The organism is Micromonospora cabrerizensis (genome assembly GCF_022230955.1).
Lineage (GTDB): Bacteria > Actinomycetota > Actinomycetes > Mycobacteriales > Micromonosporaceae > Micromonospora > Micromonospora cabrerizensis.
The window spans coordinates 57672-109252 of the sequence record NZ_JAKKFI010000083.1 but is presented as its reverse complement, the minus strand read 5'-3'; the positions used below and the strand labels follow the sequence as shown (position 1 = coordinate 109252).

Here is a 51581-nt window from a genome sequence, read left to right as displayed (position 1 = left end):
GGCCGTTCCTGCGAGCCCCGCAGTCGCGAAGGAAGGTGGCCCCGTGAGCGCGAGGAGTGAGCCGTTCCTGCGAGCCCCGCAGTCGCGAAGGAAGGTGGCCCCGTGAGCGCGAGGAGTGAGCCGTTCCTGCGAGCCCCGCAGTCGCGAAGGAAGGTGGCCCCGTGAGTATCAACGCCACACCGACCGGCGCCGATGTCGCCGCCGAGGAGACCGAGCGGTCCACCAGCCGACCCGCCACCGTCCCTACGCAGCGCGGTGGCCGTGGCAAGCGGCCGTTGAGTGAGAACAAGAAGGCCGAGCGCAAGTTGGGCCTGCTGCTCTGCGCGCCCGCCGCGCTGGTCATGATCCTGGTGACCGCGTACCCGATCATCTATTCGGTCTGGCTGTCGTTGCAGCGCTTCGACCTGCGCTTCCCCGACCAGCGCGAGTTCATCGGGCTGGAGAACTACGTCACCGTGCTCACCAACGAGTTCTGGTGGACGGCGTTCGGGGTGACCATGCTGATCACGGTGGTCACCGTGGCCGTCGAGCTGGTGCTCGGCATGGGCCTGGCGATCATCATGCACCGCACCCTGGTCGGGCGCGGCCTGGTCCGGACCTCGGCGCTCATCCCGTACGGGATCGTCACCGTGGTCGCCGCGTTCTCCTGGCGGTACGCATGGACGCCCGAGACCGGTTACCTGGCCAACCTGTTCAGTGACGGCGCACCGCTCACCGAGCGGGCCAGCTCGCTGGCGATCATCATGCTGGCGGAGATCTGGAAGACCACGCCGTTCATGGCGCTGCTGCTGATGGCCGGGCTGGCACTGGTGCCGGAGGACCTGCTCAAGGCCGCCTCGACCGACGGCGCGACCGCCTGGCAGAAGTTCACGAAGGTGATGCTGCCGGTGATGAAGCCCGCGATCCTGGTCGCGCTGCTGTTCCGCACCCTGGACGCGTTCCGCGTCTTCGACAACATCTTCGTGCTGACCGCCGGCGGCAACGAGACGTCGTCGGTGTCGATGCTCGCCTACAACAACCTGATCCGGGGTCTCAACCTCGGCATCGGCTCGACGATGTCGGTGCTGATCTTCATCACCGTGGCGATCATCGCCTTCGTCTTCGTGAAGCTGTTCGGCACCGCTGCCCCCGGCAGCGACGACGGGGAGAGGCGCTGACATGGCCACCGGTACCGAAACCACCACCCGGGCGAAGCTGCGCTGGGGGCTGCTGGACGTCCTGGTGGTCGTCTTCGCGCTCGTCCCGGTGCTGTGGATCGCGTCGCTGTCGTTCAAGACGCCGGCCACCCTCACCGACGGCAAGTTCATCCCCCGCGAGTGGACGCTGGACAACTACAAGACGATCTTCGACACGGACCAGTTCGTCCGGGCCCTGGTCAACTCCATCGGCATCGCCCTGATCGCCACGCTGATCGCGGTGGTGCTCGGCGCGATGGCCGCGTACGCGATCAGCCGGCTGGACTTCCCCGGCAAGAAGCTGCTGGTCGGCGTGTCCCTGCTGATCGCGATGTTCCCGCAGGTGTCGCTGGTGTCGCCGCTGTTCGAGATCGAGCGGCAACTCGGCCTCTTCGACACCTGGCCCGGGCTGATCCTGCCGTACATCACCTTCGCGTTGCCGCTGGCGATCTACACGCTGTCGGCGTTCTTCAAGCAGATCCCGTGGGACCTGGAGAAGGCCGCGAAGATGGACGGCGCCACCCAGGGGCAGGCGTTCCGGCGGGTGATCGCGCCACTGGCGGCGCCCGGGTTGTTCACCACGGCGATCCTGGTCTTCATCTTCTGCTGGAACGACTTCCTGTTCGCCATCACGCTGACCTCCACCGAACGCGCCCGTACGGTGCCGGTCGCCCTGTCGTTCTTCACCGGCGAGTCGCAGTTCGAGGACCCCACCGGGGCGATCTGCGCCGCCGCGGTGGTGATCACCGTTCCGATCATCCTGTTCGTTCTCTTCTTCCAGCGCCGCATCGTGTCCGGTCTGACCTCCGGCGCAGTCAAGGGATAGGTGGTAGTCATGGCTGACATCGTGCTGGACAAGGTGAGCAAGAGTTTCCCGGACGGGACCGTCGCCGTGCAGGACGTCGACCTGGAGATCGCCGACGGCGAGTTCGTGATCCTGGTCGGCCCCTCGGGCTGCGGAAAGTCCACCACCCTCAACATGATCGCCGGGTTGGAGGACATCAGCTCCGGCGAGCTGCGCATCGGCGGGCAGCGGGTCAACGACAAGGCGCCCCGGGACCGGGACATCGCGATGGTGTTCCAGTCGTACGCGCTGTACCCGAACATGACCGTGCGGGAGAACATGGCGTTCCCGCTGCGGCTGGCGAAGCTGGACAAGGAGACCATCAACCAGAAGGTCGACGAGGCGGCGAAGGTGCTGGAGCTGACCGCGCTGCTGGACCGCAAGCCGGCCAACCTGTCCGGCGGCCAGCGCCAGCGGGTCGCGATGGGCCGTGCGATCGTCCGCCAGCCCAAGGCGTTCCTGATGGACGAGCCGCTGTCCAACCTGGACGCCAAGCTGCGTGTGCAGATGCGCACTGTGGTGTCCCGGTTGCAGAAGCAGCTCGGCACGACCACCGTCTACGTCACCCACGACCAGACCGAGGCGATGACCCTCGGCGACCGCGTGGTGATCATGCGCGGTGGCGCGGTACAGCAGGTCGGCCCTCCACAGGAGCTGTACGACCACCCGCGCAACCTGTTCGTCGCCGGGTTCATCGGCTCGCCGTCGATGAACTTCCTGCACGCCGCCGTGCAGGACGGCAGCCTGCACACCGCCCTGGGCGACGTGCCGCTCGGCGATCGGGTCCGCCGGGAACTGGAGGCGGCCGACGCGCCCCGCGAGCTGATCCTCGGCATCCGTCCCGAGCACTTCGAGGACGCCGAACTGGTCGACGACGACACCCGCCGCCGGGGCATGGAGTTCGAGGCGCCGGTCGACATCGTGGAGTCGATGGGCTCGGACAAGTACGTCTACTTCACGGTGGAGGGCGAGAAGGCCAGCGCCGCCGAGCTGGAGGAGTTGGCCGCCGACGCCGGTGCCGCCGACTTCGCCGGAGGCGGCGGCAACCTGGTGACCCGGCTGTCCGCCGAGTCCGCGGTCGCCGAGGGGCAGTCACGGCGGGTCTGGTTCAACCTGGAGAAGATTCACCTGTTCGACCCGGCCACCGGGCGCAACCTCACCCTGCGCGACGGTCGGGCGGCCGGGGCGCTCGACGACTGACCACGCGCTCGCGGCGCTCCGCGTTCCGCGCCACGCGCTCGCGGCGCTCCGCGTTCCGCGCCACGCGCTCGCGGCGCTCCGCGTTTCCGCGGGAAGATCATGCTCGATCGTTGTTGTCGTGGTGTCGGATCGCGCGGGACGCCACTACAACCAGGATGTAGCGCGATCTTGGCGAGGGCCGACGGGTTCGCCCGTCGGCCCTCGCCGTGTCCTGCGCCGTGCGCCCGGTCGTGGCAAGGTGGTCGAAGGTCGCGTCGTGAGGCGGGGGGCGGGGGATGAACCGACGACTGGCCGCGCTGGCGAACGCGCACGGCGTGTCCACCTGGTACGAGGACTGGCGGCACCGTCGCGTCGAGGTCGCACCCGACACCGTGGTGGGCGTGCTCGGGCTGCTCGGCGTGGACGCCACCAGCCCGGCTGCCATCGCCGACGCGCTCACCGCCGCCCGCGCGGTCGACCGGGGCGCACTCCCGGAGACGGTGGTGCTCGCCCACGGCACGACCCGGGGGCTGCCCGGCCCGGGCGTCGTCACCCTGGAGGACGGCGGCCGCCGTGCGGTCGACAGCGAGCTGCCGGGGGACCTGCCGTTGGGCTGGCACCGGTTGGCCTGCGCCGGCCGGGAGGCGACGTTGGTGGTGGTGCCCCGTCGGCTGCCGGTGCCGCCGCACACCTGGGGTTGGATGCTCCAGCTCTACGCGCTCACCTCGGATCGCTCGTGGGGCATGGGTGACCTCGGTGACCTCGCCGAGTTCACCGGCTGGGCCGGTGACACGGGCGCGGGGCTGGTGCTGCTCAACCCGCTGCACGCGGTCGGGCCGGCACACCCGGTCGCCGCCTCGCCCTACTCGCCCGCCAGTCGACGCTTCGTCAACCCGCTGTACCTGCGGGTCAGCGACACGGCCGCGTACCGTGCGGCGGACCCGGCCACCCGGGCGGTGGTCGACGCCCTGCGCCCCGACCGGGGGGATCTGATCGACTACGACCAGGTGTGGACGGCCAAGCGGCACGCCCTGGAGCTGCTGCACCCGTACGCCCAGCCGGTCGATCTTGCCGCGGACCCGGCGCTGGCCAGCTTCGCCACCTGGTGCGCGCTCGCCGAGCGGCACGGCAACGACTGGCGTGCCTGGCCGCGGGAGCTGCACCACCCGGACGCCCCGGCGGTCGCCGAGCAGCGCCGGCAGCTCGCCGACCGGGTGGCCTTCCACGCCTGGTTGCAGCACCTGTGTGACGAGCAACTGGACGCGGTCACGGCGGCGGCCCGGGCGGCAGGTATGCCGGTCGGGGTGGTGCACGACCTGGCCGTCGGCATCGACCCCGGCGGCGCGGACGGTTGGCAGCTCGCCGACGTGCTGGCCCAGGGTGTGCGGGTCGGCGCGCCGCCGGACGACTTCAACCAGCTCGGCCAGGACTGGGGTCTCGCCGCCTGGCGTCCCGACCGGCTCGCCGCCACCGGGTACGCGGCCTACCGGGACATGCTGCGCCGGACCCTGCGACACGCGGGTGGGCTGCGGGTCGACCACGTCGCCGGGCTGTGGCGGCTGTGGTGGGTGCCGCCGGGCGCCGGGGCGGCCGAGGGCACCTACGTGCGTTACGACGCCGAGGCGATGCTCGGCATCCTCGCGCTGGAGGCGCACCGGGCCGGCGCGGTGGTGGTCGGGGAGGATCTCGGCACCGTCCAACCCGCGGTGACCCGTGGGTTGCGCGGGCGCAACATGCTCGGCTCGACCGTGCTGTGGTTCGCCCGGGACGACGACGGTGGGTTCGTCCCGCCGGCCCGATGGCCGCGCAACGCCCTCGCCACGATCTCCACGCACGACCTGCCCACCGCGCCGGGTTTCCTCAACGGCGAGCACGTCCGGGTGCGCGACGAGTTGAAGCTGCTCGGCACCGACGTGGCGGTGGAGCAGGCCCGGGCCGCCACCGACCGGGAGCGGCTGCTGGACATGCTGCGCGCCGAGAGGCTGCTGCCCGAGCCGGCTGCGGAGCCCGGCCCAGGAGCGGCGCCCCCGCCGACGACGCCCGGGGGTGCGGCGCCGGGCCCGGCTGCGACACCCGACGACGGCGAGGTGGTGGTGGCGATGCACGCCGCGCTCGCGGCCAGCCCGACCCGGTTGCTCGGCGTCTCCCTCTACGACGTGCTGGGTGAGGTACGCCAACCCAACATGCCGGGCACGGTGGACGAGTATCCGAACTGGCGGCTGCCGCTGCCGAACACCGTGGCGGAGATCCGCTCGCATCCTCGGGTGACCCGGATCGTCGACCTGCTCACCGCCGCCCGGCCGCGACGGGTCGACCCAGCGCCGACCGAGGAGTGACGCCGCGCGGTCAGGTCAGCCAGTCGAAGCGGGCAGGCAGCCCGAGGAAGTCCGCGTACCGCATGAGCGCCTGCTCCACCCGGGCCCGCGCCGGGGCGTCGAGCGTCGTGAGCGGCTGGACCGTCACGGTGACCGCCGTGCGGCCGACCTTGCGCTTCCACACGCCCACCACCCGTCCGGAGCGGACCACTGTGGCCTGGAAGATGCCGTTGTTGCCCGGCACCACGGCCGCCTGGTGCGCGGGGTCCAGCATCAACGAGCGGTCCCGGTAGCCGAGCAGGTACTCGTCGAAGCCCGGCAGCACGATCATGTCGTCCAGCGGGGGAGGCGTGGTGTCGGCCAGCGCCGCGTCGACGTGCATCGGCTCGCCGTCGACCCGTACCGTGCTCAGGACGTCATCGGCGGCGGCCAGGCCGCGCCGCGCGTCGGTCAGGGTGAGGCCGGTCCAGCCGGCGAACTCGCGGGCGGTGACCGGCCCGTGCCCGCGGACGTAGCGGTGGGCGAGCAGGGCCAGCGCCTCGTCCCGTTCCAGGTGGCGTGACTCGGGCGCCCACTCGTCCAGCAGAGCGAAGGTCTGCTCGCTGCCCAGGTGCGGTGCCACGCAGGTCACCCCCCGCACACTCGCGTACCAGAGCAGGTGGTAGCCGCGCTGGCCGTCGGTGCCGATGCCGGCGCCGCGCAGGGCGGCGAGGCACTGCGCCCGGGTGAGCCGGCCCCCGCCGGCCAGGGCGCTGCCGAGGACGTCCACCGCCCGGTCCGCGTCGGCCTCGGTGAGCCCGAGTTGCGCGCGCCGGGTCGCCGCGCCAGCCAGCGAGCGTACGCCGGTCAGCTCCAGCATCCAGCGGGCGTCGGCGGGAGGGACGAAGTGGACGGTGCCCCGCATCGGCCAGGTACGCAGTGCCTCGCGTCGCTCCAGCGCCGCCTGCACGTCGGCGACGCTCTGCCCGGGTAGCCGGGCGCCCAGCGACCACAGGCCGCTCGCCAGATCCTGCGCCTGCATCGCGCCGAACCACTGGACCACCTCGGCGACGCCGCCAGGCTGAATGCTCGGATGTGGGCGCAGCAGCAGGCTCGTCATCCGCAGATCGAGCGCCTTGGATGTTGTGAGCTCTCTCGTCATCGGACTCCTTTCCCCGCGGGTGGTTGGGCCAGGTTAGGGCACCGGCGGACAGCGGGACCCACGGCGAGACGTAGATGTGCCACGATCTCTCCTGTCACCATCTGGTGCTGCAGCGGCACCACCGCGTCACTTCGCGCTTTGCGTGCGGGCAGCGTGGTTTCGGGTGACTTCACACGGGGTGAACAATTCAGTGCAGATTTCTTCCTGGAAAACGGCCATCGCCGGCGGTGCGGCTGTCGTGCTGGCCAGCGCCGCGGCCGTCATCGTGAGTCAACTTCCCTCCGCAGCCGAGGACACGCCGCCCTCGATCGTGGAGGACTACGCCTACCCGGGTGCCGCGCAGGTGCTGGCCCAGCGGGGCATCAAGCTGATCAAGGGTGACGGTCACATCGTCCTGACCGATTGTGGGTCGACCCCGCACAACCCGCCGGCCGATCTGATCCTGGTGCAGAGCAACGACCTCACGTTGCCGGGTGGCACCAACTTCTGCTTCAAGGCCAGCGGGGCCTCCGGTCTGCTCACCATGGAGATCCCCCAGGTCTACTTCCTCCGTGGCGACGGCACGCGCACGATCGCGGCAAAGGTCGAGGTCAAGGACGATCCGACCGTGGTCGAGGTCGAAGAGGTCCTACCCAGGGAGTGGCAGCCCGTCGGCGTTGGTCAGGACCGCGGCGATGCCACGATCCTCGAACTGCGTTACCCCTTCACCTCCTGAGGCGATGACCGGACGTCCCGGTGGGCTGGCATAACGGCCCAGGCAGTGGGAAGGCGGTCACCCGGAAGTGCGCGCGCCGCGCGTACGGAAGGGAGTCCCATGACTGCCGCAAGCGATTCGGCCGGGTCGCGGACCCACCGGGCGTCCACCACCGCCGCCAAGACCAGCGCGGCCGCCACCTTCGCGCTGGTCTTCGGGGTGGCTGGCCTGCTCAGCGTGCTGACCGCCATCCTCGCCTGGCTCGGGCTGGTGCTCGGCATCATCGGCATCATCCTCGGCATCGTCGGGTTGAAGATGGCCCGCCGGCCCGGGGTGACCGGCCGGGGCGTCGCCATCGGCGGCCTGGTCCTGAGCATCCTGGCCGTGCTGATCGGCCTGGGCCTGGCTGCGGGCATCACCACTTTCGTCAACAACGAGAGCGCGGTGGACCGCCTCCAGCAGCAGGTCGACGACCTACGCGACAAGCTCGACTGACGCCCGAGTGGGCTCGGGCACGCACCGGTGAGCGTGATGACTGTGAGGCATTTTTATGACCCACAGGTATCGCGCTCACCGGTGCAGGCCGGGCAGCCGGGCCCAGTAGGGTGGGCGTCGTGCTCCGCCAGGTCACCGCGATCCGCTACGTCACCCCGCTGCGGGAGGGTGGGTCGCTGCCTGGCGTGGTGGAGGCCGACGACCTGGGCACGTACGTGGCGAAGTTCCGCGGTGCCGGCCAAGGCCCCAAGGCGCTGATCGCCGAGGTGATCTGCGCTGAGCTGGCCCGCCGCCTGGAGCTGCGGGTGCCGCCGCTGGTGGTGCTCGACATCGACCCGGTCATCGGGCGGGCCGAGCCCGACCAGGAGGTGCAGGAGCTGCTGCGCAACAGCGGCGGCGCCAACCTGGGGATGGACTTCCTGCCCGGGGCGCTCGGCTTCGACCCGGTGGCGCACCCCGTCGACGCGGCGCTGGCCTCCCGGGTGCTCTGGTTCGACGCGTACGTGGAGAACGTCGACCGGAGTTGGCGTAACCCGAACCTGCTGGTCTGGCACCGGGAGCTGTGGCTGATCGACCACGGGGCCTCGCTGTACTTCCACCACAACTGGCCCCGGGCCGAGGCGGCCGTGCACCGGGCCTACCGGGCTGAGGACCACGTGCTCGCCCCGTACGCCTCGCGGTTGGCCGAGGCCGACGCCGACCTGGCCCCCCGGATCACCCCGGAGCTGCTCACCGAAGTGCTCGCCCTGGTGCCGGCGGCCTGGCTGACCGCCGCCGACTTCGAGACGGCCGACGCCGCGCGGGCCGCGTACCTGGAGCACCTGTCCCGCCGGGTCGCCCGCACGGCCGACTGGCTGCCGCAGGGGAGCGCGGCATGAGACAACCCTTCGAGTACGCGCTGATCCGGCTGGTGCCCCGCATCGAGCGCGGCGAGCAGATCAACGTCGGGGTGTTGCTCTACTGCCAGCAGCGTGACTTCCTGGCGGCGCGTACGCACCTCGACGCCGACCGGGTCCGCGCACTGGCGCCCGACGTGGACCTGCCGGCGGTGGCCGCGGTGCTCGACTCCCTGGACCGGACGTGCTCCGGCGACGGGCCGGCGACCCGGATGCGGCTCGGCGAGCGGTTCCACTGGCTGGTGGCACCGCGCAGCACGATGATCCAGACGGGTCCGGTGCACACCGGGCTCACCGCCGACCCGGCGGCCGAGCTGGACCGGCTGATGGCGGCCCTGGTCCACTGAGATCGTCCGCCACCCGGGGGTGAGCAGGCTGAACGGCCCCTGATCGCGCTACGCCAGCGCCGTTGGTGGCGGAGCGCGATCCCCCGTTCAGGTGCCCGGTGCGGGGCGGCGGCGGAAAGCCACCGGCACCGATGGGATCAGGATCGTCGTCCTCGCGGTGCGTAGGGAGCCAACCACCGGGAAGTTGCGGAAAACTTGAGCCCGCCGACCGGTAGGTGGGATCGTCCGGGCGCTGCCGTTAGAGATCGCGCGCGACGGGTAGTCGCGAGAGCTGACCCGAGACGAGATAGGGGAACATCTGATGGCTGCCCAGACCAAGGTAGCGGTGATCTATTACAGCGCCACCGGCATCACGTACCAGATGGCTCAGGCGGCCTGCGAGGCCGCCGGGGACGCCGGCGCCGAGGTGCGTCTGCGCAAGGTGCGCGAGCTGGCGCCGGACGAGGCGATCCGCTCCAACTCCGGCTGGCAGGCGCACCGCCTGGAGACCCAGGACGTGCCCGAGGCGATGGTCGACGACCTGTCCTGGGCCGACGTGGTGATCATGGGCGCGCCGACCCGGTACGGCATGGTCGCGGCCCAGCTCAAGCAGTTCATCGACACCACCGGCCCGCTCTGGGCGCAGGGCGCGCTGGCCAACAAGGTCTACTCCGCCTTCACCTCGACGGCGACCTCGCACGGCGGGCAGGAGACCACGCTGACCTCCCTCTTCAACGTCTTCTACCACTGGGGCGGTGTCGTGGTCACCCCCGGCTATACCGACACCAGCCAGTTCATCGCCGGCAACCCGTACGGCGCCTCGCACACGAGCAACAACGGGGAGATCGCCCCGGACGCCGTGGCCCTCGGCGCGTGCGCGCTCACCGCGCGGCGTGCGGTGCTGCTGGGCACCGCGCTGAAGGCGGGCCTGGCCGGCTGACGGCGGAAGTGACCGGTGGCGCGGGCGGGGGCTCTCGGCCCGTCCGCGCCACCGGTCGATCCAGCCCTACCCCAGGGTGCGGCGACTATGCGCGTCCGCCGGTCGCGGACAGCTCGTCCGCGCGCGGCGCCGGCAGCAGGTCGGTCAGCAACTCGGTCAGCACAGCCAGCCCGTCCGGGCTGAGCACCGACTCGGGGTGGAACTGCACCCCGGCGAAGCCGCGCCCCCGGAGGGCGTGCACGGCGCCGTCGCCCGGATCCCGGGCCAACTCCACCGGCCCGTACGCGGTGTCCAGCCGGTCCGCCTCCGCGCGGGCGGTGAACGACGAGTAGAACCCCACCCGCCTGGTCCTGCCGAACAGCGGCACCTCCCGCTGCAACCCCTGGTAGGGCGCGTCCCTGCGGTGCAGCGGCAACCCCAGCTGCCCGGCCAGCACCTGGTGGCCGAGGCAGACGGCGAGGGTGGGCCGGCCGGTCGCCAGCAGCCCGGCCAGCAGCTCCCGTAGGGCCACCATCTTCGGCTCGTCGGCGCTGCCCGGGTCACCCGGCCCGGGACCGGCCACCACCAGGTCGTAGCCGTCGACGGAGCCGCTCGCGTGCCACGGTCGGGTGGTCACCGCCAACCCCAACGCGCCGAGCTGGTGGGCCAGCATGCCGGTGAAGGTGTCCTCGGCGTCCACGATCAACGCGCGACGGCCGACCAGCCCGGGCAGCCCGGGCGCGTCCGGTGCCCGCTGGTCCAACCAGAACCGCGCCAGCGGTGCGTTGCGCGTCGCCAGCGCGTCGCGTACCGCAGGGTCGTCGGCCAGCCGTGCGACCGGCTCGCGGCCCCGGTCGGGCGCCGCCGGCCCGAGGCCGAGGGCGGCCAGCACACCGGCGGCCTTGGCGTGCGTCTCGGCCACCTCGCCGGCCGCCGTCGAGTGCCGGACCAGGGTGGCGCCCACCGGGACCCGCAGCCGGCCGGCGGGGGAGATCTCGGCGGTACGGATCAGGATCGGGGCGTCGAGCGTCTGTCGGCCGGCCTCGTCGTGGCCGAGCAGGGCCAGCACCCCGGAGTAGTAGCCGCGGCCCCGGCGCTCGTGTCGGGCGATCACCCGGCAAGCGTTCTCCATCGGGCTGCCCGTCACGGTGGGGGCGAACATCGTCTCGCGCAGCACCTCCCGCACGTCCCGGGTGCCCCGCCCGGCGAGCAGGTACTCGGTGTGCGCCAGGTGCGACATCTCCTTCAGGTACGGGCCGATCACCTGGCCGCCGTGCTCGGCGACGGTGGCCATCATCTTCAGCTCCTCGTCGAGCACCATGTACAGCTCCTCGACCTCCTTCGGGTCGTCGAGGAACCGCAGCAGCGCCTCCCGGTCCGGGGTGTCACCGGCGCGCCGGAAGGTGCCGCTGATGGGGTTCATCATCACCAGTCCGTCGTCGACGCTGACGTGCCGCTCCGGGCTCGCGCCGACCATCGTCCGGGTGCCGGTGTGCACCACGAACGTCCAGTACGCGCCGCGCTCGGCGACCAGCAGCCGGCGCAGCGCGGCCAGCGCCGCCACCAGCGGTGGGCCCTGCACGGTGGCGTGCATGGTGCGGTGGATGACGAAGTTGGCGCCCTCGCCGCGGCCGATCTCCTCGGCGAGCACCCGGTGCACGATCCGTGCGTACTCCTCGTCGGTGATGTCGAACGCGGCGTCGACCGTGCGGACCTGCTCGTCGGGCAGCATGGCCAGGGCGTCGGCCAGGGCGATGCGTCGATGGTCGCGGACCTGGAGGCACTCCAGCGGGGCACCGTCGTCGACGCAGGCGAAGCCGCGTTCGGAGATCTGCCGGAACGGCACCAGGGCCAGCGTCTGCGGGCCGGGTGCGCCGGGCGTCAGCGGGATGTCCGCGAGTCGTTCGACCGTGTCGACCACGCCGGTGAACAGCTCCAGCTCGTCTGCGCCCTCACGACGGAGCAGGGCGAAGGGACCAGGGTCGACACCGCGGGCGATGGCGGCGAGCAGGTCGGGCAGGTGGGTCATCGGGGTCTCCGTCGGGCTGGGCGCCGCCGTCGTGGCGGCCATCCGGCCGGGAGATCCGGCGGCCGCCTGGAGGGCGGCCGCGTGGATGGAGCTACGCGCGGAGGGTGGCCGCCGGGTCGGCGGGCCACCAACTGGTCAGATGCGCGAGCATGTGATCCACCCTACGCGCCCGCTGCCCGGTTCGCACCGGGTAACTTGACCGGCGATGAACATTCTCGCGCTCGATCTGGGCACCTCCTCGGTACGGGGGTTGGTGCTGGACGGGGACACCCGGCCGCTGCCCGGTGCCCTGGCCCGGCGCAAGGTCGACCTCGCCATCGGCGACGACGGCACCGGTACGCTGTCCGGTCCCGACTACCTCGCCTCCCTGGTCGAGTGTCTGGACGAGCTGGCCGACGGTGAGCACCTGCACGACGTCGGCCTGGTGGCGGTCTCCGCACAGTGGCACTCGGTGCTCCCGCTGGACCGCGCCGGTGCCCCGATGGGCCCGGTGGTCACCTGGCTGGACACCCGGCCGGTCCCCGTCGGCGGCACGGCGGGGCCGTCCGACCCGGACGGCTTCCACCAACGCACCGGCTGCTGGTGGCACCGTTCGTACTGGTCGATGCGCCTGCCCTGGTTGCGCGAGCAGTCCGGCAGCCCGATCGCCCGGTTCGTCGGCCTACCCGAGTACGTGCTGGGCGAGCTGCTCGACACAGCGCCCATGTCGATCTCCCAGGCCTCCGGGACCGGCCTGCTGGACCTGCGCACCCTGCGCTGGGACGAGGAGGCGCTGACCCTGGCCGGGGCACGGCCGCAGGATCTGCCGCCCCTCGGCGACCTGGACTGGAACGGCCGGCTCCGAGCCGACCTGGCCGCCCGCTGGCCGCAGCTGGCAGAGGCCCGGTGGTCACCGCCGGTCGGCGACGGCGGTGCGTCGAACGTCGGTTCGGGCTGCGTCGACCCGAGCCGGGCCGCCGTCACCGTGGGCACCTCCGCGGCCGTACGGCTGATGCAGCGGATCCCGGCCGGTGAGCCGATGCCCCGGCTCCCCGAGCGGCTGTGGCGTTACCGGGTCGACCACGAGCACGTGGTGACCGGGGCGGCGTACGCCTGCGGGGGCAACCTGTTCGCCTGGGCGGACCGGGAGCTGCGGTTGCCCCGGGGCGCGGAGCTGGACGCGGCGTTGGCGCTGGTGCCGACGGGCGGTGGCCGACCGGCCGACCCGCGCTTCGGCGGCGACCGGGCTCCCGGTCTGGCGCCGGCGGGCAGCGGCGAGCTGCGTGGCCTCAGCTTCGGCACCACCTCGGTCGACATCCTGGCTGGGCTGATGCAGGGGTTGTGTGACCTGGTCACAGAGGATCTCGCCGTGCTGGAGTCCACCATCGACAAGCCGGTCGGTGTGGTGCTGGGCGGGGGTGCCGTGGCGGCGTCGGTGTGGTGGCGGCAGGCCTTCGCCGCCGCGCTCGCACCGCGGCCGGTGTCGCACCAACGCAACCCGGAGATCGGCGCCACCGGTGCGGCGCTGGTGGCACTTGGCCGGTTCGGTGACGCGATCGGCCTCGCCGACATCGGCCGGACGGACGAGCTGGTCCTGCCGACCACGGCAGGACGTTCCCACCCGCAGTATCCTTCCTGAACTTTCGCTCAACCCGACCCGTTGACAGCGCAACGATGCCTGGTTGGATGGACTGCGCTCCCCGGACCGCGGTGGACGCGGTAGGACGGAGGAGGCAGGGTGGCGGTAGGTCCCGACCCGGCGAACGGCGCGGTGTCGAACCATCGCCGGCGACGCTTCGACGTCCGAGTGGTGCCGCACCGGCGGCGCTCGCCGTTCCGGCTGCGGGACTGGCGGATGAGCACGAAGCTCGCCACCGTGCTGGTGGTGCCGTCGATGGCGTTCCTGCTGCTCGCCGGTGTGCAGACCAGCGCGCTGGTGGGGCGGACGACGGCGTTGAACGACTTCTCTCGTCAGGTCGGCATCGGCCGGCAGATCACCGCCGCCGTGCACCAGCTCCAGCAGGAGCGCGACCGCTCGGCGGGGGAGCTGGGCGAGCTGCGCAGGGGCGGTGACCGGGAGACCACGGCGACCGACCTGAAGCCGTTGCAGACGGCCACCGACCGCGCCCTCGCGGACCTGCGCCGGGCCGCCGAGCCGCTGGCCGACGCCGACGCGTCCTGGCGGGTCGCCTTCTCCGAGGCGCTGGAGGCGTACGACCAGGTGGTCGACATCCGGCCGGCGATCCCACCGGCGGTGCTCAGCAGCGAGACGATCCTGAGCAACTACCACCGGGCCGTCGGCGCGCTGCTCGACCTGCTGGCCGAGCCGACCCCTGGTCAGGACCAGCCGGCGTTGAACGACGCGGTGCTGCGTTACGTCCAACTGGCCCGGGTCAAGGAACTCTCGTCCCGGGTGCGGGCCCAGCTCTACGCCGCCGCCCGTGCCGGCGGGTACGGCACCGAGGACCGGGTGCTGCTCACCGATCTGCGGGCCCAGCAGCTGACCGCGCTCGGCGCGTTCCGGGTGGCCGCGACGACCGAACAGGTCCGCCGGTACGACGAGACGTCGGTGGCCCCGATGTTCGTGGTCGCCACCCGGCTGGAGGAGCGCAGCCTGCCCGCTGGCGACCGGACGCCGGAGGTGCTGCCGTCGGAGCAGTGGTGGGGGGCCAGCCAGCAGCGTCAGGAGCTGCTGCGCCAGCTTGAGGCGGGTGTGCTCGATGACGCCGTGCGGCAGGCCGACGACGCCAGCGACGGGCAGTTGCGGGACACCCTGCTGGTCGTCGGCGGGGTCGTCGCCGTCCTGCTGGTCGCACTGCTGATCTCGTTGCTCGTCGGGCGTTCGGTCGCCCGGTCGATGCGGTTGCTGCGGAGCCAGGCGCTCCGGATCGCCCAGGTCGAGCTGCCGGACGCGCTGGACCGTCTGAAGACCGTCCGAGGCGGAGTGCCGGGCATCGAGGTCGCGCCGGCCGTGGTCCGCTCGCTCGACGAGATCGGTGAGCTGGCCGAGGCGTTCGTGGCGGTGCACCGCAGTGCCGTCACGGTCGCCGTCGAGCAGGCGCTCATGCGGCGCAACGTCAACGCGATGTTCGTCAACCTGGCCCGCCGCAGCCAGGTGCTGGTGGAGCGCCAACTGGAGCTGCTCGACGACCTGGAACGCGAGGAGAGCGACCCGGACCAGCTGGAGAACCTGTTCAAGCTCGACCACCTGGCCGCTCGTATGCGCCGTAACGACGAGAGCCTGCTGGTGCTCGCCGGCACGGACTCCACCCGCCGGTGGAACCGGCCCGTCGGTCTGGGTGCGGTGCTGCTGGCCGCGGCCGCGGAGATCGAGCAGTACCAGCGGGTCCGGATCGAGGCGGTGGCCGACGTGCACGTGGTCGGGCACGCCGTCGGTGAGCTTGTGCACCTGCTGGCCGAGCTGCTGGAGAACGCCACCGCCTTCTCGCGCCCGGACACCAGCGTGGTGGTGACCGCCCGCGTCGACGCCGGGGGCGCGCTGATCGAGATCGCCGACCGTGGCCTGGGCATGAGCCCGACGGCGTTGACCGAGGCGAACGCGGTGCTGGCCAGTCCTCCGGCCGCGGACGTCGCGGCGGTCGAGCGGATGGGTCTGTTCGTCGTCAGCCACCTGGCGTCCCGGATGGGCGTACGGGTGCGGTTGGACGACCACCAGGGCGGCCTGGTCGCCCGGCTCGCGTTGCCCGCGGTGTTGCTGGCCCCGGCGGGCCCGGTGGAGCTGGACCCGCCGGCGCCGGCCCGGATGCTGGCGACGAGCGCCGCCCGGGGAGTGGCCCGGCAGCCCGGGCCCTCGCGGGACGCCGGTGGCTCCGGGCCGGGCATCGAGGCACGGGACATGCCGGTGGCCGGTCGCGCACCGGGTGTCGCCGTGCCGCGCCAGGCCCGCCCGGTGCCGGTGCGCGCCCAGGACGTGTTGACCCCGCCCGCCGCCGGGGACAACGGCGGGGGCTGGTGGTCGCGGCAGGATCCGTCCGCGCCGGTCAGACCGGCGCCGGCGGTGCCACCGGCGATCCCGGTCACCGCCGGTACGAACGAGCGAGGGCTGCCGATGCGGGTGCCGATGGCACAGCTGAGCGCGGTCACCCGCTCGGCACAACCGACGTCGGCACCGACCCGCACCGACCCGGACCCGGAGGCGGTCGGCGGCATGCTCTCCCGGCTCTACAGCGGAGTGCGGCGCGCCGAGGCCGAGGACACCACCGAGATACCCGTGCCACCGTCCGGGGGGCACGACGAAGGGGGACGACGACAGTGACGACGTTGAGCCAGGAGGCGCGTGACCTGAGCTGGCTGGTGAGCGCGTTCGCGGAGCGGGTGCCGGGCGTGGCGCACGCGGTGGTGGTCTCCTCCGACGGGCTGCTCGTGGCGATCTCCGACCACCTGCCCCGCGACAACGCGGACAAGCTCGCCGCGGTGACCTCCGGGCTGATGAGCATCACCGCGGGCGCGGCCCAGATGTTCGACGGCGACGTCGTCAAGCAGACGGTGGTCGAGATGGGCCGCGGTTACTTCCTGGTGATGCAGGTACGCGACGGCTCGATCCTGGCCACGCTGGCCGCGGGCGACGCGGACATCGGTGTGGTGGGTTACGAGATGGCCCGGCTGGCCAAGCAGGCGGGGGAGATGCTCACCCCGGCGCTGCGGGCGGAGTTGCAGCAGGCGCTGCCCCGCTGACCGACCCGGCCGGTCCCGGACGGTCACCGGCTCACCGGAGCCGAGCCGTCCGGGCCCGGCTGTCCGGGAGGCGGTTGGTCAGAAGCCGCCGTCAGCGATCACGGAGCGGTACCAGGTGGCGCTGCTCTTGAGCACCCGCCGCTGGGTCGGGTAGTCCACGTAGACCAGCCCCCACCGCTGGTCGTACCCCTCGTTCCACTCGAAGTTGTCCAGCAGCGACCAGACGTGGAAGCTCTCCAGCGGCACGCCGGCGGCGATGGCCCGGTGCGCGGCGGTGAGGTGGTCCCGGAGGAAGTTGATCCGACCGACGTCGTGGACGGTGCCGTCCACGGCCAGCGTGTCCGGTGTGGGCAGCCCGTTCTCGGTGACGGTGAGCGGAATCGGGCCGTAGTCGTGGGTGACCCGGGTCAGGATGTCGTACATGCCCTCGGGGTAGATCTGCTGCCACTCGGCTTCGGATGTCGCCCAGCGGTGCTCGGTGCCGCCGTCGGCGGTGACGTAGATCGGCGTGTAGTACTGCACGGCCAGCAGGTCGATCGGTGCGGAGATGATCGCCAGGTCGCCGTCGCGGATGCCCCGGACCATTCGGCTCTGCGGGCCCAGGTCGGCCAGCACGTCCTCGGGGTAGCTGCCCTTGAACAGGGAGTCGAGGTAGAGGCGGTTCTCGTAGCCGTCGTAGAGGCGGGAGGCCGCCGCGGCCTGCGACGAGTCGTCGGCGGGGTAGCAGGGGTGCAGGTTGAGCGCGGGGCCGATCCGGCTGGCGCTGCCGGTGGCCCGCAGCGCGCCGACCGCGAGCCCGTGCGCGAGCTGTAGGTGGTGGGCGACCAGGTAGGCCGCGTCCGGGTCCTGCCGGCCGGGGGCGTGGTGGCCGACGAGGTAGCCGTTCTGCACCACGGTCTTGGGCTCGTTGATGGTGAGCCAGGCCGGCACCCGGTCGCCGAGGGCCTCGAAGACCGCGTCGGCGTAGTCGGCGAAGCGGAGGGCGGTCTCGCGCGACTCCCAGCCGCCGGCGTCCTGCAGTGCCTGCGGGAGGTCCCAGTGGAACAGGGTCGCCATCGGGGTGATGCCGCGTTCGTGGAGGCCGTCGAGAAGCCGGCGGTAGAAGTCGAGCCCGCGCTGGTTGGGTGCGCCGGTGCCGTCGGGCTGGATCCGTGGCCAGGAGATGGAGAAGCGGTAGCTGCGCAGCCCGAGGTCGCGCATGAGGTCGAGGTCCTCGGCGTACCGGTGGTAGTGGTCGGCGGCCACGTCGCCGGTGTCGCCGTTGCGGGTGCGCCCGGGGACGCGGCTGAAGGTGTCCCAGACCGACTCGCCGCGGCCGTCCTCCTTGGCAGCGCCCTCGATCTGGTACGCGGAGGTGGCCGCGCCCCAGCCGAAGTTGTCCGGGAAGCGCAGCGGGCCGGCGGGCCCAGTAGGTATCGACATGGATTCTCCTCATGGATACGGGGCCACCGCCGAGATTCGGGAGCGCTCCCATGATAGGGCAGGCGCGGCCGGCCGGTCATCCGGCCGTCGTGGCGGTCGGTGCTGGCGTGGTGGAGGCGGGTCTGGCCCCGAGCAGCGAACGAGGCCGTCCGGGCGGCGCAACGCGCCTGTCCCGTCGGCCTCTTTTCCTATCGTGTACGGGGGTTTAGTGTGGGGACGGGGGAGGGCAACCCCCGTCCCCACCGTAACTGCACACACACGGGCGAGATTTGGGTCCTGCCGTGCGTGTCGCGCGGGAGCCGGGCCACGCGAGTGGCTCTGGTTCCACCTCCCTCCGTGGCGGAGCGATGGCTGACGACGGCGTCCGGGCTGGCCCGTCGTCGGCCCTCGGTTCGGGTCCCCGGGCTCGTCAGAGACGGTCCCGGCGATCTTCTATTTGGAACCTTGTCGATGGAAGCGCTCCCATCGACCGATGTTGCGACTGTAACGCCCGTCACGCCTTTGTGAAAGACCCAAAACGAGATCGAAACAACGAGCTGATCCGCCGCCGCGTGCGCTTGTTGTGGGAGCGCTTCCATGGCACACTGTCGATTCAACGCGACAGGAGCCACATCGCGTGAGTGCGGGTCCACCGAGGGCAGCCGGCGGCACCACCTCCGGTCACGGTCACCCGAGCGCAGCCGACGGGACCCCCTCCCGTGCGGGCCGCCACCGCCCCACCCCGGCCGGGCCCGGGGAAGACCACCTTCCCGGCGCCTCGAATTCCCCGCGTACCACCACCCTCGCGGGCAGGCGCCTCGCCGGGGACCATCCCGGCCTGGTCCGAGGAGACACCGCGCACATGAGACAACTGGCACGACGCCGTCGAGTGGCGATCATCGCCGCCGCCGCGCTCGCCGTCGGCGGGGTGACCCTGCCTGCCGGTGCCGCGCAGGCCGCACCCGCCTGCGACGTGGTCTACGCGACCAACGACTGGAACACCGGCTTCACCGCGAACGTCACCATCAAGAACCTGGGTGACCCGGTGAGCAACTGGACGCTCAAGTGGACCTTCCCGAACAGCAGCCAGCGGGTCACCCAGGGCTGGTCGGCCAGGTTCAGCCAGACCGGCAGCGAGGTCACCGCGACCAACGAGTCCTACAACGGCAACCTTGCCACCGGGGCCTCCACCACCATCGGCTTCAACGGCTCCCACTCCGGCAGCAACCCGAAGCCCACCGCCTTCACCCTCAACGGCACCCCCTGCAACGGCACCCCGGCCAACCAGCCGCCGACGGTCTCCCTCGGCCTGCCGACCGGGCCGTTCACCGCCCCGGCCGACGTGCCGCTGACCGCCACCGCCAGCGACCCGGACGGGACGATCAGCAAGGTCGAGTTCTACCGCAACGGCCTGCTGATCAACACCGACACCTCCGCCCCGTACGCGTACACCCAGGAGGACCTGCCGGCCGGCAGCTACACCGTCCAGGCCAGGGCGTACGACAACGCCAACGGCATCGGGGTCGACGAGAAGGCGTTCACGGTCACCGCCGCGACCGGCCCGACGCTGGTCGCCACGCCGTCCGCGGTGAGCGTCGCCGAGGGTGGCACCGCCACCTTCAACCTGAAGCTCAGCGCCGCGCCGACGGCCAACGTGCCGGTCACCCTCACCCGCACCGGCGACACCGATGTCACGGTCTCGCCGGCCACCGCCACGCTGACCCCGAGCAACTGGAACACCGGGGTCACCGTCACGGTCGCCGCGGCGGAGGACACCGACACCGCCGGCGGTGCCGCCACCATCACCGCCTCCGCCACCGGTCTCGCCACGCTGGCGGTCACCGCCACCGAGATCGACAACGACACCCCCGGCGGCGACAACACCTACATCGCGAAGTTCCTCGAGCAGTACGGCAAGATCAAGAACTCGGGCTACTTCAGCCCCGAGGGCGTGCCGTACCACTCGGTGGAGACACTGATCGTCGAGGCGCCCGACCACGGGCACGAGACCACCTCGGAGGCGTTCAGCTTCTGGCTCTGGCTGGAGGCGAACTACGGACGGGTCACCCAGAACTGGGCCCCGTTCAACAACGCCTGGGTCGTGATGGAGAAGTACATCATCCCCACGCACGCCGACCAGCCCACCGCAGGATCCGCCGGCACCCCGCAGTACGCCGCTGAGTACAACCTGCCCAGCCAGTACCCCTCGGCGCTGAACGCGAACATCCCCGTCGGGCAGGACCCGCTGCGCTCGGAGCTGCAGTCCACCTACGGCACCGGCGACATCTACGGCATGCACTGGCTGATGGACGTCGACAACACCTACGGCTTCGGTCGCTGCGGCGACGGCACCACCAAGCCGGCCTACATCAACACCTTCCAGCGGGGCACCCAGGAGTCGGTGTGGGAAACCGTCCCGCAGCCCTCCTGCGACACCTTCGCCCACGGCGGTCAGTACGGCTACCTCGACCTGTTCGTCAAGGACACCGGCGCCCCCGCCAAGCAGTGGAAGTACACCAACGCCCCGGACGCCGACGCCCGCGCCGTGCAGGCCGCGTACTGGGCGCTGACCTGGGCCAAGGCGCAGAACAAGCAGGCCGATGTCGCGGCCACCATCACGAAGGCCGCCAAGATGGGCGACTACCTGCGGTACGCGATGTTCGACAAGTACTTCAAGAAGATCGGCAACTGCGTCGGGGCCAGCACCTGCCCCGCCGGCAGCGGCAAGGACTCGGCGCACTACCTGCTGTCCTGGTACTACGCCTGGGGCGGCGCGTACGACGCCAGCCAGAACTGGTCCTGGCGGATCGGCTCCAGCCACAACCACTTCGGCTACCAGAACCCGTTCGCGGCCTGGGCGCTGACCAACACCCCGGAGCTCAAGCCGCAGTCCGCGACCGCGGTCGCCGACTGGACCAAGAGCTTCGAACGGCAACTGGAGTTCTACACCTGGCTGCAGTCCGCCGAGGGCGGCATCGCCGGCGGCGCGACCAACAGCTGGGACGGCAGCTACGCCCAGCCGCCGGCCGGCACGAGCACCTTCTACGGCATGTTCTACGACGTCGACCCGGTCTACAACGACCCGCCGTCCAACCAGTGGTTCGGTATGCAGGCCTGGTCGATGCAGCGCATCGCCGAGCTGTACCTGCAGACCGGCAACGCCAAGGCCAAGGCACTGCTGGACAAGTGGGTGCCCTGGGCGATCGCCAACACCACCACGGGCATCAACTGGTCGATCCCGTCGGACATGGCCTGGACCGGTCAGCCGACCACCTGGAACCCGTCCAGCCCGCAACCCAACACGGGCCTGCACGTCGAGGTCATCAGCAAGGGCCAGGACGTCGGCGTCGCCGCCGCCTACGCCCGGATTTTGATCGCCTACGCGGCCAAGTCGGGCAACGTGGCGGCCAAGGACACCGCGAAGGGTCTGCTCGACGCGCTGTCCGCCGCCAGCGACGCCAAGGGCGTCTCCACCACCGAGAAGCGTGGCGACTACCGGCGCTTCGACGACGTCTACAACGCGTCCACCGGTCAGGGCCTCTACGTCCCGCCGGGCTGGACCGGGGAGATGCCGAACGGCGACGCCATCGCCGCCGGCAAGAGCTTCCTCGACATCCGGTCCTTCTACAAGAACGACCCGGACTGGCCCAAGGTGCAGGCGTACCTGGACGGTGGCCCGGAGCCCAGCTTCAACTACCACCGGTTCTGGGCACAGGCTGACGTCGCCATGGCGTACGCCGACTACGGCAGCCTGTTCCCGAACGGCTGACGACGACCCGGGGTGGGTGGCGTGGACCGCGCCCACCCCGGGAACCGCCCGGGTCCGGAGAACGACGGACCCGGGCCGGCGGACGGCCTGACACCCACGGTCAGGCCGGGGTGGGCCGGCCATCTGGCCGACGCAGCGGATCGGCTGGCCCACCCCACCGCCCGGACTGGAGCCAGCCGCGAAAAAGCCCAGAAATTCGGGCCGTCACGGGATCACGCCGAAGTCCGCAACGGAGTAACGTACGTCACCGGAGAGGCCGCTCCCCCCGTGGCGGCCTCTCCACTTTATTGCCCCGCCACCGCCCACTCCGGACCACCGCCGACCGGTCCCGTTCGGGTCAGCGAGGCGGCGCGACCGGGTCCACCGTGACCGGATGACGCAGACCCGGGTGCCCGGCCGGCAACGACCGCCGCAGCACCACCCAGCTCAACGCCAGCGCCGCGGCCACCAGCGGCCAGGTCAGGGCCACCCGGGCCACCACCAGCGCCAGCACCTGCCCACCCAGGTAGAGCGGCACGAACACCGCGACCCGCAACAGGTAGGTCGCCGTCCACACCCAACTGGCCCGGCCGTACCCGCGCAGCAGCGCCGGATCCCGTCGCCACCGGGCGCGCTGGCCCAGCACCGCCCCGACCAGCACACCGAGCAGCGGCCAGCGCACCACGATGCTGACCGCCCACGCGAGCGCGCTGGCGGCGTTGGACAGCACCTGGAGAAGGAAGAAGTTCTCGGCCCGGCCGGTGCGCACCGCGATCAACGCCGCGACGCAGACCGCCAGCATCCCGATCAGCACCGAGCGCGGGCGGTCACCGCGACGCAGTCGTACGCCGGCCACCACCGCGCCCACGGCCAGCGCCGCGCCGACCCCACCCCACAGCGACTCGCCGCCCAGCAGCCAGCCCACCGCGAACGCCAGCGGCGGCAGCGTGGCGTCGATGGCGCCGCGTCGCCCGCCCAGCAGATCCGTCAGCGACTCCGCCCGGGCCGGCCCGTCCGGGCCCGCGTCGGCACCCGTCCGCTGGTCCGGGCGGGGTACGGCCTGGCCGCTGTCGCCCTCCGGTGCACCGCCCACCAACGCCTCCTCGTCTCAGGCACAACCTAACCGGCGACGGCCGGCGGGCCACCGATCGGTCGGCCGCGACCGGCCGCTACGGTGTGCGGATGCGCGCGACGGCACGGGGTTGGACTGCGGTCTGGTTGGTCGTACTGGCCCTCGTCCAGGCGGCCGCCTTCCTCGCCGTCTGGCGGGTGGCCGTGCACACCGAGATCGGTCAGTGGGTGGACACTGTCGCGTTGACCGGCAACCGGATCGGGCAGGACACCATCGACGGACCCGTCGACCGGATCCTCAACGCGATGTCGGTGGTCTCCCTGCTGGCCGCCACCGCGATGATCGGGTTCATCGCGCTGATCCGGGGGCGGATCGCCCTCGCCATCACCGCGACACTGCTGATCGCCGGGGCGAACGTCTCGACCCAACTGCTCAAGTACGGGCTGAGCCGGCCCGACTTCGGCCTCGACCCGGAGCGCGCCGCGGTGGGCAACAGCCTGCCCAGCGGGCACACGACGGTGGCCGCGTCGGTGGCCATCGCGCTGATGCTCGTCCTGCCCCGCAAGGTGCGGGCGGTCGGCGCCTTCATCGGTGCCGGTTACGCCGCCGTCGCCGGGGTCGCCACTCTCTCCGCCGGTTGGCACCGGCCCAGCGACGCGGTCGCCGCTTACCTGGTGGTAGGCGTCTGGGCGGCGCTGGCCGGGCTGGTCCTGCTGGTCACCCAACGGGAACAGGCCGAGGTCGCGCACGGCGACGCGCACCGGGTCGCCGCGCTGGTGCTCGGGCTGGGCGGTGTGCTCGCCCTGGTCGCCTGTGGGCTGGCCCTGGCCTGGTTGGTCGAACTGCGCGGCACCGGGCCGGACGAGTTGAGCCGCCGGCCCCTGTTCATCGGGTACGCGGGCAGCGCGGCCGGGATCGCCGGCACGATGGCGGTGGTGATGGCGCTGGCGCTCACCGTCGTGCACCGACTGGTGCCACGGGTCAAGGGCTGACCCCCGGTCAGCTCGCTGAGCGGGGCGCGGGAACGTGCGGGGCGACGCCGCGCAGGTGTGTCAGGACGACCGGGTCGATCCGCCCCGGCACCAGCCGCTCCTCCAGGTTCTCCAACCCCGCCCAGGAGATCAACGCTGCCTCCGTCCCGTCGTCGGTCACCGGGTGGCCCAGCGCCGCGAGCAACGCCGCCACCTCCTCGGCCACCGCGCCGCTGAGGTCCAGCAGGGTGGCCGGGTCGGGACGGCTGAACAGCATGGTGTGCACGGCGAGCAGTCGACCCAGCTCGGCGACCGGATCCGGGTGGTCGTCCACGCGAAGGTCGACCACCACGTCGCTGGTGCCGCCGTACCCGCCGCCCCGCTCGACCACCAGCAGGCCGGCGCTCTGCCGACCCCGCCGGTCGCCGCCGGCCTGGTCTCCGGCCCGCAGCGCGGCCACCAGCCGCTCGGCGAACGGCAGCGCCGACCCGGCCAGCCAGGCGTCACCGAGGGCGTCGACGACCTCCGGGCCGGTGAGCACGTTGCCCTGCGCGGCCCAGCCGTCGCCGGTGCGACCACCGGCCCACGGATGGCAGGCCGGCCCGGTCCAGCTCGCGCCCGCACCGCTGACCCCCACGACGCCGAGCTGGCGGTGCTCCCGCTCCGGGTCGGCGGCGACCAGCCCGGCCACCACGTCGGCGGCGGCCACACCGGTGCGCAGCAGGGTGAGGCCCTGCGGGCGGTACGCGAGGTTGACGTGCGCCTGGGTGGCCAGCGCGCCGACCTCGGCGGCGGCGGCCGGCACCAGCGCCCCGGCGGCGAGGAACTTGCTGGCGACGGCGACGCCGTGCAGGCGGCCGTCGGCGGAGCGGGCGACGAGCGAGAAGGTCACCCGCCGAGACTAACCGGCGTCGGCGGCACGACATCGTCTCGCGTCGACGCCTCAGAACGGGGTCGCGGCGGGCTCCGGCGGGGCACCTCGCGCCCGGCGGGCGTCGACCACCGCGACCGCGGTCAACACCACCACCCCGACAGCGGTCGCGATCACACCGGGCAGGTGCAGCAGCGGCACCGACGACGCCACCAGCACCGCGAGGGCGATCCACCGGGACGGGGAGACCCGCCCGAACACCTCGTACTCCAGGCGGGCCCGGCCGGCCAGGAAGAGCGCCGGCCCACCGAGCACCATGGCCAACCAGGCACCCGGGATCCGCTCCAAGGGGTGTTCGATGATCAGCTCGTAGCCGATCGCGGTGGCGGCGAGACCGATCACCATCAGCAGGTGGGTGTCGGCCGCCGAGCGGCCGATGTTCGCGGGGTGCCGGGCCTGCACCACCGCCTCGCCCAGGATCCGCCCGGCCCGCTGGACGTAGATGCGCCACAGCATGATCGAGGTGGCCAACGCCAGCGCGAACGCCCACACGTGCCCCGACTCGAACGGGCCCATGCTGTACGCGAAACCCGCCACCAGGATCGTCTCGCCCAGCGCGACGAGAAAGAACTGCTGGTACCGCTCGGCCAGGTGCTCCCCGGCGATCTCCCACTTGGAGACCGTCGAGCGGCCCAGCCCCGGCACCGGCCAGCCACAGCGGGCGGCCACATACTCGATCAACAGTGCCGACGACCAGAGCACCACCTGCACGTTGGTGGACATGAGCGCGCCGCTGATCCAGAAGACCCCGCTGAACGCGAACACCACCGCCATGCGCACCTTCAACCGGCGGTACGGGTGCGCCCCCAACGCCACCGACAGGATCAACGGCCGGGTGAGCTGCGCGATCACGTACGCCACCGCGAACATCAGCGCGGTCTCGCTGAACGCCCGGGGGACCGCCACCCCCATCACCATGCTGCACACCAACGCGGTGATCACCACGGTCTGCAGGGGCACCTTGTACGGGTCGTAGCGGCTGGTCGTCCAGGCGGTGCCCTGCCAGACCGCCCAGAGCGCGAGCAGCAACAGCAGGGTCTTGCCGGCACCGGTGACCGTGCCCCAGCCGTGCTCCCGACCCGGTTCCTGGGTCAGGTCCTCGAACGCGCGTGCCGAGATCCGGGTGAGCGCGAAGACGTACACCAGGTCGAAAAAGAGTTCCAGGAAGGTGGCCCGGCCGGGAGTGGTCGCCGCAGGGACCGGCTCCAGGTGTCCCGCCGCCCTGGAACCCATGGTCAGCGGCCTGCGCCGTCGGTTTGGTCCACCGTGAAGTGGTAGCACCGTCGGCGGTGGGCACGGCCGGAAACCGGCGATTCTGCCCAGTACGGGGATCTTGCTCGCGTGCCCCGTCAACGGGCACGATCGACCGGTGACGAATCGATGGGGCATGACGGTACCGCTGGGCGGCATCCCGCTGGCCGACCACGCCGCGGTCTACGCGACGCTCGACCGGGCCGGGTTCACCGACGTCTGGTCGTCCGAGGTCGCCGGGACCGACGCGTTCACCCCGCTGGCCCTCGCCGCCGCCTGGCAGCCTCGGCTGCGGCTCGGCACCGCGATCACGCCGGTCTTCACCCGGGGCCCCGGCCTGCTGGCGATGAGCGCGGCGGCGTTGGCCGAGGCCGCGCCAGGTCGGTTCTCGCTCGGCATCGGCGCGTCCTCGCCGGTCCTCGTACGGGACTGGAACGCGGTGCGGTTCGACGAGCCGTTCCGGCGCACCCGCGACGTCCTGCGTTTCCTGCGCGCCGCGCTGCGCGGCGAAACCGTCGACGAGGTCTACGAGACGTTCACCGTGCGCCGGTTCACGCTGGAACGACCACCGGCGGTGCCGCCGCCGATCCTGCTCGCCGCGCTGCGCCCGGGGATGCTGCGGCTGGCCGGCGCGGAGGCCGACGGGGTCATCCTCAACTGGCTCAGCGCCGACGACGTGCCGCGGGCCCTCGCCGAGCTGGGCGAGCGGCGTCCCGGCTTCGAGGTCGCCGCCCGCATCTTCGTCTGCCCCACCGAGGACGCCACGTACGCCCGCGCGCTGGGCCGCCGGCTGATCACCAGCTACCTCACCGTCCCGGCGTACGCCGAGTTCCACCGCTGGCTCGGCCGGGACGAGACGCTCGCGCCGATGTGGGAGGCCTGGGCCGCAGGCGACCGGCGCGGCGCCAGCGCGGCGGTGCCGGACGAGGTGGTCGACGCCCTGGTGCTGCACGGCTCACCGGAGCGGTGCCGCGCCCAGGTGCGCCGCTACGCCGACGCCGGGGTCGACGTGCCGGTCTTCGCGCTGCTGCCCACCCCCGAGGTGACCGCCGGCGGCGCGAGTGCCCTGACCACTCTCATCGCCCAGCTGGGCACCGACCCCGTAGGAGCGCCCGCGTGAACCTCACCGACCGGATCGTGGTCGTCACCGGCGGCGCCGGCGGCATCGGGGCGGCGTTGTGCCGCCGCTTCGCAGCCGAGGGGGCCGCCGCCGTGGTGGTCGCCGACCTGGACGCCGACGCGGCGGACGCGGTGGCCCAGGCCATCGGCCCGGTCGCGCACCCCATCGCCCTCGACGTCACCGACGAGGAGCAGGTACGCGAGCTGGTCGCCGACACCGAGGAGCGCTACGGCCGCATCGACCTGTTCTGCGCCAACGCGGGGGTGACCACGGGCGGGGGAGTGGAGGTCGACGACGCCGGCTGGGACCGGGCGTGGCGGGTCAACGTGCTCGCCCACGTCTACTCGGCCCGTGCCGTGCTGCCCGGCATGCTCAACCGGGGCGGTGGGCACCTGCTGCACACCTGCTCGGCGGCGGGCGTGCTGACGGCGGTGGGCGACGCCGCGTACACCGCGACGAAACACGCCTCGGTGGGGTTCGCCGAGTGGCTGGCCATCACCTACCGGGACCGCGGCATCCGGGTCAGCGCGCTCTGCCCGCAGGGCGTGGACACCCCGATGCTCGCCGGAGGGATCGAAGAGGGTCACCTCGGCGCCCGGGTGATCGCGGCGTCCGGTGCGGTGCTCACCCCGGACCAGGTCGCCGATGCGGCCATCGCCGGTTTGGCCGAGGAGCGTTTCCTGATCCTGCCGCACCCGGAGGTCGCCGACTACGCCCGCCGCCGCGCCGAGGACCCGGACGGCTGGCAGGCCGGCATGCGCAAACTCATCCGCCGCCTGACGGCCTGACGGCCTGACCGCCGTCAGCGCGCCGGGACGCGCCCGGCGGCCAGGAGGTGCGCGCTCGACCCGAGCAGCGCCGGCTCGGTGCTGTAGAGCCGGGCCAGATCCAACGCCGCGGCGAAGACCGCGTCCTGTGCCGGCCCACCGGCCGCCGCCTCCGCCGCCGGCCACGCCGGGCCCTCCACCCCGTGTACGACGACATCGGTCAGCCCCGCCGCCGCGCACTCGTCGGTGATCTCCTCGACCCGGTGGAAGTAGGCATGGGTGAAGCCGATGCGTGGATCGTTGGTGCCGTCGGTCAGCAGGTCCCTGGCCTCGTCTAGCAGCCGCTCGTCGAGGCGGCCGGTGGCGGCGAAGTCCAGCGGGCCGGCGAAACGGGAGATGACAGCGGCCACGACCTGACCACCGGGGCGGGTGACCCGGACGGCCTCCCGCAGCGCCAGTAGCCGGTCAGCGCGGCGCACCAGGTGGTAGAGGGGGCCCAGGAGCAGCGCCGCGTCGTACCCGCCGTCGTCGTCGGGCAGCGCACGCGCGTCGGCGACCCGCGCCTCGATGGGAGGCTCCCCGCCGCGCGCCTGCGCCACGTGACTCGGCACCAGGTCGACCAGGCGGACGTGGTAGCCGTCGCCGGTGAGGGCCCTCGCGTACTCGCCGGTGCCCCCGCCGATGTCCAGGACACGGGCACCCGGGCCGGGCAGGAGATCCCGTAGGAGCTGCACCGTGCGGATCCACTCCAGTCGTGCCTGCGGGCGGGCGGACAGCCGCTGGTCCTCCCGGTAGCGCAGGGTGTAGTAGTCGATGATCTCGCTCGTGTGCTGATCCACCCTCTGATGCTCATCGGTGCGCGGACGAACCGCCAGCGGGTTTCGGCTCCGGTGCCATGGCCCATCCCGGCGGCCCATCCCCCGGCTGCGGGAGCGCGTTCACCTCTGCCGGGGAAGAAGAGCGTGTCCATCGCCACCGATCATCGGTTCATGGATGTCAGTGGCAGGCAGTCAGGGGTGGCCGACCCGGCGAGACGGTGGGCGGTGGCCTGCGTCGTCTTCGTCGCCGGCGAGATGGCCCTGCGGCTGTACTGGATCGCGGGTGGCCGGTGGGCGTACACCGCCTGCGACCGCACCGCCCTGGGCGACCCGGCGGGCGGCTGCGGCGCCGACCGGGTCGAAGCTCTCCCGTTCTGGGCGGGATGGGGAGCGGTGGGGGTGGGCGTCGCCCTCGCGACGGTGGTCGTGTGTGCGGTCCGGTTCGCTGGCCGACGGTTCGCGGCCACGCCCAGCTGGGCGGCCGCCGCGTTGCTGCTGGTGGTCGCGTTCCCGCTGCACCTGCTCTTCGAGATCCCGGCGGCAGTGGCCGGACGCCCCTCCGACTGGCGGGACCTCGGCGCCCGGCTCGCCCTGGTGGCGGGCGGCGTGCTGTTCGCCGGGCTGGCGAACGCATCCGGCCCGCCGCGCCGGCCGGCGGCCCCCGGCTACCAGCCGGTGGCGCGGTGGACACGCCTCTGGGCGTACGTGGCCGTCGCTCTTCCGGTGGTCGGCTGGGCCGTGCCGCACGGGCTCTGGCTGCTCGGCGTGCCGTTCGGCATCTCCGAGCGGGAGCTGGACGACATCCACCAGACCCTGTCGACGCCGACCGGCGCGGCGATCACCCTCGTACCGCCGCTCGCCGGCCTGCTCGTCCTCGGGTTGGTACAGCGGTGGGGACAGCAGGTCCCGCGCTGGGTGCCGGGATTGCGGGGTCGACCGGTTCCCCGGCTGCTGGCACTGATCCCGGCCGGGGTGGTGGCGCTCGCCCTGGTCACCTACGGCGTGCTGAGCGTCGTGGTGCTCGTCGGCCGGCTGGTCACGGGTGAGCTGCGCTGGTCGGACGTGGGGGAGGGGTGGGCGACAACCGCCACGCTGCTGGTGTTCCTCGGCTGGGGAGTGTCGCTGGGCGTCACGGCCACCGGCTATGCCCTCACCACCGGTCGTGCCCTCGCCACCGGTCGTGCCCTCGCCAGCGGCCGCGTCCGGAACGCGGAGGCCAGCCGTTCGGCCCGAGCCGCCGTCCGACCAACCACCGCCGATGCCCCGACGGCGTCGGCCCCTGACGATCGGAGCGTCCATGAAACCCGCTGACCCTGACCGTGACTGGGCTGCCGTCCCTTCACCCTGGGCATTCTGGGCCGCCTACGCCGTCCCGCTCTGCGTTCTGCCGTCCGCGATCTGGCGACTGTCCCTCGTGTTCACCGACGACGCCGTCACCACGTGGTACATGGTCTTCCTGTCCGTCCTGTCGATGGGGTTGGCCCTGTCGACACTCGGGCTGGTGTACCGCTGGGGGCAACAGGTGCCGCACTGGGTGCCGCTGCTCGGGAGGCGGTCCATCCCGGCCCGCCCGGTCGTGCTCGTCGCGCTGATCGGCGGTTCGTTGCTCGTCGCCATCTGCCTGTACCTGTTGCTGAACAACACCTTCCACTTCGTGGACCGCGGCTGGGTGGGGATGGGGCGCGACGAACCGCCACACCCGGCACCCGGCTGGGACGTGCTGCGGTACTACGCCCCGCTGGTCGCCTGGGGTCCCCTGGTCATCGCCGTGGCCGTCGACTACCACCGCCGCGCCCGGCGTGCATCCCCCAACCCAACCCCAACCCGCTCCGGCCCGACCTCCGGCCCGACCCTTGGTGATCAAGAGGTTTCGGTCAGGAACGGGCTCTGACATGACGCAAACCTCTTGATCACCGGGGGAGACCGCAGGGGTGGCCGGGGCCGGGGGTTGGGTGGGGGACTAGCGGCGGTGGGGGTGGCGGGCTCGGTGGAGGGGGGATGGGTGGATGGACCAGAGCAGGCGGCGCCACCAGGGGCGGGCCGAGCGCAGGTTGCTCACGTAGCTGGTGGCCACCTTGGCGGCGCGCGCCGCCTGGTCGGCCGCCGCGGCGTCAGGGGCGAAGCCCACCTGGTTGAGCAGGGCCGCCAGCTCGTCTACGGCCGGATCATCGTCGGTTGCGCCGCCGTCGCTGCCGGTCGGCGTGCTCCCGGCAACGCCGCTTCCGGCAACGCTGCTTCCGGCAACGCTGCTTCCGGCAACGCTGCTTCCGGCAACGCCGCTTCCGGTTGCGCCGCTTCCGGTTGCGCCGCTTCCGGTCGTGCTGCGTCCGGGAGTGCCTGCTCGGGCTTCGGCGAGGGCCTGGCGGGCGTGCCTGGCCACCTCGGTCGCGGCCAGGTCGTCGCCGACCGGTCGGCCGGCCAGCCGGAGCGCGTCGGTGACCTCCCGCCAGGCGCCGGCGATGCGTTGACCGGGGTCACCCTGGGCGAGCCGGGTACGGGTGAGCGAGCGGCGCATCGCCAGCAGGGTGAGCAGCAGCGCCCCCACCAGCAGCAGCAGGCCGCCGCTGCCGGCACCGACGAGCACCACCGTGGACGGCCGACCGGAGGGCGGCCCGTCCGGGGCGGCCACCGGCTCCGGTGAGGCGCTCGGCTCCACAGTGGGTGCCGGGGCCTCCGACGGTGGCGGATCCTCCGGCGTCGGCCGGAAATCCTCCTCGACCGGCCTCGGTTCGCTCTTCGGACGCGGCAACGGGTCGAACGACACCCAACCCAACCCGTCGAAGAGCACCTCGGGCCAGGCGTACGCGTCACCGGCCAGCACCGGCCCCTGCCCACCGGCGCGGAAACCCACCACCACCCTGGTCGGCAGCCCGGAGAGCCGACCGAGCACCGCGAACGCCGCCGCGAACTGCTCCGAGGTGCCCTCCTGCCCGCCGCCGTTGCGCGGCCCGAAGAGGAAGAAACTCAGATTCGGGTACGCGTGCCCGCTGGGCGCGTCCGCCGCCACCCGGTAGTGCTCGGCCAGGAACTGCTCGATCGCCAACGCCCGCGCGAACGGCGCGCCGTTCTCCTCGGCGAGCTGCGCGGCCAGCCGGCGCATCGGGTCGGGCACCCCGTCGGCGACGCGTAGCACCCGGGCCACCTCGTCACCGGCGGGCACGTTCGCGGTGGCCAACAGGTTCGAGTCCGGGTGTTCCTCGGCGGAGGTCACCGCGTACCGCAGCCCCGGCGTCAGCCCCTCCGGCCGGATCAACGTCCCGCTCGCCGGGTCGTACGCCACCCGCGCGCCACTGACCTCCTGCGGCGTCGCCACGGCGGGCAGCAGCCGACCGCTCAGCTCCGCCACGGTGATCTGCTGTCGGACCGTGCCCACCGTGCTGTCCCGGGCTGGGGTGGAAGCCGGCAGGATCCGACCGGCGTTGCGGTACGTCGCGCCGACCCGCCAGGTCACCCCGTCGTAGTCACTGAGCACCGCCAACCGGATCCGCACACCGCCACCGCTGCCCTGAGCCGGCCCGGAACCGGGCTCCGGCTCCGGCTCCGGCGAAGGGCCGCCGGGCGGCGGGAGCGGGGCGCCGGTGCGCTCCGTGCTCACGTCGAGAAGCTTCTGCTCCGGGTGCAGCGCCCAACCGGAGATCCGGATCAGCGGGTTCTCGTCGAGCGTCTGCACCTGCGGGGGCTCCACGTAGCGGCGCGGGTCCACCGGCCGGCCGTCGACCTGACCGGCGACCACCGGGCCGAGCACCGCGACCAACCCGACCACCAGGGCCACCCCGAGCGCCGCGCTGGCGGCCAGCCGCAGGCGCACCGCCGCGCGTACCCGGGGACTCAGGCTGGCGGCCGGATCGTCGCCGACCGTGGCCGTGCTGGGCGGGTTCGCCAGGCCGAGCGCCGCGACCGCGACGAACGCCACCGTCGCCCCGATCGCCGGTTCGGCGTTCGGGCCGACCACGTAGAGGGCGGCGGCGTAGAGCCCGGCCGGCGGCAGGTAACCCAGCAGCACCCGGCCGGCGCGCAGCGCCACCTCCGCCCCGGCCAGCCCGGCCAGCCAGGCGGCGACGACGGGCACCAGCACCGTGTCCGGTGCGGGCTCCACCGGAATCATCGCGGTGAGCAGCCGCGGGATGCCGTTGCGAGCGGCGTCCGCGGTGACCTCCAACAGGCCACCCGGAAGCTCGGCGTGGTTGGCGGCCAGCCGCAGCGACCACAGCGTCCAGCCGGCCATCGCGGCCACCGACACCGGCGCCACCAGCCAGGACGGCAACCGCCGGGCGGCGACGCTGACCAGCACCGAACCGGCCGCCGCGCCGATGACCAGCCGGGTCAGCAGGTCTCCCGCGTACACGCGGCCCAGCACCACCCCGGCGAGCGCGGTCAGCCCGATCAGCGCCACCGGGACGGCGGCCGCCCGCAGCACCCGCACGAGGCGCGTCACCACCGGCGTACCCCGTCCCACTCGGCGGCGAACTGCGCACCGTCCGCCGCGTCGACCACCACCAGGCCGGCCGCGCCCGGCGGCGTCGGCTCGGCCGCGCCGAACACCCCGACCACCACCGACGGGTACGCCCCCCGCAGCGCCCCCACGTGCCCCAGCTCACCCCGGCCACCCGGCCCGGTCAGGAAGATCAACGTGTCGCCGAGCCGGTCCTGTCGCAGTCGGGTGGTGGCCGCGCGGACGGCGTCGTCGTCGCTCGACAACTCGGCGGCGGCGAGCCGGTCCAACGGCCCGAGCGCCGCGTTCGCATCCAACTCCCCGCCGGGCGTCACCGGCGCGGCCGGCTTGGCGGCGGCGAACAGCAACACCACCGGCAGGTCCGCGCGGTGCGCGGCGGTGACGATCGACGCCGCCGCCTCGCAGGCCGACTCGAACGACTCCACCACCCCGCCGACCCGCTGCGGATGGGCGGTGGCGCGGTTGTCCAGCAGGACGATCAGGCGGGGCAGGCTGGTGTCCACGTTCTCCCGCACCATCAGCTCACCCACCCGGGCGCTGGTCCGCCAGTGCACCCGGCGCAACTCGTCGCCGACCACGTACTCCCGCAGCGAGTCGAACGTGATCGACCCGTGGGGGACCCCGTCCACCCGGCCGTCGAGGCTGCGCCCCGCGCCGGTGGGCACCGCCGTCAGCGGGTGGACCCGGGGATACACCCAGACCGGCACCGCCGCGCCGTACGGGCGGGCCAGCGCCACCAACCCCAGCGGGTCGCGGCGGGTCACCCGCAGCGGCCCGACCGGCACCACCCCTCGCCGGTGGGTCGGCACGTCGTAGCGGACCTCGGTGTCGCGGCCCGGTCGCAGGCGCAGCACCGGCACCGGCACGGTGTGCTCGCCGCACCGGTCCTCGGCCAGCAGGTTCGCCGACCGCAGCCGGCCCGTGTTGCGCACGGTCAACGTCATGCTCGCCGGCTCTCCGCGCGCCACCCGATCCGGGTCGGCCAGGCGGGTCACCGTCAGCCGGGGCCGCCAGGCCGCGACCAGAGCGGCGTAGCCGACGGCCGCGCCGGCCGCCGCGCCGAGCAGGGTCAACTCGGGGTACGCGAACCGGAAACCCACCCCCAGCAGAACGACGGCGGCGACGAGCAGCCCGACCCCGCGGGCGGTGATCCCCATGCCGCTGCTGCCGGTCAGCCCTGCACCGGAGCCGGCTGCCCCGACGGCAGAGGCACCGGCACCGAGGCGATGGCCTGGCGCAGCACCTCTCCGGCGGTCACGCCGCGCACCTGGGCGTCCGGGGTGAGCAAAAGCCGATGCGCGAACACCGCCTCGGCGAGGGCCTTCAGATCCTCCGGCATGATCCAGCCCCGCCCGTCGATCAGCGCGTACGAGCACGCCGCGCGGGTCAACGCGATCACACCCCGGGGACTGACCCCGACCCGCACCTGCGGGTGGGTGCGGGTCGCGGCGGCCAGCCGGACCGCGTACGCGTAGAGCGGCTCGGCGATGTGCACCCGGCGGGCCATCCGGACCATCTCCCCGACGGTGGCGGTGTCGGTGACCGGGGCGAGCGCCTCGGGGGAGCGCACGGTCGCGCCGCGCAGCACCTCGATCTCGACTGTCTCGTCCGGGTAGCCGACGGACAGCTTCACCAGGAAACGGTCCAGCTGCGCCTCGGGAAGCCGGTAGGTGCCGTCCATCTCCACCGGGTTCTGGGTGGCCACCACCAGGAACGGCGACGGCACCGGATGCCGGACCCCGTCCACGGTGACCGTGCGTTCCTCCATCACCTCCAGCAACGCCGACTGGGTCTTCGGCGACGCCCGGTTGATCTCGTCGGCGATGACGATGTTGGCGAAGACCGGCCCCGGGTGGAACTCGAAGTCCCGGGTCGCCTGGTTGAAGATGGTCACCCCGGACACGTCCGACGGGAGCAGGTCGGGGGTGAACTGGATGCGCCGCCACTCACCCTTCACCGTGGCGGCGATGGCCCGCGCCAGGGTCGTCTTACCGACCCCGGGCACGTCCTCCAGGAGCACGTGGCCCTGCGCGAAGAGCGCGGTCAGCGCCAGCCGTACCACCTGCGGTTTGCCGAGCACCACCGCGTTGACGTTCTCGGCCAGCCGGGCGGCCAGGGCCGCGAAGCCCTGGACCTCCGGCTGGGTGAGCGGCTCGTGGGTGTTCACGGTCGGCGGTGCTCCTTGCCTGGTGGTTCAGCAGGTGGGCAGGACATTGATGTTGTCGCCGCCCTCCAGGTTGAGCCAGGCCCACGGGATGTAGTTCTTCTTCCCGTTGAAGTTGACCTGCACCCACCAGGTGCTGCGCTTCTGGTTGTTGTAGACATAGGAGTCGACGTCCTCGCCGGACTTCTTGCAGTACGCCTGCAGCCGGGTGCCGGGCTTCGCCCAACCGGCCTGCTGGTCGTTGTCCTGCCGGGTCACCTTGAAGACCTCGTTGCCGTTGCGGCCGTCAACTTCCCGGTCGCAGTAGGTGCGCTGGTCGGCGCCCGACCCGTTGTTGCAGGTCGCGACCCCGTACAACGGCTGGGTGTCCTGTGCCCTCGTCGCCGTGCCCTTACCGGCGGCGTTGGTCGCCGTCACCGTGAACGTGTAGTCCGTGCCCGGCGTCAGGCCCGGCACCGTGATGCTGGAGCACGCCCCGGCCTTCGCCGGCTCACCCGGCGTGCTCACCGAGCAGGTGGCCTGACCGCCGCCGGCGTCCACGGTGAACGTCACCGTCGCCGACGTGGCGGTCGCCGACGAGCCGGTCACCGTGACCCGTGGTTCGGCGACCGTACGCGCGGTGGCGGTGGCCTCGGGGCCGGGCCCCGCCTCGTTGACCGCCTTCACCTTCACCGTCACGTTCTGGCCGTTGCCCAGCCCGGTGACGGTCGTGCGGGTGTCGGTCACCTCGCTGGCGCGCCCGCCGACATCCACCAGGTATTTCGTCACCGCCCGGCCGTTGGCCTCGGCCGGCGCCCACTGCACCGTGACCGCACCCGGCTGGTTGGCCACGGTGCCGGCGCGCAGGTTGAGCGGCCGGCCGGGCGCCGCGAACGGCACCACCGTGTTGCTGACCGGCGACGCCGCCGACCCCGCGCCCTTGTCGTTGACCGCCACCACGGTGAACGCGTACTGGGTGCCGAACTCCAGCTCACCGGCCGGCACCACCAGCTCGGTCTTCGTGGACTCACCGGCCGGGGCGTTCGTCCCCGCCGAACTGGCCGTCACCGCGTACCTGGCGATCTTGTTGCCCTGCCCGTTCGCGGCCGGCCACTTCACCAGGACCGTGCCGTCCGGTCGCTCCTGGGCGGTGACGCTCGCCGGCGGATCGGGCACGGCGGCGGTCGGGGTGACCGGGTTGCTGGTGCGCGGCGGGCCATCGCCCTTGGCGTTGACGGCGTGCACCGCGAAGCGGTACGTCTCACCGTTGGTGAGGCCCTTGACCTCCACCGCACGCTGGTTGGCGCCCACCTGAAGGCGCTGGCCGGCACCCTCCACCACGTACTTGATGATCTCGGCGCCGTTGGCGGCTGCCGGCCGCCAGCTCACCCGCGCCTGCGCGTTACCGGCGGCGGCGGTGACGCTGCGCGGCGCGCTCGGCTTGCCCACCCGGGGCTTCTTCGGCGGAGGCGGCGGCGGGGCGACCGGAGGCGGGTCGCCGCCGAGCACGTCGTTGGCGTACTTGTCGACCTCGCGCACCTGGTGCTTGTCGTCCACCACCCGGGCGGTCGCCGAGTCGGGAGAGTTGATGAACAGGTGGTTTTCCCGAACCTCCAGCTCCAGTGGACCGTTCGCCCGCCCGCCGATCGTCTCGACCAGCTGACCGCCCCCGTCGAAGGCGTAGATGGTGCCGGTGGCCTCGTCGGCGCAGTAGAACCGGTCCGCCCAGGCCACCGCCGGGCTGAGTCGGTCGCCCTCGCCCGGCACGGTGAACGCCCTCTCCTCACCACCGTCACCCACCACCAGCACCCGCCGGTCGGCGGGCACGGTGACCGGCACCCGGGGCCCGCTGGTACGCGAGGGCAGGGCCGCCGGACCGGACAGCGTCAACGGTGTCGGGTGGACCTTGCCGCGCTGCACCCGCACCAACTTGCCGGCCGTGCGGTCGAGCACCGCCACCCCGTCGTCCAGGGTGGAAACCTGCAGCTCGTGGCTGGCCTCGGCGACGTCGTACGACTCGACACGCTCGGGGCTGAGCCCGGCGCCGGGTGACGCCGCCGACGCCGGAGCGGACGGCAGCTTGGCGGCGGTGACCGCCGAGACGGTGCCCTGGCTGGGGACCGCGATCCACAGCCGGCCCTTACCGTCGAAGGTGCCGCCGGTGATGCCCGGCGGGTAGCGCACCGGCTCACCGACCGGAGACAGCGACCGCGGGTCGAGCTGCCGGACGATGCCCTGCACGGCGTCGACAACGAACGCCGCGTCCTCGTGCAGGGCCACGCTCACGCCCAGGCCAGGGGTCGTGCGGGTGGTCGCGGTCAGTTGCAGGGTCGCCAGGTCCAGTGAGCTGACCTGCCCGGTCTGCAGATCACGCAGGATCAACAGCCGGTCGGTCTGGGTCACCTGCATCGGGTGCTGGCGGGCGGCGGGGATCTCCGTGCGGGTGTCGACCCGGGCGGTGACCCCGTTGACCCGGGCCAGCTCACTGCGCGCCGCGCTCCACAGCCAGGAACTCGCGTCATAGTTGGCCACCGCGTTGTCCGCTGCGCCCAACCCGAGGACGGTCAGCCCCATGGCGGCCAGCAGCGCGGTTACCGTGCCGATGGTCACCAGCCCGCCGCGAAACCGGGACCGGAAGCGGGGGGCGTCGGTCCGTACGGCGTCCTCGATGCTGGCCACAGCCGGCTGCCTTCCCTGAGTCGTGGCAGGTGGCGCGCCTCGCGGCGACCCCTCCCCTGAGCCGGGTGCCATCATATGGCGCTGCTGGTGGCGGGGGAACCCGCACGGTCACCCCTGTGGATACCGAGCGTGTGCGTTGTGGACGCCCAGCTCAGCCGGGCTCAGCTCGGAGACGGCCGCCCGGAGGGCTTCCCGCTCGGCAAATTGCTGCGCTCCCGCGCGGTGCAGACCTGCCCCGAAGTCGCAAACCTGTCTGTCGAGTAGACCGCCAACACGGTGAAGCAATGATCCACTCGCGAGTTCAACCCGTTGACCGTGTAGCTGGTGCTGCCCGGGTCCACCGTGGCCAGCACCCCCAACGCCTGACCGGCACGCCCGGCGGCGACCATGAACGGCACCGCGCCACCGGACGGATCCGTCCAGGTCAGCGTGATCGTGGTCGAGTTGTCCCGAAGCCTCAGATCCCCCGGAGGAGGCCCGGCCGCCGTCGGTGCCACCCCCGTCGGCGCCGCCGCCGTGGGTGCGCTCCCGCCGGACGGCGGGTCGTCGCGGGTCAGCACGACCGCACCCAGCCCGGCCACCGCCACGACAGCCACCCCGGCCGCGACCACCGCGCCGATCAGCGTCGCGCGGTTGCGGCCCGTCGAGTCGCTCTCGTCGGCGTACGCCGGCCGGTACGCGTCCGGCCCGGGGTGGTGGTACTGCTGACCCGGGTACGGCGCGCGGTGTTCCTGGAACGGGCCGTGTTCCTGGAGCGGGCGGTGTTCCTGCGTCGCGTACTGGTTCTGCTCCGCCTGGGTCGGCTGCTGGTCCTGATGGTGCAGCGGGGCCGGTCGCGGCATGGTCGACGGCGGTGCGCTGCCGCCGACCGGTGACCAGGCGGTCGGGGACGGCTCGACGGGGTGTGGGTGGGGGCCGCCCAGCGCCGGCTGGGCGGTGACGGGCCGGCCCGAACTGGCCGGACCGCTGTCGGGCGGGACAGCCGGGAGCACCTCGGTCTGGTCGGATGTCGCGACCCGGGCCTGCTGCGCCGGCACCACCGGGGCATCGAGGATGTCCAACCCGAACTCGCCGCCGTCCGCGCCGGTGCGCTCCGCTTGCGCCGGGGGCAGGTCAGCGTCGTCAACACCGGCATTTGGCGGTGGGCCGCTGCGGCTCCACGGCGGTGCGGTCAACCCCCAGGGCGGTGCGGGTGGCGCGCTCGTCGGCGGCGCGGAGACGGGCGGCGCGCTCATCGGACGCGCGAGGAAGGGCGGCGCGCTCATCGGCGGCGCGGAGATCTGCTGCCCGAACGCCGGTGGTGCGGACACGGGATGGGTGTGGCCGGGTGGCGCGGAGACCGGGTGGGTGTCCGCGGGTGGTCCGGAAACCGGGTGGATGTGGCCGGGTGGCGCGGAGACCGGTTGGGTGTGGCCGGGTGGTGTGGAGACCGGTTGGGTGGGTGGGCCGGAGACCGGTTGGCGGTGAGCCGGCGGCGCGGAGAATGGTTGCGCGGGAGTCGGCGGCGCGCTGACCGGACGGGTTGGTGCGCCGCTGACCGGTTGCGCCGGCCCTGGGTGACTCCTGGTCGGAGATGGACTGCTCGGAGAAGAAGTGGGCTGGGCAACGGACGTGTCGACCGATCCGCTCGCCCCGGTCGGCCTGACCCCCGATCGGGCAGCCTCCTCGGCGAGTAGCGGTTCGATCTGGCGTACCTGGATCGTCGGGTCGTCCCAGCGCGGTGCCGGCACCCCCGCCGCTGGCGTCGGGGAAGCCGGGGGCGGGGTGGTTGCGGTCGTCGGCCGGTCCGAAGCATCGACCGCCGGGTCGTCGCCGACTCGTTGACGGGGCGCTACGGCGGGCCCGGACGGTGAGCGGTGCGGTGGCCGCTGACCGGATGACGGCACTTGCTGGCTCTCGGCCCTCGGCCGGGGTGGATGGCTCTCGGCCCTCGGCCGGGGTAGCTGGCTTTCCGCGCTCGGCCTTGGCTGGGTGTCGATCGCTGGCAGGGACGGCTGCTGATCAAGGGCCCGGCGGGGCCGCATCATGGGGACTTCGGTCTCGGGCGGCTGCTGGTCGGCGGGCCGACGCGGTGTCGGCCCGGGCGGGGCAGAGGCCGTCGGGGCGGTGGGTGGAGCCGGCTGCGCCTGCGCGACCGAGGACGGTGCGGGCTGCACCCGGGATACCTGAGGCGGCGCTGTGGGGGCGTCAACGGGCGAGGCAGGCGCGGCGGGTGCGCGTACCCCTGGAGGGGTTGACCGGGGTGTGGCCGGCGGTGGTGGCGGAGCCCAGGGCGAGCTGGTGGCCGCCTGGCCATCGGCGGAGGGTCGCATCGCGGCCAGGGTCGCCAGGGACAGCGTCGGCCCGGACAGTGCCGACCGGGTGCCGGAGTCGACCGACTCCGCACCGGGCGTCGGCGGTGGGCTGTGTTGGTCGCTCGGCGTCGACGCCGCTGGGCCGAGGTACGCGCGGGCGGCGCGTACCGCCGGGTGGTGCTCCCCGAGCACGGCGGGCCCGGCGGTGGCGACGCGGGTGTAGTTGCGGCGGGCCTCGTGCCGGTTGCCCAGCTCCTCTGCTACCTCGGCGAGTTCGAAGGCGAGCGCGAGCAGCGCCGGGTCGGAATGCTCCCACCGCCGCTCACCCGCGGCGAACGCCTCCTCCAGCACCCGGCGTGAGGCGAGCGGATCGTCCGCCTCACGGTGCAGCCGCGCCAGCAGGTGCGCGGTGTGCAGCATCTCCGGGTGATCATCGGTGTACGGCGGGGGAGGGGACTCGACAGCCTCCGCGAGCAGCTGCCGGGCGGCGCTGAGGTCACCGGCAGCGCGCAGGGCGAGGGCCCGGTGCTGGGCGGCTGCCAGAGGGGAGGGATGGGACACAGGGCAATGCTGCCGCCAGAGGGCCACCGGACGCTACCCGGACACGCCTGGGCGTCGTGTCGGTGAGTCGTTTGGGGTGGCTTGAACAGCGGCGGAAGCGCCGGATCAGAGGCGCCGGAAGGCGATGTGCATGATCCACGGGCGGCGTGTACAGTAACTCCCCGTGCGGCCCGCTGCACCGACCATCAGATGGGAAGATCATCTGGTCGGCGAGGTAGGCTGAACGTGTAGGTCCGGGTGGCGGAATGGCAGACGCGCTAGCTTGAGGTGCTAGTGCCCGTATAGGGCGTGGGGGTTCAAGTCCCCCCTCGGACACCAAATTGCAGCATCCATGCTGTGTATCGCGTACTGGTGGTCAAGCGCGCTTGACCACGCAAATCTGACCTCAGCGACACCCTCGACCGAGCCTGTCTCGATCGGGGGCGGTTGTCGTGGCTGATCGTTCCGTGGCTCCCGTCATCCCTCCCGTGAGGCTGTCGGACCGTGAGCAGAGCCCGCACCGGCCGCGTGGTGGAGCCACTCCGCCATTCCCCCTGCCGGTGCTACCCACGTCACGTACCGGCACGATGTTGTACGGCCTAGCTGCCATCGACAGCAGTGGCCGGATCGCCGACCGTGCGGTCATCCGGGCCCTCGGATGGGGGCCGGGCACGCGGCTGCACATCCGCGAGGCCTCCGGTGTCATTGTCGTCCGGCTGGACCGGCAGGGCGTCTTCACCGTCACCGGCCAAGGCCACCTCCACTTGCCGGCGGCTGTCCGACACTGGTGCGGGCTCGCCGCCGGCGACCGGGTGCTGCTCGCGGCAAACCCTGCTGACGGTCTGCTCGTGGTGCACCCTCCTGCCGCCTTGGACGCGATGGTCGTGGCGGTTCATGCAGCTCTGCTGGGCGGTGGTCAGGCATGAGTGACACGACCGTGGGCAGGGCTGAGCTGGATGCCGCGCGGCTGTTGCTGGCGCGGATGGGGATCTCGCCGGCCGACCTTGTCGAAGCGGCCCCCGATCGTCCGCCCGCACCAACGTTCGCGGAGTACGTGCCGGTGGTAGCGGCGGCGGTTAGCGACGGTACCCGGCGGGCGTACGGCTCGTACTGGAAGCGGGTCCTGGAGCAGTGGGGGCAGCGGCGGCTCGATGAGCCGACTCCGTCGGAGATTGAGCATCTCGCTGAGTACACCAAGACGCATGTGGTGGCCCGACGCAACGCGCGAGGCGGGCGTAGCGCGGCGGAGCATTTGATTTCCGCGCTGCGGTGTCTATACAAGCGGGCCGTTGCCGACGGGTACGTCACCGCGGCGGACAACCCCGCCCTCAAGGTGGCCAAGCCGCGGCGCCTGCCCAGCACCAGACGAGCGGTGGCCGACAAGCGGTTGGCGGAGATCAACGCCGTTGCTGCCAGCACGGGCGATGACCCGGCGCTGGACAGCCTGCTGCTGCGGCTGCACACCGAGACGGCGTGCCGCCGGGGCGGTGCGCTGGCGCTGCGGCCCGTCGACCTGGACCCGGACCAGTGCCTCATCTTGCTGCGGGAGAAGGGTGACACGGTGCGGTGGCAGCCGGTGTCACCGACGCTGATGAGGCATCTGCAGCAGCATGCCGAGGAACGTCAGGCGACGGGGACGGGACAGCTGCTGCGTTACCGGAATGGGCAGCCGATCACCTACCGGCGCTACGACCACCTGTGGGTGCGCATCGGCGAGCACTTGCCGTGGGTCTACGTGCAGCAGATCAGTACGCATTGGTTGCGGCACACGACGTTGACATGGGTCGAGCGGAACTTCGGCTACGCCGTGGCTCGCGCCTACGCCGGGCACACCGACAGCGGTAGCGATGTTGGCACCACCAGTACGTACGTCCGGGCGAGTCTTCAGGAGGTCGCCGCCGCTCTGGCAGCCCTGACCAAGGAGCCCCATCCTCTGGCCTGATGGGGGACGACAACGGGTGGGCCTGGTCGCTACGCCCAGGCCCACCCCTCTAAGGCGTGGTGTATCCGTTCTGATCAAGCGGACCGTCTCGAAGGCGAGCGTCCGAGAGCATCCATACCGTTCGTAGTAGCACTTGGGCGCGGATCTCCCCTGGCAGCCGGACGTGGCCCGCTTGGTCTCGACGGCCCTCGCCTGCTCGTCGCCGCTGAGATGCACGAGCAGGGCACCGATCGCTGGGAACGCCTGATTGAGCAGCCGACGCAGGAATGACCACAGGCCAAGCCGGTGCCTGCTTGTGTCGAAGTAACCCGAGGATGGGCTGCTCTCATCGACCGGTCGAACTGACTCGTAGACAGCTAGCCGGTCGATGAGACCGGGTGCCTCCGCTATTCTGCTGGCGAGGCGGTGTTACTGGTGCTCGCGGACCTTCTCGACTGGCCAGCCGATGAACTGCGCGATGTCCTCGGCGGATGTGCTGTTCTGGCTGATCCACTCGTAGAGTGCCTTCGCAAGTGAGGGTGGTACCCCTGGGGTGCTTACCTCCGGCAGCGGCAGGTCGTCTGTGACGCTGTCGACGTGAACCCACCGGCCGTCGGGGCAGAGCCGCTTGGTGGCGGCTGTGTAGCCCTCCCACCCGTCGTCGCCTTCGGCGATCACCTCGTCGGTGCGCCAGTCCAGAACTTTCCACTCATCGACGCCGACCTGCCCGCCGTCGACAATGCGATACCCCTTCTGCTCGAGCTCCTCCAGGCGCTCGTAGCGGGCGTCGTCGATGGTCAGTTGCGCCCGCAGCAGGCGCCTGACGTGCTCGACGGCGGCATCGCCGCTGCTGCGTACCCCGCCGTCGCCCAGCGGTGATTCAACCGCTGTGGCGGCGGCGCGGGTGTAGTTCTGTCCAGTCTTTGCCATCTCGGCGCGGATAGCTCGGGTGCGTGCACGGTTGCGCTTGCCCATGATCTGTCCTTCTGCGAAGGCCCACGCCCCTCGCGAGAAAGGGTCTGGTGTGGAATTCACGCTGCGTCGGCGACAGCTTGTCCTCGATCACCACCTGCGGCGTGGGCACCAGCGGCTTGGAGACGGGCGGGCGCGTGACCGCCGCCCGCAGTCTACGAGGTGCCGCGGGGGGACATGAAACATGGGGCACCCGAACGTCGGCGCGCCTTGTCAGCCAGCGTCAGGGAACGGACCGATGTGTTCGTCGCTGATCTGCGCTATCGCCGCGATCATCCGCTCAAGGCCCCACCGGGGATCGAGGATCGGCCGCGCACCCCACCTCGCGCTGATTTCGGTGAGTTCCTCTCGAAGGTGCTCATGGTCATCGGCGGGTGCCAGGACCGCGACGGTCCTGCGGGGGGACAGGGGGAAGTCGCCGATGCGGCGCCACTCTCGCTCCCACCAAAACTCCTTGCGGCTGTACTTGGTCGGGCCCATCTGCTCGAAGAACGGGGTGATCTTGAAGATGGCCTCCTCGCTCAACTTGTCGCGGTCGACTGTCCGGCCGGTCGTGGCTCGGCGCACGGCGTCGTTGACCATGGCGTTCACCGCGGCGATCGGCCAGTCGCGGCCGGGCGTGATGTCGGAGTACCAAACGGGGTTGCAGCCGGCCTTGCGAGCAGTGGTCTTGGTGACGGCCAGGCCGTAAGGCTGGAAGCGCACGTCGCGCTTGTCGATGTTCTCCAGCATCATCCAGGTGTGCTCGAGCGGGGTCTCGGTGAAGCACACGACTTTCTGCGTCGCCGCCTTCCTGAGGCTCGGCTCGTGCACCGACGCCGGTCCGAACGGTGAGCGGGCTTCGATGTATCCGTCCCGGATCATTGTCAGTAGGTTTTCCCGGGCAGTGGGCCCGTTATGACCGGGAGTGTCACGGGTCAGGTGGATCAAGAAGGTCGACAAGTCGGTACGACGCTGCAGAAGGTCCTCGATGCTCGCCACAGGTCCACATTGCTATACCTCGCCGTAGCCGGGTGGGCTGCCCCACTGCCCGTCAGGTTTGGGCTGCTCAGCGCACGACAACGCCTGCCACCCGCTCTCGGCGGTGGCCACACCGCGAAGGCGTTTGGAATAAACGAGCCAGTGGGGGCGGTGAACGCCGCCGGGGCCGGCACGCGCTTGGTGACTAGAGGGCATTCGTGCTGCACCGTGGCGAGGAGGCCACGCACAGGCCCATGTTCCCCTCTGTGCCACCGTGGCCGGGTCCGTACGCGGTGCGGTTCGCCAACTTTTGGATAGGGGGCCATCAAGACCGCGCCCGGCGGGAAGCTGCGCGAGCTGCGTGTGCGCTGCTCGATGCCGGTGGTTACAGGGCCGTGCGAGAAGGCTGACATCTTCACCGTCGCCGGACCGGGGGCTGTCACTCGTGATCGGTCGGCTGACGTGGCGATGATCCTTCCCGTGTGGCACCGACGGCTGACCCCATTCCACCGGCGCCGTTTGCCCGCGGCCGTGCGGCCCGAGGGCGGGCTCGCCGGAACGGTCCGCGGCGTGCCGGGTGGGCCGGTCCGGGTGTGACGGCGGGCCTCGCCCCGATACCTGCCTGTTGAGTGATCAGAGGCTAACGCTGGTGATTGCGTGGTAGGTGGCCCAGTGGCCCTCGCTGTCGGCGGGGGTCCGGCCACACTGGCACGGCTCGTTGGTAGCCCGGTACAGCAGCTCGAGTCGGCCGAATCGGTCGCGGGCCTGGTGGAAAGCCTCCTGAAGTTCCACCTGGTAGATCTCGGCCCGTTTCATGGCGTCGCGGATCACCGGCCAAGGATCGGTCGGCTCGCCAGGGTCTTCCAGCGGCAGTTCGGCGATGTAGATGTCCAGCGTCGCCCCCGCCGAGAGTCCCGTGTGCGCGAGCGATGTCGCCCCTTTCCCGTCGATGAGGTGCGCCCCGGTCACCCAGAAGTCGTAACGGCCGTTGTTCGTGACCTCCGCGAAGATCCCTCCACCATGGCGATCCTGTCGCCAGACGAACTGCACGTCGACGTGGGGGCCCAACTCGTCGTGATGGCGCGTCGACTCGATGGTGGAGATCCTTTGCGCCTCGCGCGCGGAGATGTCGGCCGCCTTCGCGGCCTGGTCGGCGGCATCGACGGCCTGTTGTGATGTGGTGAGGGCGGCCGCCGCGATGTCCGCCGAGCGTTCCGACGCCAATGCGGAACGGCGGCTCAGGCGCCAGGACAGCAGCCCGAAGACTAAACCCCCAAGCACGCCGACGGAGCCCCCGACAACGCCGAGGACTTCGGTCCAGGAAGAACCCTCCGCCGCGGCGGAGATCACAAGGTCAGTCACAGCGCGTGAGCGTATCGCGGGGGTACGACAACAACACGGACGACCGAACCGCACCTAGCACTCAGGGCACCAAGGGCCGGGTACGGCGGGTCCTCGAGCGCCGACCGACCCCGACGCCGTCGTCGCCGGCCGCGCCCAGCCCTGGAGTTCAGCCCCGGTCGAAGGCCACGTCAACCGCATCAAAACGATCAAGCGAGAGGTATGGCCGCGCGAACCTCGACCTCCTCCGCAGACGCGTCCTGGCCAACCCGTAAGCCGCCACCAAGATCAATCACAGAATATGTGCCAGAGCCAAGGTTGAGCCGGCGTTGACACGCGGAGCAAGATATGGCCATTGCTTATCGATCTGCGACCGGGCGCGGTCGCAGATCGGCAATTGGGGTGGGCCGTGCCCCGCGCGTCGCCCTGGCTGGCGCCGGTAGCCGCTGGCGCTGACGTCGCCGGCAACGCTCGGGGCGCACAGTGGCGACGATGGACAGCGATCAGCCCGCCCCACCTCGAAAGGTGCGGCACCGCGCGCACAAGCGACCGGCTCGCCCGCACGCCGTGTTGCTCAGGCTGTCCGACGACGAGAAGGCTGCGATCGACGCGGCGGCGGCTGCTGCCCAGCTGACCCCAACCGGCTACGCCGCCAGGGCTGCGGTCGCCGCCGCGTCCGCTCTTCAGGCGCCCGGTGGTGTGACCGGTGACCTGCGCGATCTGCAGCACGAGTTGTTTGCCGCTCGCCGCGCCGTGGCGATGTTCGGCAACAACGTTAACCAGGCGGCTGCGGCGTTCAACGCCACCGGTCGGCTGCCCGATTGGACCGCTGACGCCGTCCGGCTGTGTGCAGCCGCGATCGCCCGGCTCGACGAGGTAATCTCCCTGATCGACCGGAGGCTGCGGTGATCACGCGAGTGCACCGGCGCGGCTCGCGGGTCGGGGGGCTGCTGCGCTACCTGTGGGGCCTGGGGAAGGCGGAGGAACACGTCAACCCACGCTTAGTGGCTGCCTGGGACGGCGCGGGTCCCTTGAGCGACCTGGAACCAAAGGTCACCGCCAGCGGCAAGCGGGACCTCCGTGCGTTGACGGCATTGCTGGAGCAACCGGTCCGTGCGGGCGACCGGCCGCCCAACAAGTTCGTCTGGCATGCCAGCATGCGGCTCGCGCCCGAGGACCGGCACCGCACCATCAGCGACTCGACCTGGGCGAGCATGGCGGTGCAGATGCTCACTGAGGTCGGCGTCGCCACCACGGCCACTGATCCGGGCCTGCGGTGGATCGCCATGCGGCATGCCGATGAGCACGTGCACATCGTCGCCACGCTGGTGCGCGAGGACGGGCGGACCAACTGGATGCGCAACGACTACCCGCGCTGCGTCAAGGCGACCTACAACGTCGCTCGCCGCTACAACCTGCAACGCTGGGTGCCGCCGGCTGACCGGACCGCCCACCGCCGCCCCCATCCGGTCGAGGTCAGCAAGGCCCGTCGCGTAGGCCGCGCTCAGACGCCCAGGGATGAGCTGCGCCGGCGCGTACGCACGGTCGTGGCCGCGGCCGGCTCGGAGGAGGAGTTCTTCGCCCGGCTACGCGAGGCAGGAGTGCTGGTCCGGCTCCGGCCTAGCAGCACCGATGCACGGCAGATCACTGGCTACGCGGTGGCTCTTCCCGGCGCACGCACCGCCGGTGGGCAGCCGGTGTACTTCGGCGGGGGCCGGTTGGCACCCGACATGTCGCTGCCCAAGTTGCGGCTGCGGTGGGGCGCCCCGACACTACCGCCGACGGCTGCACCGACGGTGAGCCGGAGCCGGCGCGTCGAGGTCATGCGCCAGGCCGCCAAGGTTGCAGCCGCAGCCGCCGCCAACATCCGCCGTGCCGCCCGCACCGAACCGGCGCGGGCGCAGGCTACTGCGGTCGCCGCAGCCGACCTGCTCACCAGCCTGGCCTACGCGATGGAGGGTCACCGGCGTGGGCCATTGCACCGGGCCGCCGAGGTTTTCGACCGCGCAGCCCGCGATCTCTACGGACGGATCCGTCGGTCCACCAGCCGTTCCCAGGAGATGCGCGCAATGTCGCGACTGGTAGCGCTCACGGGTCGCAACTCCGGCGACGACGCCGCGGTCGCCGCGCTCGCGCTGGTGCTGGACCTGGCTCGGCTCGCCGACACCCTCGAGCAGCTTCGGCGTGCCCAGCAGCGCCTGCACCAAGCCGAGGCGGCTCGTGCCGCAGCCGACGCGCTGCGAGTGGTAGCGGGTGGCCGGCAACCGGCGGTAACGCTACCGCTAACTCCCACGCCAAACCCGACCCGACAGTGGGAGGCGGCCAGCGTGCTGGGCGCGGCCGCTGAGCAGGCAAAGGAGGTGCACGTGGCGCACCCGCAGCAACACGAGGACCCGATGGCCGAGACCCGCCAGCAGTTCCTGCAAGGGCTGGCGACGATGGCGACCGTCGGCGAGGCCGGTGCCCGCTGGGCCGCCGTCGGTATCCAAAACAAGGCCGCCGAACGGGAACGCCAGGCCCAAGGTGACCAGGCAGCCTCGGCGGCTCGACGGGAAGCCGACCGGCTGGCAGCCAAGGTAAGCGGCGACCGCAAACGGATGGCAGCGTCGCTGGACGGTGACTGGCTCGTCGACAAGGCTACCTTCGCCGAGGCCGCCGCCACCTGGCGAACCGCGACGGTCCACGCCAGCAGCGACCCACTAGCCCGGCGGACAGCAGAGTTCGCCGAGCAACGACTACGTCAGTTCCGCCCGGATCTGATGGCCGCCTACGAACGCCATCGGCAGGCCGGAACGCCGATCCCTGAGGCCATGCGTGCCGCCGCTCGGGAGGTGTGGGAGCGCGATGCCCGGGCCGGCCACCGCCACCACGGCGCTCGCGCTCACGGCGGCACACCCGACCGGGCGGGGATTAGCCAGGACGGCCCAGCCGCGCTGCCACCGGGTGGCCGTGCGCTGGTCGACGACTTCGACGCCGCTGTCCGCCAGGAGGTTATAAAACTCGCCGAGCACGTACGGCCCGAAGCTCTCGACGAGTTACAGCGCCAGTGGCGCGCCACCGGCAAACTCCCCGCGGGCGAACCCGTGCAGCTCCTTCGTGACCTCGCGGCAGAGATGAACCAGGCGATCCGGGCCGGCGAGGCTAACGGACGCCCGGTCGAAGGGATCCGTCTCGCGCAGAGTCATGTGGAGGAGGCCTTGGACCGTGATCTGCAAGGTAGGAGCGCTGCTGAGCGAGGTGAGGGAGTCCGAGAGGGCGGGGCGCTGGACGATCCTCGTACCGTGGCCGACGAGTACGCAGTCGCGCAGCCGGCGAGCGTGGTGCACGACGACGGTGCTGACTACACCGACGCCACCGCGGCCGCCGTCCACCACGCTGACCAGCTTGCGACGCCCGCGTGGGTGCAGGCCTTCCCGAAGCTTCGCGTAGCCCAGGTCGACGCGGCGCTTGCCGCCAAGCAAGCTGCGGCAGCGACCGCAGTGCCGATGCGCGGACGATCGCGATGACCGTCCCCACGTCCCAGCAGGTCCGCAACGACGTGCCATACGACTCGATGAGCTCGCTGCGGAGGTGGCGAGACTGACGGCGCAGGTCGTCGACCTCCAGCAGGCCCAGGCCGAACGCGTCCACGCTGGTGATGGGGATGATCAGCCGCCGCTGTACTCGACGGTCGAGGAGTGGGTGACCACGTATCTGCTGCCGACCTTCCCACGCCCGGTCGGTGAAGTCGGCATGACTCGGTGGCACTGGTGCGAACAATGGTGGCGCCACGACGAAGCGGTCACCCGGCTGACAGCCCTGTGGTACGGCTGGGAACAGGCCCGGCTGCAGATGACCGGCATGCTGCCCTGGCTGAGAGCTCGACCACCAGCTGCCCATCCTGTACGGCGATGACGGGCCATTCCGCGATTGTGCTGCCGGCAGTGACGTCAGCGAAAAGCGACACCGCTCACTGCCAGAGACGCCGACCGAGCCCGCGCCAGAAGACTGGTGGAGCTGGTGGGCCTGACAAGGCGAAGGCCCGAGGTACAAGCTGGCGGCCGGACCGCTGCTACCCGGCTGTCCGGCCGCTATACCCATTCCCGCCTGCCATGACGAATCCGACGCCGCTAAGTGACACCGCCGTCATGGGTGTCGGAACCAGACGATTCTGCGGACGAACTACATCAGATTCAGTACGACGAGGATGGGCAGTGCGACCCCCATCGACGCGGCGAACGCCGTCCCGCCGTAGAGCACGGCTTCGGCCAATCGCGCGCCGACGCTCGACTTGAGGATGCCGGCGATGAGTGCGACCACCAGGGAGAAGAGCCCGGCCACGAGCAGCCAGAGAATCGATACGGTATGGACGGTCGGGCTACTCACGCGGATTGTCCTTTCTGCGTGTGATCAGCGGTGGGAACCGCCGATGGCGGGGAGAGTTCTGCAGCGATGTCCACAAGCTGCTCCGACAGCAGGGTGCGGGCCCGCGCGGCAGCCGTAACGACGCGTTGGGCGGCGAGAATCTGTTCGTCGAGCGCGCCCAAGGCCGCGCCGACGTGCTCCTGTCGCGGTAAGGGCGGCAGTACGACCTCGAGCAACCCGAAGTCCTCGACACTGATCGAGGCGATGGCGGTGGCCGCTGATCGGCCTCTTATCCACTCCTGTACGCGCGGCAGGCTGAGGTAACTCAGCAGGTAGCCGAGGTCGACGTCGCCGGGTTGCCTCCGCCGTAGTCGAAGCAGGTTGGTACTGAACAGCCAGCCGTTCTGCTGGTGGCTCACCAACGCGGACGGCCCAGTGGATCCGGATCGTACGGAGACGATGTCACCTGCTTGCACCTGGAAGTCCTTTTTGAGTCGGTCCGCAGCCTGCGGCGGGATCCTCTCCTCCCCGGTGGCGTCGATGCGGCCGTGGCGGAGATGCTTCGGTAGCACCACGGATGTCCCCGACTGCACCTTCGGGGTGCCCAATCGGGAGTGGGAGGGCCCGGCGTGTATATCGCAGATGTCCCGAAGGTGGACGCGACGCCATCCGTCCGGAAGGCGGTCCTCGTCCAGGTCGGTCTCTGAGAGCAGGTCGAGCAGGGGACGCGTGTCGGCCTCGGCGGCGCTCGCCTGAGCCTGCTGGCGGGACAGGTCTCGGAGTGCGTCCTGCGTCTGCGCCATGGTGGCGCCGGGCGAATTGGTCCGCGCGCCGGCCATCCGATGTTCCAGCGGGTTCAGCGAGTAAGTCGGCCCGTGGAGCCTGTTGGTGTCGACGGCGAGGCTGATCTGCTCGGTGCCCAGATGATGACGGCCTTGCTCCCGATCGTCAAGGAACGATCGATAGGCGGCGACGATGGTGTCCTGGTCGATGGACGAGAGGGTGCGCTGCCCCTTGCTGGCTGCCCCCAATTTCTGGGCATTGATGAACAGCACCTGATCGCGGGGCTCGGTGGGCGCCGTCAGCAGCCACACTGAGACGGGGATCGCGGTGGTGGGGAATAGCTGCCGCGGCAGGGCGATGATGCACTCCACTACGCCCTTGTCGA

General features: G+C 71.8%; 40 protein-coding genes, 1 tRNA gene and 1 pseudogene (1 of these 42 only partly in view). 24 read left to right on the top strand and 18 right to left on the bottom strand.

Annotated features, from left to right (window positions below; all coding sequences use genetic code 11):
* The first annotated feature begins 161 nt into the window (after positions 1–161).
* The 4 genes from LADH09A_RS22305 to malQ all read left to right on the top strand — a co-directional run bounded on the left by LADH09A_RS22305 (position 162) and on the right by malQ (position 5534).
* Positions 162–1157: a carbohydrate ABC transporter permease gene (locus LADH09A_RS22305; protein ID WP_308194657.1), complete on the top strand. Its 996-nt coding sequence runs from the start codon at positions 162–164 to the stop codon at positions 1155–1157.
* 1 nt (position 1158) lies between these two features.
* On the top strand, positions 1159–2001 hold the full coding sequence (locus tag LADH09A_RS22300) for a carbohydrate ABC transporter permease (RefSeq protein WP_099855591.1): 843 nt from the start codon (positions 1159–1161) through the stop codon (positions 1999–2001).
* Between the two features lie 9 nt (positions 2002–2010).
* On the top strand, positions 2011–3219 hold the full coding sequence (locus LADH09A_RS22295; RefSeq protein WP_238647410.1) for an ABC transporter ATP-binding protein: 1209 nt from the start codon (positions 2011–2013) through the stop codon (positions 3217–3219).
* A gap of 275 nt (positions 3220–3494) precedes the next feature.
* Positions 3495–5534, top strand: coding sequence for a 4-alpha-glucanotransferase (gene malQ, locus LADH09A_RS22290; RefSeq protein WP_238647409.1), 2040 nt, complete (start codon positions 3495–3497; stop codon positions 5532–5534).
* Positions 5535–5544: 10 nt separating this feature from the next.
* Here malQ and LADH09A_RS22285 read toward each other — a convergent pair whose 3' ends face one another.
* Positions 5545–6654 carry a winged helix DNA-binding domain-containing protein gene (locus LADH09A_RS22285; protein WP_238647408.1) on the bottom strand — a complete coding sequence of 370 codons (1110 nt, stop codon included), beginning with the start codon at positions 6652–6654 and terminating at the stop codon, positions 5545–5547.
* Positions 6655–6844: 190 nt separating this feature from the next.
* On the opposite strand from LADH09A_RS22285, the gene LADH09A_RS22280 reads away from it, so the two are divergent.
* From LADH09A_RS22280 to wrbA, 5 genes are all read left to right on the top strand, one after another.
* Positions 6845–7369: a hypothetical protein gene (locus LADH09A_RS22280; RefSeq protein ID WP_238647407.1), complete on the top strand. Its 525-nt coding sequence runs from the start codon at positions 6845–6847 to the stop codon at positions 7367–7369.
* A 99-nt stretch (positions 7370–7468) separates the two neighbouring features.
* On the top strand, positions 7469–7843 hold the full coding sequence (locus LADH09A_RS22275; RefSeq protein WP_238647406.1) for a hypothetical protein: 375 nt from the start codon (positions 7469–7471) through the stop codon (positions 7841–7843).
* 119 nt (positions 7844–7962) lie between these two features.
* On the top strand, positions 7963–8721 hold the full coding sequence (locus tag LADH09A_RS22270; protein WP_238647405.1) for a HipA family kinase: 759 nt from the start codon (positions 7963–7965) through the stop codon (positions 8719–8721).
* Positions 8718–9086 carry a DUF3037 domain-containing protein gene (locus LADH09A_RS22265; protein WP_238647404.1) on the top strand — a complete coding sequence of 123 codons (369 nt, stop codon included), beginning with the start codon at positions 8718–8720 and terminating at the stop codon, positions 9084–9086. Before LADH09A_RS22270 ends, LADH09A_RS22265 begins: the two co-directional genes overlap by 4 nt.
* A 301-nt stretch (positions 9087–9387) precedes the next feature.
* A complete protein-coding gene (gene wrbA / locus LADH09A_RS22260; RefSeq protein ID WP_238647403.1) occupies positions 9388–10005 on the top strand; it encodes an NAD(P)H:quinone oxidoreductase in 618 nt (205 codons plus the stop codon).
* 85 nt (positions 10006–10090) lie between these two features.
* Here the strand turns inward: wrbA and LADH09A_RS22255 are convergent, their stop codons facing one another.
* The gene (locus tag LADH09A_RS22255) at positions 10091–12013 is read right to left on the bottom strand and encodes an anthranilate synthase family protein (RefSeq protein WP_238647402.1); all 1923 of its coding nucleotides are present in this window, start codon (positions 12011–12013) and stop codon (positions 10091–10093) included.
* A gap of 205 nt (positions 12014–12218) precedes the next feature.
* Here LADH09A_RS22255 and LADH09A_RS22250 point away from each other — a divergent pair, with 205 nt between their 5' ends.
* The 3 genes from LADH09A_RS22250 to LADH09A_RS22240 all read left to right on the top strand — a co-directional run bounded on the left by LADH09A_RS22250 (position 12219) and on the right by LADH09A_RS22240 (position 16687).
* Positions 12219–13631 carry an FGGY family carbohydrate kinase gene (locus LADH09A_RS22250; protein WP_238647401.1) on the top strand — a complete coding sequence of 471 codons (1413 nt, stop codon included), beginning with the start codon at positions 12219–12221 and terminating at the stop codon, positions 13629–13631.
* A 99-nt stretch (positions 13632–13730) separates the two neighbouring features.
* A complete protein-coding gene (locus LADH09A_RS22245; protein WP_238647400.1) occupies positions 13731–16268 on the top strand; it encodes a sensor histidine kinase in 2538 nt (845 codons plus the stop codon).
* Entirely contained in the window at positions 16265–16687 is a 423-nt protein-coding gene (locus LADH09A_RS22240) for a roadblock/LC7 domain-containing protein (RefSeq protein ID WP_184176599.1), read from the top strand. Before LADH09A_RS22245 ends, LADH09A_RS22240 begins: the two co-directional genes overlap by 4 nt.
* A gap of 78 nt (positions 16688–16765) precedes the next feature.
* Here LADH09A_RS22240 and LADH09A_RS22235 read toward each other — a convergent pair whose 3' ends face one another.
* Positions 16766–18109 carry a GH1 family beta-glucosidase gene (locus LADH09A_RS22235; protein ID WP_238647399.1) on the bottom strand — a complete coding sequence of 448 codons (1344 nt, stop codon included), beginning with the start codon at positions 18107–18109 and terminating at the stop codon, positions 16766–16768.
* Positions 18110–18950: 841 nt separating this feature from the next.
* On the opposite strand from LADH09A_RS22235, the gene LADH09A_RS22230 reads away from it, so the two are divergent.
* Positions 18951–21857, top strand: a complete 2907-nt coding sequence (locus LADH09A_RS22230; RefSeq protein WP_238647398.1) for a glycoside hydrolase family 48 protein — start codon at positions 18951–18953, stop codon at positions 21855–21857.
* Between the two features lie 337 nt (positions 21858–22194).
* On the opposite strand, the gene LADH09A_RS22225 is transcribed toward LADH09A_RS22230, so the two are convergent.
* Positions 22195–22827: a DUF3159 domain-containing protein gene (locus tag LADH09A_RS22225; RefSeq protein ID WP_238647414.1), complete on the bottom strand. Its 633-nt coding sequence runs from the start codon at positions 22825–22827 to the stop codon at positions 22195–22197.
* A gap of 185 nt (positions 22828–23012) precedes the next feature.
* On the opposite strand from LADH09A_RS22225, the gene LADH09A_RS22220 reads away from it, so the two are divergent.
* Positions 23013–23900, top strand: a complete 888-nt coding sequence (locus tag LADH09A_RS22220; RefSeq protein ID WP_238647397.1) for a phosphatase PAP2 family protein — start codon at positions 23013–23015, stop codon at positions 23898–23900.
* A 7-nt stretch (positions 23901–23907) separates the two neighbouring features.
* Here the strand turns inward: LADH09A_RS22220 and LADH09A_RS22215 are convergent, their stop codons facing one another.
* On the bottom strand, positions 23908–24771 hold the full coding sequence (locus LADH09A_RS22215) for a DUF1028 domain-containing protein (RefSeq protein WP_238647396.1): 864 nt from the start codon (positions 24769–24771) through the stop codon (positions 23908–23910).
* A gap of 51 nt (positions 24772–24822) precedes the next feature.
* Positions 24823–26043: a low temperature requirement protein A gene (locus LADH09A_RS22210; protein ID WP_238647395.1), complete on the bottom strand. Its 1221-nt coding sequence runs from the start codon at positions 26041–26043 to the stop codon at positions 24823–24825.
* A gap of 154 nt (positions 26044–26197) precedes the next feature.
* On the opposite strand from LADH09A_RS22210, the gene LADH09A_RS22205 reads away from it, so the two are divergent.
* A complete protein-coding gene (locus LADH09A_RS22205; RefSeq protein WP_238647394.1) occupies positions 26198–27181 on the top strand; it encodes an LLM class F420-dependent oxidoreductase in 984 nt (327 codons plus the stop codon).
* Positions 27178–27969: an SDR family oxidoreductase gene (locus LADH09A_RS22200; protein ID WP_238647393.1), complete on the top strand. Its 792-nt coding sequence runs from the start codon at positions 27178–27180 to the stop codon at positions 27967–27969. The genes LADH09A_RS22205 and LADH09A_RS22200 overlap by 4 nt, the downstream gene beginning before the upstream one ends.
* 14 nt (positions 27970–27983) lie before the next feature.
* Here LADH09A_RS22200 and LADH09A_RS22195 read toward each other — a convergent pair whose 3' ends face one another.
* Positions 27984–28787, bottom strand: coding sequence for a class I SAM-dependent methyltransferase (locus LADH09A_RS22195; protein WP_238647392.1), 804 nt, complete (start codon positions 28785–28787; stop codon positions 27984–27986).
* 150 nt (positions 28788–28937) lie between these two features.
* On the opposite strand from LADH09A_RS22195, the gene LADH09A_RS22190 reads away from it, so the two are divergent.
* The gene (locus LADH09A_RS22190) at positions 28938–30077 is read left to right on the top strand and encodes a hypothetical protein (RefSeq protein ID WP_238647391.1); all 1140 of its coding nucleotides are present in this window, start codon (positions 28938–28940) and stop codon (positions 30075–30077) included.
* A complete protein-coding gene (locus tag LADH09A_RS22185) occupies positions 30064–30657 on the top strand; it encodes a hypothetical protein (RefSeq protein ID WP_238647390.1) in 594 nt (197 codons plus the stop codon). The genes LADH09A_RS22190 and LADH09A_RS22185 overlap by 14 nt, the downstream gene beginning before the upstream one ends.
* Before the next feature lie 69 nt (positions 30658–30726).
* Here the strand turns inward: LADH09A_RS22185 and LADH09A_RS22180 are convergent, their stop codons facing one another.
* The 6 genes and pseudogenes from LADH09A_RS22180 to LADH09A_RS32195 all read right to left on the bottom strand — a co-directional run.
* Complete coding sequence (locus LADH09A_RS22180) at positions 30727–33222, bottom strand: transglutaminase TgpA family protein (RefSeq protein ID WP_443677159.1); 2496 nt, start codon at positions 33220–33222, stop codon at positions 30727–30729.
* Entirely contained in the window at positions 33198–34376 is a 1179-nt protein-coding gene (locus LADH09A_RS22175; protein ID WP_238647388.1) for a DUF58 domain-containing protein, read from the bottom strand. Before LADH09A_RS22175 ends, LADH09A_RS22180 begins: the two co-directional genes overlap by 25 nt.
* Positions 34377–34390: 14 nt before the next feature.
* Positions 34391–35386, bottom strand: a complete 996-nt coding sequence (locus LADH09A_RS22170) for an AAA family ATPase (RefSeq protein WP_238647387.1) — start codon at positions 35384–35386, stop codon at positions 34391–34393.
* A gap of 27 nt (positions 35387–35413) precedes the next feature.
* Positions 35414–38041, bottom strand: coding sequence for a fibronectin type III domain-containing protein (locus LADH09A_RS22165; RefSeq protein WP_238647386.1), 2628 nt, complete (start codon positions 38039–38041; stop codon positions 35414–35416).
* Between the two features lie 161 nt (positions 38042–38202).
* Positions 38203–39351, bottom strand: a complete 1149-nt coding sequence (locus LADH09A_RS22160; RefSeq protein ID WP_238647413.1) for a fibronectin type III domain-containing protein — start codon at positions 39349–39351, stop codon at positions 38203–38205.
* A gap of 1086 nt (positions 39352–40437) precedes the next feature.
* Positions 40438–40896: pseudogene (locus tag LADH09A_RS32195) on the bottom strand (hypothetical protein); the annotation flags it as partial.
* Between the two features lie 231 nt (positions 40897–41127).
* On the opposite strand from LADH09A_RS32195, the gene LADH09A_RS22150 reads away from it, so the two are divergent.
* From LADH09A_RS22150 to LADH09A_RS22140, 3 genes are all read left to right on the top strand, one after another.
* A tRNA-Leu gene (locus LADH09A_RS22150) sits at positions 41128–41214 on the top strand.
* 248 nt (positions 41215–41462) lie between these two features.
* Complete coding sequence (locus LADH09A_RS22145; RefSeq protein ID WP_238647385.1) at positions 41463–41801, top strand: AbrB/MazE/SpoVT family DNA-binding domain-containing protein; 339 nt, start codon at positions 41463–41465, stop codon at positions 41799–41801.
* Positions 41798–42817, top strand: coding sequence for a tyrosine-type recombinase/integrase (locus tag LADH09A_RS22140; protein ID WP_238647384.1), 1020 nt, complete (start codon positions 41798–41800; stop codon positions 42815–42817). Before LADH09A_RS22145 ends, LADH09A_RS22140 begins: the two co-directional genes overlap by 4 nt.
* 408 nt (positions 42818–43225) lie before the next feature.
* Here the strand turns inward: LADH09A_RS22140 and LADH09A_RS22135 are convergent, their stop codons facing one another.
* The 3 genes from LADH09A_RS22135 to LADH09A_RS22125 all read right to left on the bottom strand — a co-directional run bounded on the left by LADH09A_RS22135 (position 43226) and on the right by LADH09A_RS22125 (position 46090).
* The gene (locus LADH09A_RS22135) at positions 43226–43771 is read right to left on the bottom strand and encodes a hypothetical protein (RefSeq protein WP_238647383.1); all 546 of its coding nucleotides are present in this window, start codon (positions 43769–43771) and stop codon (positions 43226–43228) included.
* Between the two features lie 210 nt (positions 43772–43981).
* Positions 43982–44749 carry an abortive infection system antitoxin AbiGi family protein gene (locus tag LADH09A_RS22130; RefSeq protein ID WP_238647382.1) on the bottom strand — a complete coding sequence of 256 codons (768 nt, stop codon included), beginning with the start codon at positions 44747–44749 and terminating at the stop codon, positions 43982–43984.
* A 612-nt stretch (positions 44750–45361) separates the two neighbouring features.
* Positions 45362–46090 (bottom strand): hypothetical protein, encoded by a 729-nt coding sequence (locus LADH09A_RS22125; RefSeq protein ID WP_238647381.1) that lies wholly within the window; start codon positions 46088–46090, stop codon positions 45362–45364.
* A gap of 462 nt (positions 46091–46552) precedes the next feature.
* On the opposite strand from LADH09A_RS22125, the gene LADH09A_RS22115 reads away from it, so the two are divergent.
* The 3 genes from LADH09A_RS22115 (at position 46553) to LADH09A_RS22105 (ending at position 49963) form a co-directional block, all read left to right on the top strand.
* Positions 46553–46978, top strand: coding sequence for a hypothetical protein (locus tag LADH09A_RS22115; RefSeq protein ID WP_238647380.1), 426 nt, complete (start codon positions 46553–46555; stop codon positions 46976–46978).
* Positions 46975–49575 carry a hypothetical protein gene (locus LADH09A_RS22110; RefSeq protein ID WP_238647379.1) on the top strand — a complete coding sequence of 867 codons (2601 nt, stop codon included), beginning with the start codon at positions 46975–46977 and terminating at the stop codon, positions 49573–49575. Before LADH09A_RS22115 ends, LADH09A_RS22110 begins: the two co-directional genes overlap by 4 nt.
* Positions 49576–49639: 64 nt before the next feature.
* Positions 49640–49963, top strand: coding sequence for a DUF4913 domain-containing protein (locus LADH09A_RS22105; RefSeq protein WP_238647378.1), 324 nt, complete (start codon positions 49640–49642; stop codon positions 49961–49963).
* Positions 49964–50230: 267 nt separating this feature from the next.
* Here the strand turns inward: LADH09A_RS22105 and LADH09A_RS22100 are convergent, their stop codons facing one another.
* Positions 50231–50434 (bottom strand): hypothetical protein, encoded by a 204-nt coding sequence (locus LADH09A_RS22100; protein ID WP_238647377.1) that lies wholly within the window; start codon positions 50432–50434, stop codon positions 50231–50233.
* Positions 50431–51581 carry the 3' end of an N-6 DNA methylase gene (locus tag LADH09A_RS22095; protein ID WP_238647376.1) on the bottom strand. 1225 nt of this gene lie beyond the right edge of the window, so the window shows 1151 of its 2376 coding nt (coding positions 1226–2376); its start codon lies off the right edge, out of view; its stop codon occupies positions 50431–50433. Before LADH09A_RS22095 ends, LADH09A_RS22100 begins: the two co-directional genes overlap by 4 nt.

Coding starts and splice junctions, on each gene's coding strand:
- LADH09A_RS22300 (WP_099855591.1), top strand. CDS start 1,159: ATGGCCACCGGTACCGAAACCACCACCCGGGCGAAGCTGCGCTGGGGG.
- LADH09A_RS22295 (WP_238647410.1), top strand. CDS start 2,011: ATGGCTGACATCGTGCTGGACAAGGTGAGCAAGAGTTTCCCGGACGGG.
- malQ (WP_238647409.1), top strand. CDS start 3,495: ATGAACCGACGACTGGCCGCGCTGGCGAACGCGCACGGCGTGTCCACC.
- LADH09A_RS22285 (WP_238647408.1), bottom strand. CDS start 6,654: ATGACGAGAGAGCTCACAACATCCAAGGCGCTCGATCTGCGGATGACG.
- LADH09A_RS22275 (WP_238647406.1), top strand. CDS start 7,469: ATGACTGCCGCAAGCGATTCGGCCGGGTCGCGGACCCACCGGGCGTCC.
- LADH09A_RS22265 (WP_238647404.1), top strand. CDS start 8,718: ATGAGACAACCCTTCGAGTACGCGCTGATCCGGCTGGTGCCCCGCATC.
- wrbA (WP_238647403.1), top strand. CDS start 9,388: ATGGCTGCCCAGACCAAGGTAGCGGTGATCTATTACAGCGCCACCGGC.
- LADH09A_RS22255 (WP_238647402.1), bottom strand. CDS start 12,013: ATGACCCACCTGCCCGACCTGCTCGCCGCCATCGCCCGCGGTGTCGAC.
- LADH09A_RS22250 (WP_238647401.1), top strand. CDS start 12,219: ATGAACATTCTCGCGCTCGATCTGGGCACCTCCTCGGTACGGGGGTTG.
- LADH09A_RS22235 (WP_238647399.1), bottom strand. CDS start 18,109: ATGTCGATACCTACTGGGCCCGCCGGCCCGCTGCGCTTCCCGGACAAC.
- LADH09A_RS22230 (WP_238647398.1), top strand. CDS start 18,951: ATGAGACAACTGGCACGACGCCGTCGAGTGGCGATCATCGCCGCCGCC.
- LADH09A_RS22210 (WP_238647395.1), bottom strand. CDS start 26,043: ATGGGTTCCAGGGCGGCGGGACACCTGGAGCCGGTCCCTGCGGCGACC.
- LADH09A_RS22205 (WP_238647394.1), top strand. CDS start 26,198: ATGACGGTACCGCTGGGCGGCATCCCGCTGGCCGACCACGCCGCGGTC.
- LADH09A_RS22190 (WP_238647391.1), top strand. CDS start 28,938: ATGGATGTCAGTGGCAGGCAGTCAGGGGTGGCCGACCCGGCGAGACGG.
- LADH09A_RS22185 (WP_238647390.1), top strand. CDS start 30,064: ATGAAACCCGCTGACCCTGACCGTGACTGGGCTGCCGTCCCTTCACCC.
- LADH09A_RS22175 (WP_238647388.1), bottom strand. CDS start 34,376: ATGGGGATCACCGCCCGCGGGGTCGGGCTGCTCGTCGCCGCCGTCGTT.
- LADH09A_RS22145 (WP_238647385.1), top strand. CDS start 41,463: ATGTTGTACGGCCTAGCTGCCATCGACAGCAGTGGCCGGATCGCCGAC.
- LADH09A_RS22140 (WP_238647384.1), top strand. CDS start 41,798: ATGAGTGACACGACCGTGGGCAGGGCTGAGCTGGATGCCGCGCGGCTG.
- LADH09A_RS22135 (WP_238647383.1), bottom strand. CDS start 43,771: ATGGGCAAGCGCAACCGTGCACGCACCCGAGCTATCCGCGCCGAGATG.